Origin of the sequence: Plantactinospora sp. BB1, from assembly GCF_003030385.1 — a bacterium.
In the GTDB taxonomy this organism is placed as follows: Bacteria; Actinomycetota; Actinomycetes; order Mycobacteriales; family Micromonosporaceae; genus Plantactinospora.
Genome location: NZ_CP028159.1, coordinates 2,295,412 through 2,353,082, shown reverse-complemented (window position 1 = coordinate 2,353,082; position 57,671 = coordinate 2,295,412). Strand labels below are relative to the sequence as shown.

Sequence of the window (57,671 nt, the reverse complement as noted above, 5' to 3'; positions counted from 1 at the left end):
CGCGCCGGCGCCGTGTCGGTCACCGACCCCATCCCACCGGCCGGCACCTCGATCCATTCGAATGTTCCGGTCAACGAGTCGGCCCTGTCCGCGTCCGGAAACACCGCTGACAGGGTGGGGCTCAACGTGCCGACAGTCAGCACACCTGAAGCGGGACAGGCGACCCCGGCAACCTGCAGCCCGTTAGGCGGGCCGGGCTTGGTGTCATAATCCACGTAGAGCTTCGCGCTGTCGGGAAAAAACTTCTTCCACCGACCTTGGGTCGACTCACCCGAACCGTCGGCGTCGCGAGCGGTGAATCCGACCGTAATGTTGGATGAACCATCGCCCGCAACGGCTCGTAGTCTACTTGTCACCCCCGAGCCCGAGAAGTTCATAATCATGTCGGGCTGGATCGACTCACATCCGCCAGACTCGTTCGCGTGTCCCGATGCGGAGTCCATGAAGGCTTTCAGCGCCAGGGACCAGGACGCTTTCGGCGTGGCGTTGATCGCCGACGTCCAGTACATCGACGCCACCGAGTCGTCACACGACCAGGAGTGATCGAGTTTCATCTGCACATAGGCGGACTCGATGTGTTTGCCCCGCAAAGACACGCCGTTCGCCGTCGTCGAGAACTGAAAGAACGATCGGTAGAGCGCACCGGTCTCCGGGTTCAAACCCCACCCGGGCCGCGCCGTCGTCGGTGTTCGACGAGCCGTTGTTGGTCGCGTACGCCCACTTCGTCTTGTAGACAGACCACGCCGGATCGACATAGAGCGGGAAAACCGCATCCGGCGCGGCAAGGAACTCCGCGTCCGGACGTAGCAACAGGTCGCTACCCGAGACCTCCACCGCTACCGGTGCGACCCTGGCGGCGTCGCCAGCCGCTGCGGCTGTCGACGCCGCTCCCTCCAGCGATCCCCGTGCGCCGGCGGAACGCCCCACCGGGTTCGTTCGCGAATCCCACATTACTGGCGGCTCCGCCGAAGCGATCTCGCGTGACCCCACCACCGCCCGCAGTTGCCCGTCCGGATCGGAAAGCACCTGCGCATCACCGCTGAGCCCGAGCCGAATCTGTCGCACAGCCGGATTCGCCGCAGCCGTCGCCGACTTGACCACAAGAACATGGCTGAACCCTGTCCAGGTCGCCCGGAGCACCAGATCCACATTGGGCAGCACGTTCGGGTACGTCGCCGAGTCACCGGAGACCACAGGCGTCGGTAGTGCACCACCCGGCCACGACATCACCAGGCTCCGGCCGTCACTGACCAGCGTCAGTAGCGGACCGGGACCGCCGGCCGAGAAGGCGACGTCGGCCACTGACGCGGCCGGCCGCCACAGGCTGTCCGCGGTACGGACAAGGCGGAGATCGACGTTCGTCCACCCGCCCGCCCGGTAAGTACGCTGCGGCACGACTGCCGACTCGAACAAGAACCGCCCGTCCGGCTCCGCTACCACCTGGGCGAACTCCGTCTGCGAGCCGGCTACCACCACCGGTTCATCACAGGCCAGGGCCAGCGCGGCCGCCTGGACCTCCGAGTCAGCGATTCCCGTGCAAGCCGGAGCCGGAGCCGCCGCAGCAGTACGCCGCAGCCCGGGATCGACCAAACCGCCACCCGTCGCCACGACCGCTGCCGCCACCCACAGGGACAATCCACGGCGCATTCGCCCCCCTACGCCGCCCCGCAACGGGAAGCTGGCCGCCACCACGTCGGACGATCCTGTACCGACACGCCGAAATTTGGGCGTCCAGGCACCAAGCACCACAACCCCCCGTGATCGATCAATGACAGAGTGCAGACTCTACAGACATCGAAGATCAGCTGTAAGAGCCGTTACAACTGGTAGTCACAGAACAGAAGGAAACTCCACGTTCCGGCCCGGGCGCTGACGCTCCCGGATGCTGTCAGCCACACCTCCCCGTGCGCCGCACACCTGGATGACAGCGCTCGCGTCGGATCGCTGTGCCAGACTGGCGCCGTACCGGAGGCGAACTACCGAGTCACGACGACGGACCGGAGGTGGCCATGACCGCGGCGGTGTTCGAGCACGGCGGGCCGTGGACCGAAGCGGAATACCTCGCCCTCGGCGAGACCCGGGATCGCGTCGAACTCTTCGACGGGAGCCTCCACGTGACACCTGCCCCCACTCCTCGGCACCAGCACATCTCGCGTCGTCTCGGCAACGCTCTGGAGACAGGCGCGGAAACCGTTGGACTACACGTCCTGGAGGCCGTGAACGTGCGGCTGCAACCGGGCCGGATTCCGATCCCCGACCTGGTCGTCACCGGCGAGATCGACTTCGACGAGCTGGTCGTCGACGGTACGGCGGTCCGGCTGGTCTGCGAGATCAGCTCGCCGAGCAACGCCGCCACCGACAAGGTGCTCAAGATGCACTACTACGCCGCCGCCCGGATCCCGTGGTATCTGCTGGTCGAGCAGGAGACCGGGACGCTGCGGCTGCACCGCCTGGACGGCTCCCACTATGTGGAGCACGCGGTGGCCAAGGCCGGCGAATCCCTGCGGCTCACCGAGCCGGTGGCGGCGGAAATCCGACCGGACGACCTGCTCCCCCCGCGCTGAACCCGTCTCCTCGCATAAGGTCATCCATGATCGGGTTCGGCTCCGGCCGGATCAGGCGAACAGGCGAACCAGCGAGGAGATGCCGATGGCCGAGTTCGACGTGGCGACGGCGGCGGTACAGGCCGCCCTCGACGCCGGGGCCCGGTACGCCGACGCGCGGGTGATGCAACGCCGGTACGAGTCGATGTCCGCCCGCAACGGCGAGATCGAGTCCGTCACCCAGGACGAGAGCGCCGGGATCGGGGTACGCGCACTCGTCGGCTCGGGATGGGGCTTCTACGCCGTACCCGAGCTGGCGGAGTCGGCGGCCCGGGCGGCGGGTGAGCGGGCCGCGCGGATCGCCGCCGCGAGTGGCCGGGTCGCCGGTCCCGGCGGCGGCCTGCTGCCGGCGCCGGCCAGCACCGGGTCGTGGAGTTCGCCGTGCGCCGTCGACCCGCTCTCGGTGCCGCTCTCCGACAAGGGCGACCTGCTGGTCCGGGCCACCGGGACGTCCCGGGAACACGGCGCCGACCTGGCCGAGGGGCTCTACCAGATCTGGGACACCCGCAAGTGGTTCGTCTCCAGCGAGGGGCACCGGATCGACCAGCACATCCGGGAGTCCGGGGCGGGGATCTCGGCGACGGTGCTCGGCGACGGCGAGACGCAGCGCCGCTCCTACCCGAGCTATCGGGGCCAGTACGGCACCCAGGGCTGGGAGCTGGTCGACTCGCTCGACCTGACCGCGCACGCCGCCCGGATCGCCGAGGAGGCCCGGGAGCTGGTGACCGCACCGCTCTGCCCGGCCGGTGAGACCACCCTGATCCTCGGCAGCGAGCAGATGGCGTTGCAGATCCACGAGTCGGTCGGGCACGCCATCGAACTCGACCGGATCCTCGGCTGGGAGGCCGCCTTCGCCGGCACCTCCTGGCTGGACCTCGACCAGCTCGGGGCGCTCCGCTACGGCTCCGAGCTGATGAACGTCACCATCGACCCGACCATCCCCGGCGCGCTCGGCAGCTTCGGCTTCGACGACGAGGGAACCCCGGCGGCCAAGCGGGACGCGGTCCGGGAGGGTCGCTGGGTCGGTACGCTCGCCGGCCGGGACTCGGCGGCGGTCGCCGGCCTGGACTACGCGGGCAGCGTCCGCTCCGACGGCTGGGCCCGGCTGCCGATGGTCCGGATGACGAACGTCGGGCTGGAGCCCGGCCCGCACACCCTCGACGAGATCATCGCGGCCACCGACGACGGTGTGCTGATGGACCTGAACCGCTCCTGGTCGATCGACGACAAGCGGCTGAACTTCCAGTTCGGCTGCGAGATCGGCTGGGAGGTCAAGAACGGCCGGCGGGGCCGGATGCTGCGCAATCCGACGTACACCGGGATCGGGCCGCAGTTCTGGCGCTCGATGGACATGCTCTCCTCGGAGACCGTCGCCTGGGGCACGCCGAACTGTGGCAAGGGCCAGCCGGGGCAGATCGGCCACACCGGCCACCCGGCCGCGCCGGCCCGGTTCCGCAACGTCCGGGTCGGAGTCCGCGGGTGAGCGCGAGGAGTGAGCCGGGTCTGCGAGCCCCGCAGTCGCGAACGAGGGCCAGCACTGGTGAGTGTGAGCGGTTATGGAGGCAGCGATGACATCCCCACTCGACCTCGCCGGCCGGGTCGTCGAACTGGTCCGGCAGGTCGCCGGGCCGGGTGCCGAGGCGGAGGTCGGCACCGAGCGGGCCGAACTGGCGCTGACCCGGTTCGCGAACTCCTTCATCCACCAGAACCTGGCCGACGTCGCGACGACGGTACGGCTGCGGCTGCACCTCGACGGGCGTACCGCGACCGGATCGTCCACCGTGGTCAGCGCCGAGGGGGTGCGTGACCTGGTCGAGCGTACGGTCGCGGCGGTCCGGCACTGTCCGCCGGACCCGGGCTGGCCGGGGCTGACCCCACCGACCTCCGTGGACGACGACGGCAACTGGGACGAGGCCACCGCGGCGGCCGGGCCGGAAGAGCGGGCCGAGCGGGTACGCGAGTTCGTCGAGGCGGTCGGTGGACTGGAGGCGGCCGGCTACTGCCGTACCGGTCGGCGGGAGGGGGCGTTCGCCAACACGGCCGGGCACGCGGTGACCGGGCGGAGCACCGAGGCGGCGATGGACGGGATCGCCCGGTGCGGCGGTGCGGACGGGGTGGCCCGGCTGGGCTCGTTCCGCCTCGCCGACCTGCACGGCGGGGTGCTCGGTGCGCGGGCGTCGGTGAAGGCGCGGGCCGGGGTCGCCCCGGTCGAACTTCCGCCCGGGCGGTACGAGGTGGTGCTGGAGCCGACCGCCGTCGCCGACCTGTTGCAGAACCTCGCGACGTACGGCTTCAACGGCAAGGCGTACAACGAGCAGCGCTCGTTCGCGGTGCCGGGCGAGGAGCAGTTCGACCGCTCGGTGACGCTGCTGGACGATCCGCTGGCCGGCCCGGCACTGCCGTTCGACGCCGAGGGCACCCGCCGGACCCCGATGGCGCTGGTCGAGCACGGTGTCACCCGGACGGTCACGCACGACCGGAGGACCGCCGCCGAGGCCGGTACCGCCTCTACCGGGCACGCGGTGCCGGGCGGCGCGTCGTTCGGGGCGGTACCGCTGCACCTCGGGCTCGCGCCGGCCGCCTCGCCGAACGGGGTGACCCGGCCGGGCGAGGTCTCCGGACCGGTGGTCGACGCGGACACCGCCGCGCTGGTCGGCCAGGTACGGCGTGGGCTGCTGGTCACCGACCTCTGGTACACCCGGGTTCTCGACCCGAGGAGTCTGGTCGTCACCGGACTGACCCGCAACGGCGTGTGGCTGATCGAGGACGGTGAGGTGGCCGCCGCCGTACAGAACTTCCGGTTCACCCAGTCCTATCCGCAGGCGCTCGCCCCCGGTGCCGTACTCGGAATCGGCCGGCATCCGGCGTTGCAGTCGCAGACCTTCAGCAGCGCCTGGTGGTCGGCGCCGCCGGTCTGGCTGGCCTCGTGGAACTTCACCGGCGGCGCCTCCGGCTGACCCGTGCCCGGAGGGCGGAGACGTGCCCGTCGGCCGGCGCGGGGATGCCCGGATCGCGTCGCGGTGCTTGACTGTGTGGCGTGACGGACGACGCGACCACCCCCGCCGCCGACGACGCGGGCCCCGGCTCCCGGTACGGGCCCGGCGACCCGGACCGGACCAGGTCGGTGAGCAGTGCCGGGCGAACCGAGCGGCCGGCCGGGCCGGCGGGCGGGGCCGGCGACGTACCGCCGGGTGAGCCGGCCGGCACCGACGGGTCGGCCGGGCAGCCACGTGAGCCCGACCCGGCCGCCCGACGACGCCGCCGGCTGACCATCGCGGCGATCGCCGGTGCGGCGGTCGTGGTGTTGCTGGTCTGCGGCTGCCTCGGCGCGTTCGCGGCCGGGCTGGGCCGGTTCGCCCGGGAGTCCGACCGCGAGCGGACGGTGCAGGCCCGGGGCGAGAGCGCCTGCCGTGAGCTGGAGAAGCGGCTCAACCGGTTGATCCCGCCCGGTGCGACCGGGGGCCCGGGGGAACGGGCCGCGGCGATCCGGGACGAGAACGCCGCCGTACGGCCGTTCCTCTCCGAGATCGAGCGGCTACGCGGCTGGTGGGGCGGGCGTGACGACGACCCGGACGACGGCGAGCGGGACGGTCGCGGCGAGTCCTGGCAGCGGCTGGTCGACGCCCGGGCCAGCTACGCGGACGCGCTCGACCGGCAGGTGACCAACGGTGAGCCGGCGTTCTTCATCGCGCCGCGCGATCCGGCGGGCCGACCGGTGCTGGACCGGTTGCAGCACGGGCCCGAGGAGTGCGCCGCCGCCGCCCGCAGACTCGCCGCGCCGGACCTGTGAACCTTCGCGTTCCGCTGGCGGTACGTCGACGCCGGTGACCGGCCGCCGGGGTCGACGGCCGGTCGCACCGAGTGAAGTTCTGCACAACCGCGCCCGGATCCGGGAGCGGGACTTTCGTAATCGGCAGGAAACCCGCGAGACTCCCTTGCGCATGTGCCTGTCAACGTGCGGCGTAACGTGTGCACCGACGCGGACGCAGGTAGCGCGGCTGCGGGTTTTCCCCTGCCCCGCGCGCCCCGCCGGAACACCATCCGTGCCCGTCATAGCGACCGGGCCCCGTCAGGGAGACATAGATGACTACGAGGACGGCCCCACCTCCGGCCGGACTGCCGGGGAGCGTGCGCCAGCGCGCGGCCATCGCGGCAAAAACCCTGCGTACCGACCGCTGGTGGTTCGCTCCACTGATCACGGTGATCGGGCTCGGCGCCTGGGTCACGTACGCGACGGTGCGGGTATTCATGCACGACTTCTACTGGGTGGCGGACTACCACTACCTGACCCCGTTCTACTCGCCGTGCGTGACCGAGGCCTGCATCCCCGAGGCGGCGCACTTCGGGCGGGTGCTGCCCGGCTGGTGGATCATCCCGGACGCCGCGCTGACCCTGCCGTTCCTGCTGCTGTTCCGGCTCACCTGCTACTACTACCGCAAGGCGTACTACCGGTCGTTCTGGCTCTCGCCGCCGGCCTGCGCGGTCCCGGACGGGCACAAGACCTACACCGGTGAGACCCGCTTCCCGCTGCTCGGGCAGAACCTGCACCGCTACACCTTCTACGCCGCCGTGATCATCTCGTTGATCAACACCTGGGACGCGATCCTCGCCTTCCGCAGCCCCGAGGGCTTCGGCTTCGGCCTGGGCAACCTGATCCTGCTCGGCAACGTGGTGATGCTCTGGGCGTACACGATCTCCTGCCACTCCTGCCGGCACATCACCGGAGGTCGGTTGAAGCACTTCTCCAAGCACCCGGTGCGGTACCGCGCCTGGACGTTCGTCTCCAAGCTCAACGTCCGGCACATGCAGCTCGCCTGGATCACCCTGGGCACCCTGGCGCTGACCGACTTCTACGTCATGGCGCTCTCCGCGAACTGGTTCGACGACCTGCGGTTCATCAACTAAAGGGCCTCTGACATGACTACCCGAATCGAACGACACCACTACGACGTCGTCGTCATCGGTGCCGGTGGCGCCGGCCTCCGCGCGGCGATCGAGGCCCGGCTCGCCGGGAAGCGGACGGCGATCATCTCGAAGTCGCTGTTCGGCAAGGCCCACACGGTGATGGCCGAGGGCGGCGCCGCCGCCGCGATGGGGAACGTGAACAGCCGGGACAACTGGCAGGTGCACTTCCGGGACACCATGCGGGGCGGCAAGTTCCTGAACAACTTCCGGATGGCCGAGCTGCACGCGAAGGAGTCGCCGCAGCGGATCTGGGAGCTGGAGACGTACGGTGCGCTCTTCGACCGCACCAAGGACGGGAAGATCTCGCAGCGCAACTTCGGCGGCCACGAGTACCCCCGGCTCGCGCACGTCGGCGACCGGACCGGCCTGGAGCTGATCCGCACCCTGCAACAGAAGATCGTCTCGTTGCAGCAGGAGGACAAGAAGGCGCACGGCGACTACGACGCCCGGATCAAGGTCTTCGCCGAGACCACCATCACCGAACTGCTGCTCGACGGCGACAAGGTCGCCGGTGCGTTCGGCTACTACCGGGAGTCCGGCGAGTTCGTCCTCTTCGAGGCCCCGGCCGTGGTGCTGGCCACCGGCGGCGTCGGCCGCTCCTACAAGGTCACCTCGAACTCCTGGGAGTACACCGGGGACGGGCACGCGCTGGCGCTGCGGGCCGGCGCCACGCTGATCAACATGGAGTTCCTCCAGTTCCACCCGACCGGCATGGTCTGGCCGCCCTCGGTGAAGGGCATCCTGGTCACCGAGTCGGTCCGGGGCGACGGCGGGGTGCTGAAGAACTCCGAGGGCAAGCGGTTCATGTTCAACTACGTCCCCGACGTCTTCCGCAAGCAGTACGCGGAGACCGAGGAGGAGGCGGACCGCTGGTACACCGACCCGGACAACAACCGGCGCCCGCCGGAGCTGCTGCCCCGGGACGAGGTGGCGCGGGCGATCAACGCCGAGGTCAAGGCCGGTCGGGGTACCCCGGCCGGCGGCGTCTACCTGGACATCGCCAGCCGGCTGCCGGCCGAGGAGGTACGCCGCCGGCTGCCCTCGATGTACCACCAGTTCAAGGAGCTGGCCGACGTCGACATCACCGCCGAGCCGATGGAGGTCGGCCCGACCTGCCACTACGTGATGGGCGGCGTCGAGGTCGACCCGGACAGCGGTGCGGCGCACGGGCACGTGCAGGGGCTCTTCGCCGCCGGTGAGGTCTCCGGCGGCATGCACGGCTCCAACCGGCTGGGCGGCAACTCGCTGTCGGACCTGCTGGTCTTCGGCAAGCGGGCCGGCGAGCACGCCTCGGCGTACGCCGGGCGGCTGCCCGCCCGCCCCAGGGTGGCGGCGTCGGACGTCGAGGCCGCGGTGGACCGGGCGCTGGCCCCGCTGGAGCGCGAGGGCGGGGAGAACCCGTACACGTTGCAGCAGGACCTCCAGGCGGTGATGGGCGACCTGGTCGGCATCATCCGGCGCAAGGGTGAGCTGGAGGAGTCGCTGGTCAAGCTGGCCGACCTGCGCGACCGGGTGACCCGGGTGGCGGTGGCCGGCGGGCGACGCTACAACCCGGGCTGGCACCTGGCGCTCGACCTGCGCAACATGCTGGTCGTCTCGGAGTGCACCGCCCGGGCGGCGCTGGAGCGCGAGGAGTCCCGGGGTGGGCACACCCGGGAGGACTTCCCGACCATGGCGCCGCAGTGGCGCACGGTCAACCTGGTCTGCTCGCTCGACGGCGACAAGGTACGCCTGGAGCAGAAGCCGCTGCCGAAGATGCGGGCCGAGCTGATCCAGCTCTTCGACCGCGCCGAGCTGGCCAAGTACCTGACCGAAGACGAACTGGCGGACTTCGACGCCCTCACCGCAGAGGCGCACGCTGAGGAGGCGGCCAAGTAATGGCGACACAGAACGCGCCGGGCGGCGCCGGCAAGGCCGGTTCCACCCGCAACTTCAAGGTCTGGCGCGGCGACGAGTCGGGCGGCGAGCTGACCGACTACCAGGTGCAGGTGAACGAGGGCGAGGTGGTCCTCGACGTCATCCACCGGTTGCAGGCGACCGAGGCGCCGGACCTGGCCTGCCGGTGGAACTGCAAGGCGGGCAAGTGCGGCTCCTGCTCGATGGAGATCAACGGCATGCCCCGGCTGGGCTGCATGACCCGGATGTCGACGTTCGAGGAGAACGAGACGGTCACCATCACCCCGCTGCGGACCTTCCCGGTCATCCGGGACCTGGTAACCGACGTCTCGTACAACTACGAGAAGGCCCGGGAGACCCCGGCGTTCGCGCCCCCGGCCGACCTGGAGCCGGGTGACTACCGGATGCAGCAGGTCGACGTCGAGCGGTCGCAGGAGTTCCGGAAGTGCATCGAGTGCTTCCTGTGCCAGAACACCTGCCACGTGGTCCGGGACCACGAGGAGAACAAGGTCGCCTTCTCCGGGCCGCGCTACTTCATCCGCGCCGCCGAGCTGGACATGCACCCGCTGGACGCGAAGTCGGACCGCAAGGAGTACGCCCAGGCGTCGCAGGGGCTCGGCTACTGCAACATCACCAAGTGCTGCACCGAGGTCTGCCCCGAGCACATCAAGATCACTGACAACGCGATCATCCCAATGAAGGAACGCGTCGTCGACCGACGGTACGATCCTGTTGTGTGGCTCGGTAGCAAGATCTTCCGCCGTGGCAAGCAGGACGAGGCCGCGCAGGCCCAACCCCCGCGCGACCCGGACCAGCTCGGCACGGCGCACGCGCACGGCGGCGGGTCGCACGACCCCGACACCAGCGCGGAGCGCGGCGTGCACTGGGGCCGGCAGGTCCCGCACCCGACCGCTCCGCCGCTGGACTCCCGGGGCCGGCTGGCGATCAGCGAGTTCACCTTCGACAAGGCGGCCGCGCCCTCGCCGTTCGGCGACGACGTGACCTTCCCGCTGCCGGCCGAGGGGCTCAACTACAGCCACCCGGACCAGCCGCCGGCAAAGGACTGACCCGTTCCGGGTCGTGGGCAGGGGCCGCCACGCGGCGGTCCCGGCCCACGGCCCGGAGGTCGATCAGCCCCGGTCCGGCCTCGTCAGGGGGCGGCGGCGAGCAGCGGGCGCAGCGCCGCCACGATCGGTACGTCCGCCGGCAGCCACGGCACGCTGTCCAGCTCCTCCGGGCGCAGCCAGCGGAGTTCGGAGTGCTCCAGCGGCTGCGGCTGGTCCCCGTCGACGAGTTCGGCCAGATAGACCCGGAGCACCGAACGGCCGTGGCCCATCCGGACGTCCCGGCCGACCCGGTCACCGATCTCGACGCGTACGCCCAGCTCCTCGGCACACTCCCGGATCAGTGCGGCGACCTCGGACTCGCCCGGCTCGACCTTCCCGCCCGGAAACTCCCAGCGGCCGGCGACCTCCGGTGGGTGAGATCGCGCACAGGCCAGTACCCGGCCGGCGACCACGATGGCGGCGCCCACCACGACCTTCGGCTCCCGGCGCGCACGCCCGGAATGCCCCTCGGTATGCCCATCACGGTCGTTACCGTTCGCCCAATCGGTCCGCACGGGCGTCCAGCGTGCCAGATCAATCGGGAATTCGGGTAGCTGCGCCGGGACCACCGGTCAACAGAAGACGGAAGGGTGGACGTGGACACACCAGCCGGCCAGCGACAGACTAGGGAGCACCGACCGAGACACGGGATGGCGACGATTTGGCCACAAGCCGGCAACGACGCCTGGGAGGTTTGGCGATGCGTGCTCTGTGGGGTGGCCGGATGGACCGTGACTACCTGAGCGACGCACTCACCCTACTGGGCGGCTGGACCCGCGAGGGACAGCAGATCAAAAGGACCCTCATCCTCGACGACACCCAGCACGCGGCCCTCACCGAGCGGATAAAGATCATCGCGGACGCGTTGCATCTCCGTCCGGAGATCCGCCGGCTGGACGGACACACCCAGATCAGGATCGGCCCCCGCGACGACGGCGAGATCACCGAGGGTGAGGTCACGCTTGCCGCCCGGGTCGAGGACGTCTACCGCGCGGTGACCGCTCCGCACTGACCGGGCCCGGCCGGCGGGGCGGCGCCCGGGTGGCACGCCCCTCCTACCCTCGGATCATGGCCAACGTCAGCTATGACCGTCGGGAGCAGCTCAAGCAGATCGAGAGCGGCCTCCTCGACGGCGAACGGGTCATTGCCGTCTACGACGCCATCGGCGCGGGCACCGGGTTCATCGGGCTGACCGACCGGCGCGTGATCATCCAGGACAAGTCGTTCGTCGGCAAAAAGTTCGCGATCACCAGCATCCCGTACTCGAAGATCACCAGCGTGAGCGTGGTCAGCAACAAGTCCTGGGGCGGGTCGTTCTTCTCCACCGGCGCCATCGCGATCCACGTCGGCACCCACACCTACGAGGTGGAGTTCCGTGGCGACCAGAAGAGCCACCACGTGCACAACGTGATCCTGCACTACATCTCCTGAGCGGCGACCGCGCCGACGCCGGAGTTCAGGACTCCCGCGTCGCGTCGTACGCCTTCCGGGCCGTGAGCACGTCGTCGAGCCGGCCCTCGACCCAGCGCGCCAGCGCCGACACCTGCTCCGCGACCTCCCGGCCGGCCGGGGTCAGCGAGTAGTCCACCCGGGGCGGGATCACCGGCCGGGCCGCGCGGTGCACGAAGCCGTCCCGCTCCAGGGTCTGGAGGGTCTGGGCCAGCATCTTCTCGCTCACCCCGCCGACCTGGCGGCGCAGCTCGCTGAACCGGTAGGACCGGTGCAGCAGCGCGGCCAGCACCAGCACGCCCCAGCGGCTGGTGACATGTTCGAGCACGCCCCGGGACGGGCAGTCCACCCGGTTGACGTCGGCTCGCCTGCCGGGCGGATCGGACGGGACCGGCCCGGCGGGAATCGACTCCGCACTTACGCTCACGCCAGTACCTTACTCAGAAGTGGGTACTGTCACCAGGGCGTATACCGGCTCTAGGGTGAGCGTGGAGCTACCGACCACACCCGGCGACACCGATCGGAAGAAGCACTCGGATGAGCATCGTGATCACCGGCGCGACCGGCCAGCTCGGCCGCCTGGTCATCGCCGACCTGCTCGCGGCCGGCATACCGGCGGACGGGATCACCGCCGTCGCCCGGAGCAGGGAGCGGGCGGCGGACCTGGTGGCCCGGGGCGTCGGACTGCACATCGCCGACTACGACGAGCCGGAGACCTTCACCCGGGCGTTTCGGCCCGAGGACCGGGTGCTGCTGATCTCCGGCAGCGAGGTCGGCAGGCGCACCGCACAGCACGCTGCGGTGATCGAGGCGGCCCGGGTCACCGGCGTCGCCCAGTTGGCCTACACCGGCGTGTTCGGCGGCCCACGGGCCGACTTCCAGCTCGCCACCGAGCACCGGGAGACCGAACAGTTGATCCTCGACTCGGGTCTGCCGTACACGTTCCTGCGGAACAACTGGTATTCCGAGGTGTACGCCGTCAACGAGCTGCCGGGGATCCTGAGCCGGGGAGCCATCGTCACCAACGTCACCCCGGGCAGCCGGATCGCCACCGCCACCCGGGCGGACTACGCCGCCGCCGCAGCCGTGGTACTCCGCGAGGACGGGCACCTGGGTCGGGCGTACGAGCTGAGTGGCGACACCGCGTGGAGCTTCGAGGAGTTCGCCGAGGAGGTCTCCCGGCAGGCCGGCCGAACCGTCGTACACACCTCGCTGCCCGGGGCGGAGCGGGCGGCGCTGCTGACCAGCGCGGGCGTCCCCGGCCCGTTGGCCGAGGTACTGGTCGACGTGGACGAGGCGATCAGCCGGGGTCTGCTCGCCGGCACCCCCGGCGACCTCTCCCGGCTCACCGGCCGACCGACCACCCCGATCGCGGACACCATCGCGGCGGGCCTGGCCGGGCAACCCGGCTGAGAAGGCCGTTCCCCGCACTTATCGGCGAGTCAGCCGGCTGCGGCGTTGTGCTTCGCGACCAGGCTCGGGAGTTCGTCCAGCGAATCGATCCGGAACAGGCACTGCTCGGAGCCGGCCGGGTCGTCGAGGATGTGCCCCCACGGACCGCGCCGGATCAGACAGGTCCGCATCCCGGCCGCCCCGGCCGGGCGTGCGTCGTTGTCGGGCCGATCACCGACGTAGAGGATCGAAGACGGGTCAGCACCGCCTTCCCGGACGACCCGCTCGAAGAAGGCCGGTGACGGTTTCGCCACGCCCCAGCCGCCCGAGGTGCCGATCATGTCCACCGGGAGGTCGAGAGCGCGGAGAGCCGTCTCTGCCCAGGCCGGCTGGTTGCCGGCCAGGCCCACGAAGAGGCCCTGATCCTTCAGGGAGGTCAGGCACTGCCGCGCGTCGGGGTAGAGATCCTCTTCGCCGAACGACTCCGGCATGCCGGCCGCTGCCCGGCGCTCGATCTCGACCGCGAGGTCGAACCCGGGCCGGAAGACCCGGAACGTCTCCTGATAGTCCAGACCCCGGGCGATCACCGCACCGAAGACCGCCGAGAACGTGTGCCGTGGAACGCCCAACCAGTCCGCCCAGGTCTCGAACTCGCGGGACTCGTCGAGAATCGTTCCGCCGACATCGAAAACGATCGCGTCGATCACGTGGGTTCCTCCGTCACGGTCACGGTGCCAGTGGATCATAGACGCGATCGTCGGAACTGCTCATGATCACGACAGCCGCCGGCACTCCGAGGTTGGGCCTACACCCGACACGACTCCGTCACCGCCGGACGTCACGTCCCCGGGCCGGACGCAGCACCACCGCCACGACGTCCCCTTCGCCGATGCCTTCGGCCTTCCGGACCGCGTCCTTGAGCGGAACCAGATAACGGCCGCCCCGGGGAAAGAGAGCCGTCCTGAACTCCGTACCGCCGATGACGACGTGCACCGGAACCTGACCCCAGTAGATCAGCGATCGCGCCGCCTCCTTGAGTTCGGCGCTGTCGGCCGGGGACATGGCGACGAAGAAGTACGGCGCCGGTCCGCGCCACTCGATGACCTCGCCGTCGAACACCCATTCCACGGCGATCCATTGAACCAGCCCGCCGCATCCGGAGCGGGCGACGGTGCGTCGAATCAGACGTTGAACCTGAACTCGACCACGTCGCCGTCCTGCATGACGTAGTCCTTGCCCTCGATCCGGACCCGGCCGGCAGCCTTGGCCGCCGCCATCGAGCCGGCGGCGACCAGGTCGTCGTACGAGACGACCTCGGCCTTGATGAAGCCGCGCTGGAAGTCGGAGTGGATCACACCGGCCGCCTCCGGCGCGGTCGCCCCGATCGGGATCGTCCAGGCCCGGGCCTCCTTCGGCCCGGCGGTCAGGTACGTCTGCAAACCGAGCGTACGGAAGCCGACCCGGATGAGCTGGTCGAGACCGGGCTCGGACTGCCCGATCGACTCCAGCAACTCCCGCGCCTCGTCCGGGGGCAGGTCGGTCAGCTCCGACTCGACCTTGGCGTCCATGAAGATCGCCTCGGCCGGGGCGACCAGCAGCCGCAGCTCGTCGAGCAGGTCGGCGTTGTTCAGCTCCGCCTCGTCGACGTTGAAGACGTACAGAAAGGGTTTGGTGGTCAGCAGGTGCAGCTCGCGCAGCTCGGAGACCTCGATCCCGGCGTTGGCCGCGCCCGCGTAGAGGGTGACGCCGGTGTCGAGCAGCTCGGCCGCCTTCTTCGCGGCGGTGACGGCGGCGGCCCGGTCCTTGCGGACCTTCGCCTCCTTCTCCAGCCGGGGCAGTGCCTTCTCGATCGTCTGGAGGTCGGCCAGGATCAACTCGGTGTTGATCGTCTCGATGTCGTCGCCGGGCGAGACCTTGCCGTCGACGTGTACGACGTTCGGGTCGGAGAAGACCCGGACGACCTGGCAGATCGCGGCGGCGTCCCGGATGTTGGCCAGGAACGCGTTCCCGCGGCCCTGCCCCTTCGACGCGCCCCGGACCAGGCCGGCGATGTCGACGAAGGAGACCGGCGCGGGGATGATCTTCTGCGAGCCGTGGATCTCGGCGAGCTTGTCCAGCCGCTCGTCCGGCAGGCCGACCACCCCGACGTTCGGCTCGATGGTGGCGAACGGGTAGTTCGCCGCGAGTACGTCGTTCTTGGTCAGCGCGTTGAAGAGCGTGCTCTTGCCGACGTTGGGCAGGCCGACGATGCCGATGGTCAGTGAAGTCATGCGAACGCGACTGCCTCTCTCGTAACCTTCCGCGCGACCCGGTGCGGTCCACCGGCCCGGCCCGGGATGAAGTCTACGGACGCCGCCGGACCGGCACCGCGACGGGCGAGACCGGCGACCGCACCGCTGGCGCGGTCGGCGCGCCCGGCGTGGCGGCGTGGCCGGGCCAGTTCCGGCGGGTGACCCGGACCACCCGGGTGCCGGTACGCACGGCCAGGTCCGATTTCCGCGAGTCAGCGCGGCCGGCACGGTGCACCATCGAAGGCATGGAGCTGGACTTCGAGCGGTGCTATCGGGCGGTCGACAGCCGGGACCAGCGGTTCGACGGCTGGTTCTACACCGGCGTCACCACCACCGGCATCTACTGCCGGCCGTCCTGCCCGGCGACGACCCCGAAGCGGCACAACGTCCGGTTCTACCCGTCGGCCGCAGCCGCCCAGCGGGCCGGACTGCGCGCCTGCCGACGGTGCCGGCCGGACGCCGCCCCCGGTTCGCCGGAGTGGAACGTCCGGGCCGACGTCGTCGGCCGGGCGATGCGGCTGATCGCCGACGGCGTGGTCGACCGGGAGGGGGTGCCGGGGCTGGCGAGCCGGCTCGGCTACACCGAGCGGCACCTGAACCGGATGCTGGTCGCGGAGGTGGGCGCCGGGCCGCTCGCGCTGGCCCGGGCCCAGCGGGCGCAGACCGCCCGGATCCTGGTCGAGACGACCGACCTCGGCCTGGCCGAGATCGCCTTCGCCGCCGGTTTCGGCAGCGTACGGCAGTTCAACGACACGATCCGCGAGGTGTACGCGGTCGCGCCGTCCGCGCTGCGCGACGCCGCCCGCCGCACCGCCGGTACGGGCTCCCGCCGCGCGTCCCGGCCGCTGCGCAGCGCTGATCTGGCGGCCGCGACCGTCCGGAGCGGCCCGAACGGCAACAGCAGAACAGGCGGCCCGAACGGCAACGGCACGACGGGCGGCCCGAACGGCAACGGCGTACCGGGGACGATCACGCTGCGGCTCGCCTACCGGGCACCGCTGCACGCCGATGCGCTACTGGACTTCCTCGCCCTGCGGGCGGTGCCCGGGATCGAGGAGGTCGGCGCCGGGTCGTACCGCCGTGGCCTGCGGCTACCGAACGGACCGGCCGAGATCGCCCTGACCCCGATGCCCGGGTACGTCGCCGCCACCCTCCGGCTCACCGACGTCCGCGACCTGGCCCCGGCGGTGGCCCGCTGCCGCCGGCTCTTCGACCTGGACGCCGACCCGGAGGCGGTGGACGCCCTGCTCGGCGCCGATCCCGCGTTCGCCGAGGCGGTGGCGAAGGAGCCCGGCATCCGGGTACCCCGTGCGGTGGACGGTTTCGAGATGGCCGTCCGGGCGATCGTCGGCCAGCAGGTCTCGGTCGCCGGTGCGCGTACCGTGCTGGCCCGCCTCGCCGCCGCGACCACCGCCGGCACGCCGACCACCCCGCCCCGGGACACCCTGCCCGGCACCGACCCGGCCGGGCCGGACGTCGAGCCGGCGGGGCCGGAGGTCGACCCGGCCGGGCCGGAGGTCGAGCCGGCGGCGGGGGCGGTGGGCAGCCCGCCCGGCCCGCGCGGGAGCGGCGGGCTACGCGCGTTTCCGTCCGCCGAGGAGGTGCTGGCGCTGCCCGACTCGGCGTTCGGCATGCCGGCCGCCCGGCGGGCGACGATCCGGGCCCTGGCCGAGGCGGTCGCCGCCGGCGACCTGGACCTGGACCCCGGCGCAGACCGGGCCGAGCTGGTCGACCGGCTGACCGCGCTGCCCGGCATCGGCCCGTGGACCGCCGGCTACGTCGCGATGCGGGCGATCGGCGACCCCGACGTCTTCCTCCCCACCGACCTCGGGGTACGCCGGGGCGCCGCGGCGCTCGGCCTCCCCGACGACCCGAAGAGCCTCGACGCGTACGCCGGCCGCTGGCGGCCCTGGCGCTCGTACGCGGTGATCAGACTATGGAGAGCGGAATGAACGAGATGTACAGCAGCCGGATCGAGACGCCGGCCGGTGCCCTGACGGTGCTGGCCGACCGGGAGGGAACGGTGCACGCCGCCGGCTTCGGCACGGACTCCGGCACCCTGCTCGGGCTGGTGCACCCACGGTTGCGCCGCGATGTGCGGGAGCGGCCCGAACTCGGCCCGGTCACCTCGGCCGTACGCTCCTATCTGGACGGGGACCTGACCGCGATCGACGCGGTGCCGGTCGCGCAGCACACGGACGGCGCGTTCCTGGCCCACGCCTGGGAGACGCTGCGGCAGGTCAAGCCGGGCGAGCCGGTCACCTACACCGAGTTCGCCGAGCTTTCCGGCCGGCCCCGGGCGGTCCGGGCGGCCGCGATGGCCTGTGCCCGCAACGCCGCCGCGCTCTTCGTACCGTGTCACCGGGTGTTGCGTACCGACGGCGGGCTCGGCGGCTTCCGCTGGGGGTTGCCGGTGAAGCGCTGGCTGCTCGCGCACGAGGGGAGCCCGGTCAACGGGTGACCGTCGCGCGGCCCGGTACATCGACCGGTCCCGGTAGCGGTACCGGTACCGCCGACCGGCGCTGAGTGGTGGATCAGCGTCGATCCGGTGCCGCTGCCCCGGAGAGGCGCTGCCGAACGACACCAGGTGACAACAACACGACTCAACCGGAGGCTGGATTTACCGTTAACGTCAGGGCATGGCGCCGGATCGTGACGACGAGCCCACGGTCCGGGGCCGGCCGGGCTTCCGGCTGCCCGGCAACCCGTTGCCGCGCAACCTCTGGCGGCTGCGGCGCTACCTCCGCCCGTACCGGGGTCAACTGGTCTGGCTGCTGCTCGCGGCGTTCGCGGCGACCGGGGCGAGCATCTGCGTACCGCTGGTGGTGCAGCGGGCGGTGGACGGCCCGATCGCGCACCGCGACCCCGGCGGACTGCTCCGGCTCGGCGGGCTGGCCCTGCTGCTCGGGCTCGCCGAAGCGGCACTGATCTTCATCCGGCGGTGGGCCCACTCCTCCTCGGCGGTCGGGATGGAGGCCACCATCCGCGACGAGATCTACGCCCACCTGCAACGGCTGCACATCGGCTTCCACGACCGCTGGCAGTCCGGGCAACTACTGTCCCGGGTCACCAGTGACCTGTCGGTGATCCGGCGCTTCCTCTCCTTCGGGCTGCTCTTCCTCGTCGTGAACGTCACCACCTACGTCGCCGTGGTGACCCTGCTGATCACGCTGCACCCGGGCCTGGGGCTGCTGGTCGCGGCGGGCGCGGTACCGCTGTTCCTGGCGACCCGCCGCTTCACCCGGGCCTATCTGCTGGCGGCCCGGCGGCTCCAGGACGAGCAGGGCGACCTGGCCACCCTGATCGAGGAGTCCGCGCAGGGCATCCGCACCGTCAAGGCGTTCGGCCGGCGCCCGGAGATGACGGGGCGGTTCGCGGCCGGCAGCCGTACGCTGCACGACACCGCGACCGGCAAGGGCCGGCTGCTGGCCCGTACCTCCGCACAGTTCGACCTCATCCCCAACCTGACCCTGGCGGCGGTGCTGGTCGCCGGCGCGGTGGCCGTCGCGGACGGCTCGCTGACCATCGGCGAGCTGGTCGCCTTCGTCAGCCTGCAACTGATGCTGGTCTGGCCGATCGAGTCGCTCGCCTGGATCATCGCCAACGCCCAGGAGGCGATGACGGCGGCGGACCGGATCTACGAGGTACTCGACACGCGTCCCACGATCGTCGACCGGCCGGGCGCGGTGGCGCTGGCCGGGCCGGAGGAGGCCGGTCGGGGCGGCGCGCTCCGCTTCGACGGGGTCTGGTTCGGCTACCCGCAGGGTCCCCCGGTGCTGCGCGGCGTCGACCTGGCGGTTCAACCCGGCGAGACGCTGGCCATCGTCGGGGCCACCGGCTGCGGCAAGACCAGCCTGCTGTCGCTGGTGCCGCGCCTCTACGACGTCACCGCCGGCCAGGTCACCCTGGACGGGCGGGACATCCGGGATCTCCGGCTCGACTCGCTGCGCAGCCGGGTCGGGTTCGCGTTCGAGGAGCCGACGCTCTTCTCGATGTCCGTCCGGGAGAACCTCACCCTGGGCCGGGCCGATGCCGGCGACGACGAGGTACGCGCCGCGCTCGCCGTGGCCCAGGCCGATTTCGTGTACGACCTGCCGTGGGGTCTGGACACCCGGATCGGCGAGCAGGGGCTCTCCCTCTCCGGCGGGCAGCGGCAGCGGCTGGCCCTGGCCCGGGCGGTACTCGGCCGGCCCGGCGTACTGGTGCTCGACGATCCGCTGTCGGCGCTGGACGTACACACCGAGGCGCTGGTCGAGCGGGCGCTGGCGCAGGTGCTCCGGGACACCACCGCGCTGGTGGTGGTGCACCGGCCCTCGACCGTGGCTCTCGCCGACCGGGTGGCGCTGCTCGCCGACGGCCGGATCGCCGCCGTCGGTACCCACGCCGAACTGCTGCGCGAGGTCCCCGCCTACCGGGCGGTGCTCTCCGCCGAGACCGCCGGGGAGACCGCCGAGACCGCCGGGGAGGCCGAGGGGACCGCGGAAGCCGCCGAGGAGACCGACGACCTGGGACTGGTCCGGTCATGACGACCGCCGGTCCGGTCGACGGCGTGACCGCAGCCGGTCCGGTCGACGGCATGAGGGCGGCCGAGCCTGCCGACACCACGACGACCAGCGCCGCGGGGCTGGCCCGGTGGCGGGGGATCGCCGCCGACCCGGAGGCGGACCGTACCGCCGCCGAGACCGGCACCGCACAGGGCATCGCCAGGCTCCGCAACCGCAGCCGGGTCCTGCTCGGCTCGCTGATCCGGCCACACCGCAGGCTGATCGGCGTGGCGGTCGCCCTGCTGCTGCTCCAGAACGCGGCCGGGATGGCCGGGCCGTACCTGGTGATGCTCGGCATCGACCGCGCGATCGGACCGCTCCGGGCCGGTGATCCGGGTCCACTCGTCGCGGTGGCGACCGCGTTCGGGCTCGCCGCCGGAGCCGAGTACGCCGGCAAGCGCGGCTTCCTCACCCTCTCCACCCGGATCGGCCAGGCCATCCTGCTCGACCTGCGCCGCCGGGTGTACGACCACTTCCTGCGGCTCTCGGTCAGCTTCCACGAGCGCTACACCTCGGGCCGGCTGGTGGCCCGGCTGACCAGTGACATGGACTCGATCGCCGAACTGGTCGACGGCGGCATCGACGACCTGGTGCTCGCCGTGCTCTCCATCGTCTCGGTGGCCGGCGTCCTGCTCTGGCTCGACGCGCCACTGGCCGTGGTCACCCTGCTCGCCTTCCCGTTCCTGCTCTGGCTCTCCCGCTGGTTCGCCCGCGCCTCCGCGTCCGCCTACCGGCGTACCCGGGAGACGGTCGCGCTGGTGATCGTCCACTTCGTCGAGTCGCTCGGCGGCATCCGCGCGGTACAGGCGTTCCGCCGGGAGCCGCGCAACCAGCAGATCTTCACCGCCCTCAACGATGACCACCGGCGGGCGAACCTGCGGGCGTTTCGGCTGATCGCCACTTACTCCCCGGCGATCAAGGTGATCGGCAACGTGACCATCGCGGTGGTGCTGGCGTACGGCGGCATGCGGGTGATCGGCGGGCACGCCGAGATCGGGGTACTCGCCGCGTTCCTGCTCTACCTCCGCCGGTTCTTCGAGCCGATGCAGGAGTTGAGCCAGTTCTACAACGCTCTCCAGTCCGCGACGGCGGCGCTGGAGAAGCTGGCCGGAGTACTCGACGAGCGGCCCGGCGTACCGGAGCCGGCCGCGCCCCGCCCGCTGCCGGCCGGGCCGGTCCGGGGTGCCGTCGAACTGCGGGCGGTGAGCTTCGGCTACCGCTGCGACACCCCGGTCCTGCCGGAGCTGACCCTGTCGATCCCGGCCGGCCAGACGGTGGCGCTGGTCGGCGCGACCGGGGCGGGGAAGTCGACGGTGGCGAAGCTGGTGGCCCGGTTCTACGACCCGACCCGGGGCACCGTCACCCTGGACGGCGTCGACCTGCGCGACGTCGCCGACACCGACCTGCGCCGGGCGGTGGTGATGGTCACCCAGGAGAACCATCTCTTCGCCGGATCGGTGGCGGACAACATCCGGTTCGGCCGGCCGGGGGCGGACGACGCGGACGTGGTGGCGGCGGCGGAGGCGATCGGCGCGCACGACTTCGTCGCGGCGCTGCCCGACGGGTACGAGACCGACGTGCACCGGCGCGGCGGCCGGCTCTCGGCCGGGCAGCGGCAGCTCGTCGCGTTCGCCCGGGCGTTCCTCGCCGACCCGGCGGTACTGATCCTGGACGAGGCCACCTCGTCACTCGACATTCCGAGCGAGCGGCTGGTGCAGCGGGCCCTGCGGACCATCCTCGCCGACCGGACGGCGATCGTGATCGCCCACCGGCTGTCCACTGTGGAAATCGCGGACCGGGTGCTGGTGCTGGACGGCGGCCGGGTGGTCGAGGACGGTACCCCGGAGACGCTGATCGCCCGGGGCGGCCGGTACGCCGCCCTGCACCGGCAGTGGCAGGACTCCCTGCTGCACTGACCGACCCGCTGCCGCACTGACCGGCCCGCTGCTGCACGGATCGAGCCGCCGCACTGACCGGGCCGCTGCTGCACGGATCGGCCGGGAAGGGCTCAGCCCAGCCGGGGCAGCAGCAGCCGCGCGACGTCCAGGCCGCGGCTGGCCGGCGAGCGGTCGCCCGGTTTCCAGTCCTCGGCCGTCCAGACGTCCGACAGCACCGCCATCACGAAGCCCCAGCCGACCACCCGGTCCACCGGCATCGCCAGCAGGTCGGCGAGCTGTTCGACCCGGGCCGGCACCAGCGCGGTCAACGCCGGGTCCCGGTCGCCCGGCTCCGGGTTGTAGAGCAGCGCGCCGACCTCGAAGCCGGGGTCGCCGACCAGCCCGTGCGGGTCGATCGCGAGCCATGGTTCGCGCTCCGCGCGCAGGATGTTGTCGTGGTGCAGGTCGCCGTGCAGCACCACCCGCTCCGGCGCCGACGCGCACAGCTCGCGCATCAGGCCGCCGGCCCGGCCGACCAGGTCGGCCGGGAGCGGTCCGTCCTCCCCCCACACCGCGAGGTAGTCGTCGAAGCCGGCGATGTAGCTGGAGAGGTCCGGCAGCGGGCAGTCGGCCGGCGCCGGCACGGCGAGCCGGCGCAGCAGCTCCGCCGCCACCGTGGTCGCCTCGGCGTCCCGGCCGGGCACCAGGTCACGCAGCCGCCAGCCGGGCTCGGCCCGCTCCAGCAGCAGGGCGGCCCGGTCGAGATCGGCGCGGAGCAGGCGTACGGCGCCCCGCCCGGCGAACGCGGTCAGCGCCGCCGCCTCGGTACGCAGCGACTCCCCGCTCGGCACGCCCAGCTTCAGTACCGCCGGTCGGCCGTCGGCACAGGTCACCGCGGTGACGTAGTGGAACGACAGGTCGAACGGCTCACCGACGGTCAGTTCCCAGTCGGCGGCCACCTCGGCGAGTACCCGGGGCAGCTCGGTGAGCCAGCGGACGCCGTCCGCCCCCCACACCTGCCGTGCGTTGCGGGCCAGCGCCTCGGGAATCACGCCGTCCACCGTAGCCTGCCGATCACCGGCCGGGGGGTGTCGTACCCCGGCGCCATGGTGCGGGGGTCGACACCGATCCCCTCGAAGCGACGACCGCAGGCCGGGGTCACGTCGGGGCGGCCGCGTGCCCTCCGGCGGCCGGGCCTGCGCTGCGGAAATCCCGGTCGGCCGCCCGGTCGTCTCCCGTACCATCGGCCAATGACGGATGCGGCGCGGCACCAGCGCACCGGTGTCCCCGAACGGCCGAGCCTGGACGGGCTGGCCGAGAAGTGGGCCCGCCGGTGGCAGGAGGAGGGGACGTACGCCTTCGACCGGAGCAAGAGCCGGTCGGACGTGTACTCGATCGACACTCCCCCGCCGACCGTATCCGGCGAACTGCACATGGGGCACGTCTTCTCCTACACCCACACCGACACGGTGGCCCGGTTCCAGCGGATGCGCGGCCGGACGGTCTTCTATCCGATGGGCTGGGACGACAACGGGCTGCCCACCGAGCGTCGGGTGCAGAACGTCTACGGGGTGAGCTGCGACCCGAGCCTGCCGTACGACCCGCAGTGGCGGCCGCCGCAGCGACCGGTCGACGAGCAGGCCCGGCGGCACCCGGTCGCGATCTCCCGGCGCAACTTCGTGGAGCTGTGCGCCTCGCTGACCGCCGAGGACGAGCAGGTCTACGAGGAGCTGTGGCGACGCCTCGGGTTGTCGGTGGACTGGTCGCTGACGTACACCACGATCGGCCGTACGGCGCAGGCCACCGCGCAGCGGGCGTTCCTGCGGAACCTGGCCCGGGGTGAGGCGTACTCGGCCGAGGCGCCCGCGCTCTGGGACGTCGGCTTCGGCACGGCGGTGGCCCAGGCGGAGCTGGAGGATCGGGAGCGGCCGGGGGCGTACCACCGGATCCGGTTCGAGGTGCTCGCCTCCGGGCCGGGCAGCGCCGGTACCCCGATCGGCCCCGGCCCCGGCCGCGACGACCCGTACGTGTACGTCGAGACCACCCGCCCCGAGCTGCTGCCGGCCTGCGTGGCGCTGGTCTGCCACCCCGACGACGAGCGGTACGCGGACCTGGTCGGCGGTACCGTCCGCACCCCGCTCTTCGGCACCGAGGTGACCGTCTACGCCCACCCGCTGGCGGATCCGGCCAAGGGCAGCGGGTTGGTGATGACCTGCACCTTCGGTGACCTGGCCGACGTGACCTGGTGGCGGGAGCTGCGGCTGCCCGCCCGGGTGGTGATCGGCCGGGACGGCCGGCTGCTGCCGGAGCCACCGCCCGGGGTCGACCCGGCCCGGTACGCCGAACTCTCGGGGCTGAAGGTCAACGCGGCCCGGCGGCGGATCGTGGAGCTGTTGACCGACTCCGGTGACCTGGACGGCGAGCCGAGGCCGGTCACGCATCCGGTGAAGTTCTACGAGAAGGGCGACAGCCCGCTGGAGATCATCTCGACCCGGCAGTGGTATCTGCGCAACGGCGGTCGGGACGCCGAGTTGCGGGCCGCCCTGCTCGACCGGGGCGGCGAGCTGAACTGGGTGCCGGCACACATGCGGCACCGCTACGAGCACTGGGTGGGCGGGCTGACCGGGGACTGGCTGATCAGCCGGCAGCGCTATTTCGGGGTGCCGTTCCCGGTCTGGTACCGGCTCGACGACGCTGGCGAGCCGGATTACGCCCAGCCTCTCACGGCGGACGAGGCGACGCTGCCCGTCGACCCGACCTCCGAGGTCCCGGCCGGCTACACCGAGGCGCAGCGCGGCCAGCCGGGTGGTTTCATGGCCGACCCGGACGTGATGGACACCTGGGCCACCTCGTCGCTGACCCCGCAGATCGTCGGCGGCTGGCTCGACGACCCCGACCTCTACGCCCGGGTCTTTCCGATGGACCTGCGGCCGCAGGGGCAGGAGATCATCCGTACCTGGTTGTTCGCGACCGTGGTGCGCTCGCACCTGGAGGCCGGGGTGCTGCCCTGGCGGGACGCGGTGCTCTCCGGCTGGATCCTCGACCCGGACCGCAAGAAGATGTCCAAGTCCAAGGGGAACGTGCAGACCCCGCTGGGGCTGCTGGAGGAGCACGGCCCGGACGCCGTCCGCTACTGGGCGGCGAACGGTCGGCCCGGCACCGACCTGGCGTTCGACCCGGGACAGATCCGGATCGGCCGGCGGCTCGCCACCAAACTGCTCAACGCGTCCAAGTTCGCGCTCGGCCTCGGTGCCGGCGACGCCCTGCGGGCGTCGGCGACCGAGCCGCTGGACCGGTCGATGCTCGCCGGGCTCTCCACTGTGGTCGCCAGCGCCACCGCCGCCTTCGAAAGGTACGACCACACCGAGGCGATGCAGGTCACCGAGGCGTACTTCTGGCGGTTCTGCGACGACTACATCGAGTTGGTGAAGGAACGCGCGTACGGCGAGGGGCCGGGTGCCGATTCGGCCCGTGCGGCACTCGCCGCCGCCCTCGCCACGCTGCTGCGGCTCTTCGCCCCGTTCCTGCCGTACGTCACCGAGGAGGTCTGGTCCTGGTGGCGGTACGGCTCGGTGCACCGCTCGCCCTGGCCGACGACGTACGAGATCCAACGGGTGGCCGCCGACGGCGACCCGGCCCTGCTGGAGCTGGCCGGCGCGGCACTGACCCAGATCCGCCGGGCGAAGTCGGAGCGCAAGGTGTCGATGCGTACCGAAATCCCGCTGGCCGAGGCGCTCGGTCCGGCGGCGATGCTGGAGCAGTTGGCCAGCATCGCCGGTGACCTGAAGGCGGCGGGCCGGATCGGCAAGCTCGACTTCCTGCCCGACCGCACCCCGGAACTCGTCATCGCCTGCGCCTTCTAGCCGAGCAGTTCCCGGGTGAGCAGGCCCGTCCACCAGCCTTCGACGCGCTCTGGCGACCAGCCGCGTCCGGCGGTCAACCCGGTGTACGCGTCGATGCCGCAGATCGCCCCGTACATGTCGACGGCGGTACGCGGGTCGACGCCGTCCCGGAGGGCACCGGCGGGCCACGAGGAGAAGAGCCGTAGCAGCGCCTCCTCGCCGCGTCGGGGTCCTTCGCGGTAGGCGGCGGCCAGTTCGGGTTCGGTCCGCCCGCCCTCGCGGAGCAGCAGGATCACGTCTCCGGCCCGCTCGTACAGCCTGCGGTGGAAGGCGACCGAGACCGCGAGCTGGCCGGGCGGGTCGTCGGCGGCCGCCAGCTCCGCCACCAGCCGATCCGGGTCGGCGGCGAGGTCGGCGGCGTCCATCAGCGCGATGGCGAGCCCCTTCTTGTTGCCGTACGCCGAGTAGACCGTCGGGACCGAGACGCCGGCCTCGCGGGCCACCTCCCGTACGGTCGTCTGCCCCCACCCCTGGGCCACGAAGAGCCGGCGGGCCGCCTGGGCGATCTGCCGGCGGGTCTCGTCGGCCTGGGCGGTCCGGACCAGCGAGTCGTACCGCCGCCGTTCCGGCGCTGCCGCCATCTTGTCCTCCCTCTTGTCGCTGCCTATATTCAATATAATTCGCGTAAAGCCAATTGGAGGCAGCTCATGCGCTTCACCCGGCTGGCCGGCCTCTCCGGCATCGGCTTCGTACTGCTGCTGCTCGGCGGCAACCTGGCGCTGGTCTCGGCCGGCTTCCCGACCCCCTCCGACGCGGTGGGATTCGACGAGATAGCCAGGCTGCACGCCGGCGCGTCGGACGCACTCCGTCTCACCTCCGCCCTGCTGCCCACCGCCTGGTTGCTGGCCACCATCTTCGCCGCCGGAGTCTTCGCCGCGCTGTGGCGCCACGACCGGATCCGGGGCGACGGCTGGGCCGTGGTCGGCCTCGCCGGCATCCTCATGCAGTGCGTGGCGTTCGCCGGGGTGGGAGCGGCCCGGCTGGCCGTCGCCACCACCGCCACCCACGACCCGGGCACCGCCAGTCAGGATCTGGGCGCCGTGGCCGGGCTCTGGGGCCTGCACAACGCGCTCTTCGGCTTCAACCAGATCTTCCTGGCGACGGCGCTGCTCGGCCTCTCCGTCAGCGGCCGGCGGGCCGGCCTGGTCAGCCGCTGGCATGCCGCGGTCGGCCTGCTCGGCGCGGCGCTGCTCTTCCTCGCCGCCACCACCAGCCCGTACGGCGCCGACGGGGCCAACCCGCTCGCCCTCTTCGGCCTGGTCGGCTGGCTGCTCTGGCTGGTCTGGATCGTCGGGTACAGCGTCGTTCTGATCCGAGGGGTCGAGGAGGAGGTTCCGTCCGCCCTCACTACGCCCTGAGCACCCTCGCTGACGCGTTCGCCCGGAGGCGGCCGGCCCCCGGCCCTGGGTCACCGGTCGGCGGACCAGCCGCCCGCCACCAGCGCCGCCCGCAACTGGTCGGCCACCTCCGTCGGCCGGCTGCGGACGAGCCAGGCCGGAAAGCGCAGGATGCGGTCACCGGCGATCCAGATGTCGTTCTGCCGGCGCAGGTCCGCCGCCCAGTGCCGGGCATCCATGTGGTGCGCGCCGTCGATCTCGACATGCAGCCGCCACCGCCGCCAGTAGGCGTCCAGGTAGCGCACCCGGCCACCGGCATCCACCCGCCGTTGCTGGAGTTCCGGCAGGGGCAGCCGGAACCGCCGGCACAGTGCCACGAGGTCCAGCTCGGAGAGCGCCTGCGCGCCGCCCTCGATGTCGTCGAGGGTCCGCAGGATCAACGGTCGACGCCGCAGTTTCGGCAGCTCCGCCACCACGCCCCGGATCTCACCGGCCGTCGTACGCCGCTGCTGGCAGCCGGCCGCGAGGACGGTCCGCGCCTCGTCGTCGGAGCGGGCCCAACCCGCCGCGTCGGCCAGTGCCCGGGCCACGCTCGTACGCGTCGGCCGGCCGACCTGCAGGTGCGACTCGGGCAGGATCGTGGTGCGCCGTACCAGCACGGCCGGCATGTCCAGCGGCAACCGGCGCCGTGCGGTGGAGGCATGTCGCCCGGCCGGAACCAGCAAGTGGAGTGGCTCCTGGCGCAGTCCCCGTACGCCCGCTTCGGCAGCGGCGGTCGCACCGGCCAGCACCGCCCCCTCCCCCGCGACGAGTACGGCGACCCACAGCTGCTGGTCACGTGTGAGCCGCCCGTTGCCGGTGAGCAGTACTCCCCGGCACAGCCGGCGCCACCGGCCGGAGTCGATCAGGCCACGGACGGCGCCCCGGCCGAGCAGCCGCACCGCCTGGCTGCTTGCCAGGACTCCCGCCTGCTCGAACGCCAGCCAGTCCAGCTCGTCGGCGTTCTCCCCCGGCACCTCGGGTAGCCCCGGCAGCCCGGACCGATACGGCTGACCGCGATCGGCGGCAACTCTCGACTGCCTCCGGGCGACCGACACCGACCAAGTGTGCGCAAGCCGTCACGCACCCGCAACGACCGCCCGCGCACCTGTGGACAACCTCCTGCCACCGCCACGGGCGCGCCAAGATTCTTGGCGAATTACGGTTCGCCACGCGCCCCAATTCGCCAAGAATCTTGGACAGCCGGTCAGCGGTCGGCGGGGCGCCAGCCGGTTGGGGCGAATCGGGTGGCGTCGGTGCCCTCGCCGGAGAAGAGCAGGCCGTTGGTGCCGACCACGAGCAGGCCGTCGACGTAGACGCCCCGGCCCCGGGAACTGCCGTCGGTGGTGTAGCTCCAGCGCAGGTCGGTGGTGCCGGCCGGCAGTTCCGCGAACGCCTGCCACCAGCGCCGGCCGCCGTAGCCGGTGACCGATCCCTCGGCGGTCCACCGTCCGGTCCGCCCGACCAGGGTCACGTCGACCGGGGTCCAGGTCGCGCCGCCGTCCGCCGAGGTCTGGAAGTGCAGCAGGTCGTAGCGAGGCTCGGTGTCGTACCAGAGGTGGAAGCTGGCCACCGACGCGCGGCCGGCGGCGCGGCGCAGCGGCGCGGTGAGGGTGACGCTGCCGCCGTCGAGGTCGTCCGCGCGCCAGGCGGTGCCGCCCAGCAGCGGCCGGACCGGAGTCGCGTACGCCAGGTCGCGGGCCAGCGCCCGCCGGGCCACGTTGTTGCTGCCCCAGTTCCGGTCCGGGTGTACCCGGTTGCTGAGCAGGATCAGGAAGGTGTGCGACAGCGGGTCGACCACGATGGAGGTACCGGTGAACCCGGTGTGCCCGAACGCGACCGGCGAGGCGAGCCCGGACATGTACCAGTGCTTGTGCAGCTCGACCCCGAGCCCCCGGTCACTCTCCGGATAGCGGCTCTCCAGGCCGGCGTTGTAGTTGACCAGCATGTCCCGCACGGTCGACTCGCGCAGGATCCGGGCGCCCCGGTATTCGCCGCCGTTCAGCAGCATCTGGCAGAAGATGGCCAGGTCGGCGGCGGTGGAGAAGAGTCCGGCGTGCCCGGCCACCCCGCCGAGTGCCCAGGCGTTCTCGTCGTGCACCTCGCCCCAGACCATGCCACGGTCCGCGTACGGCTGGTATTCGGTGGCGGCGATCCGGTGCCGCAGCGCCGCTGCCGGGTTGTAGCCGGTGTCGACCATCCGCAGCGGCCCGGTCACCTCGGCGGCGACGAGCTGTTCCAGCGGGCGGCCGGTCACCCTCTCCACGAGTACGCCGAGCGCGATCAGCCCGAGGTCGGAGTAGACGTACTGGTTGCCGGGGCTGGCACCGGCGGCGAACGGGGTGGCCAGGGCTGCCGCCTCCCGGGTCTCCGGGGTCGGGTAGCTGCTCCACAGTGGCGCGAACGCGGGCAGCCCGCCGGTGTGGGTGAGCAGCATCCGTACGGTCACCGCCTCCTTGCCGCCGGCCGCGAACTCCGGCAGGTAGCGCACCACCGGCGCGTCCAGCTCGACGGTGCCGCGCTCGACCTGGCGCAGTGCCACCACTGTGGTGAAGAGCTTGGAGATCGAGGCGAGGTCGAAGATGGTGTCCTTGCGCATCGGGATCTGCTGTTCGGCCGGCAACTCGACTCCGACGCGGCCGGGGGCCGGCCCGACCGATTCGTACTTCACCGCCGTACCGACCGCCTCGTGTCGGACGATCACCCCGTCCTTGGCGGCGAGCAGTACGGCCCCGGCGTACGTCGGGAAGGTCGGGTGGTCCGGGGTCGGCGCCAGGTACGCCTCGGCGTCGGTGCGCAGCCGGTCGACGTACTCGGGAAGCAGGCCGACCTCCTGCGGCCGGCCGGGCCGCAGCGTGCGCCGCTCGAACCGGACGTCGCCGGGGCCGACGCTCGGCGGCCCGCCCTGCCATCCCCCACCCCGGCCGGCGGCCACCGCCTGACCGGCCTCCGGGCTGGCGGTCGCCGCTTGTGGCACGGCCAGGGCGGTGACCAGGAGAGCCGTGCCGACTCCGGTACCGAGGAGTCCACTGCCGATCCTCCGACGACGCATCGCCACACCTCCGTGCCGGTCGTCGACCGATCTCGTCGGCCACGACTTCCGTCAGTTACGACCCTCGTCACTTACGACTCTCGACGACCACGACTCCCGCCCGCCAGGACTCTCGTTCGCCACGACCAGGATGAAGCTTTCCTTCGACCTTGGCAATAACAGAGAAGCTTCTTGCCCGAGACGGCGGGGCGGACTAATTTATAGGGTCTGATGAATCACCTGGAGGTGCCATGCGGTCCCGGCTTCTGGCATCAAGCGTCACGGTCGCCCTGCTCCTCGCCGGCGGCGCCAGCCCGCCCGCCCAGGCCGCACCGCCCCACCTGACCGCACCGTCCAGCGGGGCGTCGTCGTCCACGGTGGACCGGTTGATCGCCCGGATGAGCCTGCCGGAGAAGGTCGGCCAGCTCTTCGCCACCTACGTCTACGGCGGCTCCGCCACCGCGCCGAGCGCGGCCGACGCCGCCGCCAACCGGCAGGCGTACGGGGTGGAGACCGGGGCCGAGGTGGTGGCGAAATACCACCTCGGCGGGGTCATCTATTTCACCTGGTCGCACAACCTCGACTCGCCCCGGCAGATCGCCACGCTCTCCAACGGGCTCCAGGCGAGCGCCGCCGCCAACGCCCCCCGGATCCCGCTGCTCATCTCCACCGACCAGGAGCACGGCATCGTGCAGCGGCTGCCGGCCCCGGCCACCCTCTTCCCCGGCAACATGGCGCTCGGCGCCGGACGCAGCCTGGTCGACGCGTTCACCGCCGCCCGGATCACCGGACGGGAGTTGCGGGCGGTCGGCGTCCAGCAGGCCTGGGCGCCGTCGGCCGACGTCAACGTCAACCCGGCCAACCCGGTGATCGGGGTACGTTCCTTCGGCTCCGACCCGCTGCTGGTGGCCGGGATGACCGCCGCCCAGGTGGTCGGCTTCCAGGCCGGCGCCGGGGTGAGCGTGGCCGCCAAGCACTTCCCCGGACACGGCGACACCCGGGACGACAGCCACACCGCGCTGCCGGTGATCCACCACACCCGGGACGAGTGGCAGCGGCTCGACGAACCGCCGTTCCGGGCCGCCATCGCGGCCGGGGTCGACACCATCATGACGGCGCACATCGTCGTACCGTCGCTGGACGACTCGGGCGACCCGGCCACGCTCTCCGCGCCGATCCTCACCGGGCTGCTCCGGGAGCGGCTCGGCTTCCGGGGCGTGGTGGTGACCGACTCGCTCGGCATGGCCGGGGTACGCCAGCAGTACGGCGACGACCGGGTCCCGGTGCTCGCCCTCAAGGCCGGCGCCGACCTGCTGCTGATGCCGCCGAACCTCGACCTGGCGGTCAACTCGGTACTCGCCGCCGTCGCCTCCGGTGAACTCACCGAGGCCCGGATCGACCAGTCGGTACGCCGGATCCTCACCCTGAAGCAGCGCCGGGGCGTACTCGACGGGGTGCCGCCGGTCGACCCGGCCGCCGCCGAGCGGGTGGTCGGGCAGCCCGCCCACCAGACCGAGCTACGGAAGATCACCGACCGTACCGTCACCGCGGTCCGCAACGACGCGAAGCTGCTGCCGCTGCCGAGGGCCGACCGGTCGGTGCTGGTCACCGGCTGGAACTCCGGCGCCTTCGACAACGTCGGCACCCTCGCCGCGGGGCTGGCCGCCCGGGGCAACCGGACCACCGCGCTGCCGACCGGGCTGCCGAACGACGCGAAGATCGCCGAGGCGGTGGCCGCCGCCCAGGCCAACGACCTGACGATCGTGCTGACCCAGAAGTCCTTCGACACCACCGTCACCGACCCGAACGCCCGGCAGCAGAAGCTGGTGCACGCGCTGGCCGCCACCGGCCGGCCGGTCGTGGTGGTCGCGGTACGGGACGCCTACGACGTCGGGCACTTCGACGACGTACCGACCCAGCTCGTCACCTTCGGCTACACGAAGGCGTCGATGGAGGCGCTGGCCCGGGTACTCGTCGGCGAGGTCGCGCCGCGCGGCAAGCTGCCGGTCAGCGTCCCGGACCCGGCCGACCCGACGGCGGTCCGCTACCCGTACGGCCACGGCCTCACCTGGCGGCTCCCCCGCTGACGGGGGCTGAGCCCCGGTAACACGACTCCCCGTTGACGGCACGCACGGGTTGACGGCACGCACGGGTTGACGGCACGCACGGGTTGACGGCACGCACGGGTTGACGGCACGCACGGCTGACCCCGGGGACGCCCCGGGGGTCAGAACGGCCAGTCGCGCAGGAAGCGCAGCCCGAGCAGGAAGGCGATCACCGCCGGTCCGACGGCCAGGGTGACGGCCTGGGCCCGGTACATGATCCGGTGCCGGAGCAGCTCCAGCCCGTTGGCCAGGATGATCACGCCGCCGACCATCATGAACGCGCCCCACCAGCCGGTCGGGCCGAAGTCCAGCGCGTCGTTGACCAGCAGCAGGAAGGTCACCCCGAGCGCGGCGGTGTTCAGCGCCAGCAGCGCCACCGTGCGGTGGAAGGCCCGGGGCAGCGGGTCGGGCGACCGCCAGTAATAGGTGCCGGCGACGGCCAGCCCCGGCAGGGTGATCATGAACGGCCAGCCGCGCCCCATCACCCCGAGCATCAGCATCGCGCCGACCGCGAAGACCAGCCCGCCGACGCAGGCCAGCAGGTAGCCGACGAACGCGCGCCCGCCGCCACGGGCCAGCAGCGGTCCGCCGGACGCCGCGACCAGGGCTCCGGGTACCAGGACGAAGCCGGCCCACCAGTGAAACCGGTCGATCGACTGTGCGGTCACTGTCACCGCCACGACCCCGAGGCCCGCCGCGGCCAGGCTGGTCACCCAGCGTCCGGCGATCACCGGCCGGCGCCTCCCTACGGTCTCCACCTCAACGCTCACAGTTGACGACTCTGCCGGCTGCCCCTGGGAAGAACCATCCGGTCAGCCCTACCATCCGCCGGACGGCTAACCCGAAGGCCGGCCGAGACGCCGGGACAATCAGAGCGTACGGCTAGAAATCTCCCCCACCGCCGAAGTCGCCGCCCCCGAAGTCACCGCCACCGAACCCGCCACCGCCGAAGTCACCGCCACCGAAGTCGCCACCGCCGTAGTCCCCGGCGGCACCGGCGTCCCCGGCGGCACCGGCGTCCCCCGCGTCGCCATAGTCCGTGCCGTCGGCGAAACCCTCCTGGTAGCCGGCGTCGTAGCCGTACCCGGGGTCGGCGAAGGCGGGCGAGAAGAGCGCGTCGGCGATAAGCATGCCGCCGAGCACCCCGGCGCCGGCCGCCAGGCCGGTCTTCCACCACGGCGTCGAATACCAGCCGGCCGGCACGGGCCGGCCCTGCATCCGTCCGCCCGGGTAGTAGTAGGGCGTCGCCGAGCCCGGATTCGGCCCGGCCCGGAACGTCTCGCCCTGCACCTGCACCTCCCTGGGCACGGTGACCGCACCGACCCCACGGGCGGCGGCCAGCGGCGGCAGTTCCGGCCCCGGGTCGATGCCGAGCGCCACCCGGGCCGCCCGGACGTACGCCAAGCCCTCCAGGGCGGTCTCCCGGGCCAGCTCGTACTGCCGGGCGCTGCGCGCCTGTTCGAGCTGGCTGCCGGCGGCGTTGTAGCGCTCCCCCGCGTCGGCCAGCGCCTGCCGGACCGCCGGCTCGTCGCCGTGCAGGTTCATCAACTGCCCGCCCAGCCGCTCGTACCAGCGACCGGCCTCGGCCCGCGCGTCGGCGAGTTCCCGGGCCTGCCGGGCCGCGCGTTCGCGACGCCACCAGAGAACCGCAGCACCGAGCAGCACCACCAGCAGGAGGAACCAGATCACCTCGCCCATCACCCCACGGTACCCACCACCACCGGCGAGTACTCGCGCCGCTGCGCCCGGCGCCTGGCATGCTCTGTGAGGTGGACCTCTCGACCGTGGCCGTGGTGATCGTCTGCCTCGTCGCGGGCGGGGTGATCGGCTGGCTCGCCGCGACCGCGCGGTCGACCGCCGAGATCGCCCGGCTGGACGCGACCCTGCGCGCCACCCGGGAGGGCGAGGGCCGGTTGGAGCAGTCGATGCGGGCGCTCTCCTACGAGGCGACCGCCCAGTCGCAGGAGGCGGTCGCCCGGGCGGTCGCGCCGCTGCACGAGACGCTGCGCCGCTACGAGCAGCGGGTCGCCGAGCTGGAGCACGACCGGGTCGACGCGTACGCCGAGCTGCGCGAACAGGTCCGCTCGATGACCGCGGTCTCCGGCGAGCTGCGTACCGAGACCAAGCAGCTCGTCGCCGCGCTGCGCGCACCGCAGGTACGCGGCCGCTGGGGCGAGCACCAGCTCCGCCGGGTGGTGGAGGCCGCCGGCATGCTGGAGCACTGCGACTTCGCCGAGCAGGTGACGGCGGCGACCGAGCACCAGACGGTCCGCCCCGACCTGGTGGTCCGGCTGCACGGCGGCCGTTCGGTGGTGGTGGACGCGAAGGCGCCGTTCGAGGCGTACCTGACCGCGATGGAGGCCCGGGACGAGCAGGGCCGGGACCGGCACCTGGACGCGCACGCCCGGCACCTGCGGGCACACGTCGACGCGCTGGCCGCCAAGTCCTACTGGGCCGCCTTCGACCAGTCCCCGGAGTTCGTGGTGCTCTTCGTGCCGGCGGACCCGTTCCTCGACGTGGCGCTGCAACGCGACCCGACGCTGCTGGAGCACGCGTTCGCCCGCAACGTGGTGCTGGCCACCCCGGCGACCCTGGTGGCGCTGCTGCGTACGGTCGCGTACTCGTGGCGGCAGGAGGCGCTGGCCCGCAACGCGGTGGCGGTGCACGCGCTGGCCCGCGAGCTGTACGGCCGGCTCGGCACCCTGGGCGAGCACGTCTCCAAGCTGGGCGGGGCGCTGGGTGGGGCGGTGACCGCGTACAACCGGGCGGTGGGTTCGCTGGAGGCCCGGGTGCTGGTCAGCGCGCGCAAGCTCGCCGAGCTGGGCGTGGCCGGCGACGAGCTGCCGGTGCCGCCGCAGGTCGAGACGGCCCCGCGCCAGCCGCAGGCGCCCGAGCTGGTCGACCCGCCGGCCGCCCGGCAACTGGAGATCCCCCGGTCGCCCCAGCTCTGATCGTCCAGATCGGAACCGGCGTTCAGCCGGTCATCGACGCTGATCCGCGCCGCCGGTCCGCCGATCGGTCCACACAGATCACGGGGTGGTCACAACGCGCAGCGCGATAGTGACAGGCATGCGTACGGCGTCCGAGGATTCCGGTCACGTGTGCCCTGCCTTCCAGGGCCTGTTCTCCCGAAGGACACGAACGTGAGTAGATCCCGCACGTGGCGTCGACGGACCTCGGCCGGGGTACTCGCCTCGGCCCTGGTCCTGAGCGGCCTGACCCTGGCCACCGGTGCCAACCCGGCGAGCGCCGATCCGACCGCCGCCCCGGAAACCCTGAAGACCGATCCCACCGACATCCTGGGTCCGCGCGACCTGGAACTGCTCGCCGAGGCGAAGTCCCGCAAGGAAGCCCGGGTGACGCTGCTGATCGCCGCCGACAAGGGACGCTCCGGCGCCGTCGTCTCGGGGCTGCGCAAGCTCGGCGGCATCATCGCCAAGCGGGCCGACGAGGTCGGTTACCTCCGCGCCAGCGTGCCGACCTCGGCCGTGCCGGCCGCCGCCGCGCTGCCCGGCGTCGCCGCAGTCGACCTGGACGAGAAGGTCGAGCTGCCGAAGCCCGAGCCGACCCCGGCCCGGGCACAGGCCCAGGCCCGGGCGAAGGCGGCGGTGAGCGGACCGGGTGCCGACACGCCGGCCAAGAACCCGTACATGCCGACCCACGAGATCGGTGCGGTGGACTTCAAGGCCGCGCATCCGAGCTGGGACGGCCGGGGCGTCACGATCGGCATCATGGACACCGGGGTCGACCTCGACCACCCGGCGTTGCAGACCACCTCGACCGGTGAGCGCAAGATCGCCGACTGGTTCACCGCCACCGACCCGATCTTCGACGGTGACGCCACCTGGCGGATCATGCGCGACGAGGTGACCGGCCCGAGCTTCAGCTACGCGGGTGCCACCTGGACCGCACCGGCCGGGACGTACCGGATCAACCGGTTCGCCGAGTCGATCACCGCGGGCAGCGCGCCGGGCGGCGACATCAACCGGGACGGCGACACCAGCGACCTGTTCGGCATCCTCTACGACCCGGCGAGCCACGACATCCGGGTCGACGCCAACGGGAACCGGAACTTCACCGACGACCCGGTGATGCGCCCGTACGCCGAGCGCTACGACGTGGGCCACTTCGGCACCGACCGGCCGGAGACCCCGGTACGCGACCAGACCCCGTTCGTGGTCGAGTTCCGCGAGGACGTGGACACCACCCCGGCCGGCCTGCCGGGCGCGTACGACTTCGTCAACATCGGCGTGGTCGAGGACCCGCACGGCTCGCACGTCGCCGGCATCACCGCCGCGAACGACATGCTCGGCAACGCCAACCTGGACGGTGGGGCGCCCGGCGCCAAGCTGGTCTCCGCCCGGGCGTGCTCCTGGGGCGGCGGCTGCACCTTCGCCGCGCTCACCGACGGCATGGTCGAGCTGGTGGTCAACCGGGACGTCGACGTGGTCAACATCTCGATCGGCGGCCTCGGCCCGATGAACGACGGCAGTGACCTGCGGGCCGAGCTGTACGACCGGATCGTCAACGAACTCGGTGTGCAGCTCGTCTTCTCGGCCGGCAACTCCGGCCCCGGCATCAACACCATCGGCGACCCCTCCACGGTGACCAACATCGTCAGCGTCGCCGCCGGGATCAGCCAGGAGACCTACCTCGCCAACTACGGCTCGGAGACCCGCACGCCGTACCAGCTGCTCTACTTCTCCTCGCGCGGTCCGCGGGAGGACGGCGGGTTCAAGCCGAACATCACCGCGCCGGGGTCGGCGATCTCCACCACCCCGCTCTGGCTGCCGGGCAACCCGGTGCCCGAGGCGGGCTACTCGCTGCCGCCGGGGTACCAGATGATCAACGGCACCTCGATGTCCGCGCCGCAGGTGACCGGCGGCCTCGCGCTGCTGCTCTCGGCCGCCAAGGCGAACCGCAAGCTGGTCACCACCGCCGCGCTGCGCCGGGCGATCTACTCGTCGGCGTCCTGGATCGACGGGGTACCGGCGCACGGCCAGGGCAACGGGCAGCTCAACGTCCCGGCCGCCTGGCAACTGCTGGCCGGTGCCGCGCTGGAGACCCGGGGCTACACGGTCGACGCCCCGGTCTGCACGCCGCTGGCCGGCATGCTGGCCACCCCGTTCCGGGGTACCGGCATCTACAACCGGTGCGCCGTGGGTGCCGGCGGGCAGAAGCCGAACGTGGCGAAGAGCTACAAGGTGAAGGTGACCCGGAACAGCGGCCCGAAGGGGACCGTCCGGCACGACCTGCGGCTGGTCGGCAACGCCGGCAACGTCTTCGGCAACCTGCCGGCACACCTCGACCTGCCGCTCGGCAAGACGGTGACGTTCAGCGTCGAGGCGAAGGCGGGCGTCGGGGTGCACAGCGCGATCGTCGAGGTCGACGACCCGGCGACCCCGGCGGTGGACTTCGAGTTCATGAACGCGGTCACCATCGCCGAGGTGCCGAAGAAGAAGAACTTCTCCTTCTCGGCCGCCGGCAACGTCGACCGCAACCTCTTCAAGACGTACTTCGTCACCGTGCCGGAGGGCGCGGGTTCGTTGCAGGTAAACCTGACCGGCATCGCCCCCGGCTCGCAGACCCGGTTCATCGCGATCAACCCGTGGGGCATCCCGGTGGACCCGACCGCCAGCACGGCCTGCTTCACCAACTTCTCCGACGCCGCCGCGTGCAAGCCGGAGGAGCGGTCGTACGACAACCCGATCCCGGGGGTGTGGGAGATCGAGGTCGAGTCGCGGCGTACGTCGCCCCTGCTCGGCAACCCGTACCAGCTCCAGGCCCGGGTGCAGGGCGTCGAGGTCACCCCGGACGTGACCGAGCTGCTCAGCGTGCCGGCCGGTGAGCCGACCCCGGTCAGCTGGGAGCTGACCAACGAGTTCGGTCCGGTCGTCGTCACCGGGTCGGGTGGGCCGCTCGGCAGCACCCGGGAGACCCGGCCGACCATCGCACACCACGAGGTGCTCAGCTACGAGGTGGCGGTACCGGCCGGGGCGAGCCGGCTCGACGTCGCGATCGGCAACACCAGCGACGCCGGTGCCGACCTCGACCTCTACGTCTACAAGGATGGCGTGCGGGTGGCGTACGACGCCGACGGTGACTCGGAGGAGTCGGTCTCGCTGGCCAACCCGGCGGCGGGGACGTACGAGATCGAGATCGAGGGGTACTCGGTGCCGGCCGGGACCACTCAGCTCGACTACCGGGACGTCTTCTTCTCCCCGGCCCTCGGCAACCTGTCGACTCCGGCGAACTACGAATCGCTGGCGTACCAGGACAGCACCACCATCACCGGTTCGGTGACCGCGCTGACGGCCCCGGCCGCCGGGCGGCAGCTCTCCGGCGAGATGCGGGTGGTCACCGTGGACGGTGCCGTGGTCGGCGACGCCCTGGTACTTGTCGACGCGGTGAACTGACCCCGACGACGATCCGCTGAACCGAAGCGGGGCCGGTCCCCACCTGAGACCGGCCCCGCTTTGGCTGTCTGTGGCGGTGTACTACCCGCTTTGGCTGTCTGTGGCGCGGTGTACTACCCGCGTCGGTCGACCTGGGCCACGAAGGCCCGCCAGGCGATGGGGCCGAAGGCGAGCGCCGGCACCTCGGTCAGCTCCCTGATTCCGCCACTGACGGCGGTCAGCTCCGGGTCGCGCTCTGCACCTGGAACGGGATCCCCTGCTGGCAGGTGGTCATCAGATCGGCGCGTACCTCGCCGACGACCGTCACCCGGGCTCCGGCGGCGATCACGTCCCGGGGCCCGCCGACCAGCAGGTAATTGTCGAGCAGCAGACAGTTCGGCTCGACACCGGCCCGGACCGTACCGCTCAGCGTGGTCGTACCGCTCGGCGCCGCCCCGCCGCGCGGCGGTCCGGTCGGAGTCCCCGGGTCAGCGCTCGGGTTGCCGGGGCTCGTCGGTCCGGGGTGCGTCGGGCCGGGGCCGGACGGATCGGGGCCGGACGGGCCGGGGGAAGCGGTCGGCTCCGGCGAGGGGGAGACGGTCACCGGGCTTCCTCCTGATCCGTTGGGCGGTGTCGAGCCGGAGTCCGCGCAGCCGGCGAGGGCCAACCCGGCGGCGAGCACGGCGCCGACCATCCAGCGCGTCGTCATGACAGATCCGACGGGTACGCCGGACCGCCCGTTCCACGCCATGCCGTACCACCCGTCCCATCCGATGCTGCCGGAGTCGTGTCGCAGCGTCACTGAGGTAACCGACCTGGACATCAGATGCGTTACCGCCTACCGATAACGCATCTGGTGTACAGGTGAGGGTGCGTGCGGCGCCGGCCGGACGGCGCTGCCGACCGCGCCACGCCGAGCGGCCGGCGCTCAGCCGGTCCGGGCGCTCGCCGCGAGTGCGCGGTCAGCCGGTCGCGGCGCTCGCCGCGAATGCGTACGCTCAGCCGTTTGCGGCGCTCGTCGCGAGTGCGTCCGGTCAGCCGGTCGTGGCGCTCGCCGCGAGTGACGGGTCCGCCTGCTGGGCCGCCGCCTTGGCCGCCGCGGCCTTCATGTCGCGCTTCAGCTCCTGCGGCAGCGAGAAGGTGAGCCGCTCGTCGGCGGTGGTCACCTCGGTCACGTCGGCGAAGCCGCGCACCGCGAGGTGGTCGAGCACCTCCATGACCAGGTCGTCGGGGACGCTCGCCCCGGAGGTCAGGCCGACCGTGTGGGCCCCGACCAGCCACTCGTCGGAGATCTCGGAGGCGTAGTCGACCAGGTAGCCGGCCCGGGCACCGGCGTCCACCGCCACCTCGACCAGCCGTACCGAGTTCGACGAGTTGCGGGACCCGACCACGATCACCACGTCACAGTCGGCGGCGATCTCCTTGACCACGTGCTGGCGGTTCTGGGTGGCGTAGCAGATGTCGTCGCTGGGCGGCGACTGGAGCAGCGGCAGCCGGCGCTTGAGCCGGGCGACGGTCTCCATCGTCTCGTCCACCGACAGGGTCGTCTGGGAGAGCCAGACCACCTTCGACGGGTCCCGTACGGTCACCTTGTCGGCGTCGTCCGGGCCGTCCACGAGCTGGATGTGCGCGGGCGCCTCGCCTGCGGTGCCGATCACCTCTTCGTGCCCCTCGTGACCGATGAGCAGAATGTCGTAATCGTCCGCCGCGAACCGCCGGGCCTCGTGGTGCACCTTCGTCACCAGCGGGCAGGTGGCGTCGATCGCCTTCAGCGAGCGCGTCCTCGCCTGCTCGTAGACCTCCGGCGCCACGCCGTGCGCGGAGAAGATCACGGTCGAGCCCTCCGGCACCTCCTCGTTTTCCTCCACGAAGATGGCGCCCTGCCGCTCCAGCGTGGAGACGACGTGCTTGTTGTGCACGATCTGCTTGCGGACGTAGATCGGCGCCCCGTAGAGCTTCAGGGCCTCCTGCACGGTCTGCACCGCACGGTCGACGCCGGCGCAGTAGCCGCGGGGCTTGGCCAACAGGACGCGCTTGCCGGTCTGGGGTGTCGCCTGAGCCTCGGTCACCCGCCCAGTCTACGTTCCGCCCGTGGTCGCGCCCGCTGGCCGCCGTGCCGGGGCACCGCCGCACCCGGGAGACCGGCCCGGCATCGGGAACCGCCCGGCACCGGAGACCGGCGCGGCACCGGGAACCGGCGCGGCACCGGGGACGGGCGGCGGCGGCCGTAGGCTGACCGGATGACCGAGGCCGGCACCCCGCGCAGTACCCCCGACGAGCCGTGGCCGGTCCGGGTGGTCAGCCAGAAGCTGAGCGCCTGGATCGGCAAGCTGGGCTGGGTCTGGGTGGACGGCCAGGTGGCGCAGCTCAGCCGCCGCCCCGGCGCGGCGACGGTCTTCCTCACCCTGCGCGACCCGTCGGCCGACCTCAGCCTCACCGTCACCACCAACCGGGACGTACTCGACGCCGGTGCGCCGGAGTTGGCCGAGGGTGCCAGGGTGCTGCTGCACGCCAAACCCGAGTTCTACGCCGCGCGCGGCACCCTGAGCCTGCGGGCCGACGAGATCCGGCAGGTCGGTCTCGGCGAGCTGCTGGCCCGGCTGGAGAAGCTGAAGAAGCTGCTCGCCGCCGAGGGGCTCTTCGACCGGTCCCGCAAGCGCCGGCCGCCCTTCCTGCCCGGCCGGATCGGCCTGATCACCGGCCGGGCCTCGGCCGCCGAACGGGACGTACTGACGAACGCCCGGCGCCGCTGGCCGGCGGTCCAGTTCCGTACGGTCAACGTGGCGGTGCAGGGCCCGACCGCCGTACCGCAGATCGTCGACGCGCTCAAGGTGCTCGACGCCGACCCGAGCATCGAGGTGATCGTGCTGGCCCGGGGCGGTGGCGGCGTCGAGGACCTGCTCCCCTTCTCCGACGAGGCGCTCTGCCGGGCGGTCTTCGGCTGCCGTACCCCGGTGGTCAGCGCGATCGGCCACGAGACGGACGCGCCGCTGGTCGACTACGTCGCCGACCTGCGCGCCTCGACGCCGACCGACGCCGCCAAGCGGATCGTGCCGGACCTCGGCGAGGAGACCCGGCTGATCCGGATGGCCCGGGACCGGCTCGACCGGGCCATGATCGGACTCGTCGACCGGGAGGCGCACCGCCTCGACGCCTGGCGCTCCCGCCCGGCACTGGCCCGCCCGGAGGTGCTGCTCGACCAGCGGGCCGCCGACGTGACGGCACTGCGGGACCGGGCCGTCCGCTGCGTCGAGCACCGGCTCGGCACCGCGACCGGGGAACTGCGGCACACCGTGGCGCGGCTGCGGGCGCTCTCCCCGGCGGCCACCCTGCACCGGGGGTACGCCATCGTGCAGCGCGCCGACGGGCACGTCGTACGCGCACCCGGCGAGGTCGCCGCCGGTGACCCACTGCGGGTACGTCTCGCCGAGGGCGAACTGGGCGCGGTCGTCGAGCCGTAGCCGTCGTACGGGTGTGTGCGCGCAGCCGCGTCCGGCGGCGGTGTGCTGAGATGGGAGCCACCATGACTGACACGGAAGAACGCGCGAGCGGGCCGGGCGACGGACTCAGTTACGAGCAGGCCCGGGCCGAGCTGGCCACGGTGGTCGAGCGGCTGGAGGCCGGCGGCACCTCGCTGGAGGAGTCGCTGGCGCTCTGGGAGCGGGGTGAGCGGCTGGCCGAGATCTGCCAGGGCTGGCTCGACGGCGCCCGGCAGCGGATCGACACCGTCCGGCAGGCCCGGGAGAGCGGCCAGGGCTGACCGCCCAGTCCGCTCAGGGCCGACCGCCGGGCGTGGATCGCACCCGGGTGCCGGGCGGAGCGGCCGCGGCCACCCCACCCGGCACCGGTACTCACTTGTTGAACAGCTCGTACGTCTCCGGCGACGCCTCTACGACCTCGGCCGCCGGCGGCGCCTTGGCCGGGCTCGCCGCGCCGTAGTCGGAGTAGCCGACCTTCAGTTCCTGCGCCTTGCCGCCGCCGACCGCCGGCAGCTGGATGGTCAGCGAGCTGAGCCGGCCCTGCGTGTCGAGCTTGGCCTCGAACGGCAGCTTGGTCGCCTCGGCGCCGAGCAGCTTGACCGCGTCCTCGTCGACCATGCCGGCGCCGGTGGCCTTGGTCAGGTCGATCGTGCCGCTGTACGCGCCCTCGGCGGTCTTCTGCACGTCGACGACGGCCTTGGTCAGCGCCTCGCTGCCGGCCGGGTCGACGTCGGTGAAGTCGAAGCCGAGCCCCCGGGCGCCGGTGATCTTGGACTGATCCAGGTGCTGGTACTTGCCGGAGTTCAGTTTCTCCAGCCCCGGTACGCCCTCGGCACCCTCGATCGTCATCTTCACCCAGCTGTCCGGCTTGATGTAGACGATCTCCATGTCCATCGAGAACTCGTCGTTGCCGGCCTTCATCGTCATCTGGGCGCTCTGGCTCGGCTGGTGCACGAAGCCCTGGCCGTCGAGATCCGCGCCCGTCATGCTGAACTTGAAGTTACCCTTGGTGATCTCCTTGGTCGACGCGAGCAGCGCCTCCTTGGCGTCCGCCGGGATCGCCGGTGCCGCTGAACCGGACGCCTCCGGCTCGGTGCCCTCGCCCCCGCAGGCGGTCAGAGCCGGCGTGAACAGGGCCACCGCCGCGAGCGTGGCGACGCCCCACCGTCGGAATGTCACTGTCGATCCTCCCCAGAGAGTGCCCGGCGGGCATCCGCCCACCCGTGACGCTTAGGCACGCAGCGTACCGGGAGGGGACGACTACCGCATGGCGGCGACGATCTGGCGCAGGTCACGCTCGGGCACCCGACCGACCACCAGCACCGTCCGGCCGGGCTCCAGCAGCACCAGGGCCGACTCGCCGGGGCGGGCCGTGTACCGCTGCCAACTGCGTCCGGCCACCTCGGCCGTGCCCTGCGGCCGACCGTCCCGGGTCAGCTCGGCCGGGATCAGCTCGTCGGCCGGCAGGCTGCTCTGCACGAACTGCACCCCACCGCCGTCCGGGCTGAGGTAGCCGAGCCGCAGGGTCGCGCCGGCGGCCTCCCGGCGGAACTGGGCGGTGACGGTACGCCAGTCGTCGGAGAGGCCGGTCGGCTCGCTGACCGGGAAGGCGTTCGCGTTCCGGGCCTCCTGGAAGACCGGGGCCGGATCGATCACCACCGGCTGCTCCGCACCGAGGACGACCCGGCCGAAGCCGATCAGGAGCGCGATCGGCACCAGCAGGACCAGCAGCGAGATGACGACGTCCCTGGTCGACCGCTGCGACCTGATCGCGGCCGGCACCACCTGCTCGTCCTCCGGCCCGGCACCCTTCGGCCCGGCGCCCGCTGGCCCGGCACCGTGCGGCCTGGCGCCCGCTGGCCGGGCGCCCTCCGGACCGGCGCCCGCTGGCCCGGCAACCTGCGGCCCGGCGTTCTCCGGCCGGGTGGCGGCGGCCGTGGCGGGTTCGGCCGGGAGCTGGTCGTCCGGGGTGCGGTCGGCAGGCTGCGTGGAGTTCACCCCACTATCTTGACAGCCTCGCCGGCAGCGCCCCGCCGGGCAGCCCCGCCGCGGTGCTCCCCCGGCCGGACCGCCCCAGCGGATCCGACGATCCGGGCCACCGGCCCCCCGACCGGCGTTAGGTTGACCAGCGTGTCAGGATTCCTGACAAGGCCGGCGGCGCGCGCCACGCTGTGCCGGGCCACCCCGCAGTGTCGCGAGGAGGAGCCGACATGACGAACACCCGTGCCCGGGTGCCACAGAACCTCGACCGCAACCTTGCCCTCGACCTCGTCCGGGTCACCGAGGCGGCGGCGATGGCCGCCGGCCGATGGGTCGGCCGGGGCGACAAGGAGGGCGGCGACGGCGCGGCCGTCGACGCCATGCGCAAGCTGATCAACTCGATCCCGATGCGTGGGGTGGTGGTGATCGGCGAGGGCGAGAAGGACAACGCCCCGATGCTCTTCAACGGTGAGCAGGTCGGCGACGGCACCGGGCCGGAGGTCGACGTGGCGGTCGACCCGATCGACGGCACCACCCTGATGAGCAAGGGCATGCCGAACGCCCTGGCCGTGCTCGCGGTGGCCGAACGCGGCGCGATGTTCGACCCGAGTGCCGTCTTCTACATGGAGAAGCTCGCGGTCGGCCCGGTCTACGCGGACGTCGTCGACATCAACGCCGGGGTGGCCGAGAACCTGCGCCGGATCGCCAAGGTCAAGGGGACCGAGGTCTCCGACGTCACGGTCTGCGTGCTCGACCGCCCCCGGCACAAGGAACTGGTGCAACAGATCCGCCGGGTCGGTGCCGGCATCCAGTTCATCTCCGACGGCGACATCGCCGGGGCCATCGCGGCCGCCCGGGGCGAGTCCGGCGTCGACGTGCTGATGGGGATCGGCGGCACCCCGGAGGGCATCACCGCCGCCTGCGCGCTGAAGTGCATGGGCGGGGCGATGCAGGCCAAGCTCTGGCCCCGCGACGACGAGGAGCGGGAGAAGGCGCTCGCCGCCGGGCACGACCTGAGCCGGGTACTGCACACCGACGACCTGGTGACCGGGGACAACGCCTTCTTCGTGGCCACCGGGATCACCTCCGGCGACCTGCTGCGCGGGGTCCGCTACCGGGCCGGTGGGGCGTACACCCAGTCGATCGTGATGCGCTCCAAGAGCGGCACGATCCGGGTGATCGACTCGTACCACCGGCTGGAGAAGCTGGCGCTCTATTCGGCGATCGACTTCGACGGCCGCCCCCTGGCCGAGCAGGAGTAGCCCCGGGCCGGATCGCCCCGGACGGGTCGGCGGATCAGCGGGAGACCGCCAGGGCGAGTCCGGCGGTCTGCCGGAGCGCGGTGTCCAGCCCGGTCGGCTCGATGCCGAACGTCGCGGTCGCCGCCGAGGAGTCCAGCACGAACAGCCGGCGGAACTGGTACGCCGTCTCCCGCAGCTCCCGCGCCGTGGGGTCGAAGAGCCCGCCGAGCCAGAGCAGCGCGGGCGGCATCGAGGCGAGTCGCGGCGCCGGGGCGCCGGCCAGCTCGGCGAGCCGGGCCGCCAGCGCCCGGATCGAGACCGGCGGCTGACCGGGTACGTGCCAGGGTCGCCCCCAGGCCCGCTCGTCGGCGGCAGCGGCGACCAGGGTACGGGCGACGTCGCCGACGTACGTCCAACTGTGCGGGGCGTCGAGGTCGGCCGGTACGCTGGCCCGCTTCCCGGCCAGTACCTTCGGCATCGCGAGCAGGGTGAAGATGGTCTGCGCGCCCGCACCGAGGTAGTCGGAGCCGCGTACCTCGGTCACCCGGACCCGCCCCGCCTCGTGCGCGGCCAGCGCGTCCTGCCACATCCGCGCCCGGACCCGGCCCTTCACGCCGTTCGGGCGCAGTGGCGCGCTCTCGGTGATCGGCCCGTCCACCGGGCCGTAGCCGTACAGGTTGCCGGTGGTCGCCAGCACCGCCCCGCTGCGTTCCGCCACGGCCAGCAGCGCGGCGGCGATCGGCGGCCAGTCGGTGGCCCAGCGGTGGTACGCCGGGTTGGCGCAGTTGTAGATCGCCGCCGCCCCCTGCGCCAGCTCGGCCAGCCGGGGGTCGGTCGCGTCGGCGGCGACCCGCTCGATGCCGGGGTGCTCCGGTCCACCGCCCCGGCGGCTGACCAGCCGGACCCGCTCGCCCCGGTCGGCGAGCAGCCGGGCCACGCCCTGGCCGACCGGGCCGGCGCCGACGATCACCTGGAGTGCCATCCACCCCACCTTTCAGATCAACTCTCTGCTTCGAGAGCAGTGCTCTCTGCTGGCTTCCACAGCCTGCCCTCCGACGGCCGCGCCGTCAAGAGCACCGCTCTCGTTTTTGTCCGGCGCTCATATTCGGCACCGGTGCGCTCGGCAGACCACCGGGGTGTGGCAGGGTGGCGGCATGTCCGCACCATCGATCCGGGCCCGGGTCCGCGCCGAGATGACCGAGGAGATCAAGGCGGTCGCCCGGCGGCACCTCGCGACCGAGGGCGGCAACCTCTCGCTCCGGGCCGTCGCCCGGGACCTCGGCATGGTCTCGTCGGCCGTCTACCGGTACTTCCCGAGCCGGGACGCGCTGCTCACCGTGCTGATCGTGGAGGCGTACCAGGCGCTCGGCGACGCGGCCGAGGCGGGTGACGCGGCGGTCGACCGGCACGACCTGCGCGGACGCTGGCTGGGGGTGAGCCACGCCGTACGGGCCTGGTCACTCGCACACCCCGCCGAGTACGCGCTGCTGTACGGCAGCCCGGTGCCCGGCTACGCCGCCCCGGCCGAGACCGTCGTCCCGGCCCAGCGGGTGGTCTACGCCCTGGTCGAGATCATGGTCGACGGGGCCGCCGCCGGCCGGCTCGCCCCACCCGACGCCACCCCGGTGCCGCCCCCGGTCCGCGCCGACCTGGCCCGGCTGCTCCAGCAACGTCCCGGGGTACTCACCGAGGAGCAGCTCGTCCGCTGCATGGCCGCCTGGAGCCAGCTCTTCGGCCTGGTCAGCTTCGAGGTGTTCGGCCGGCTCGCCCAGGGGGTGGTCGAGGACTACGCGGCGTACTTCGACCACCAGATGCGGCTGATGGCCGACCTGGCCGGCCTACCCGACGAGCCGGGCCGGCCCGACGAGCCGGGTCAGCCCGCGTCGGAGGAGTGACCGGGGAAGAGGTGCGCGGCCGGATTGATCACCACGGCGGCGTTGTTCACCGCCGTCGCCGCCTCGCCGAAGCCGGTGGCGATCAGCCGGACCTTGCCCGGATATTCGGTGATGTCACCGGCGGAGAAGACCCGGGGCAGGTTGGTGACCATGGTGCTGTCGACCAGGATGTGCCGCTTGTCGAGGTCGAGGCCCCACTCGGTCAGCGGGCCGAGGTCGGCGGTGAAGCCCAACGCGGCGACTACGGTGTCGACCGGGATCGTCTCGGTCGGGCCACCCTTGACCGCGATCTCCGCCCCGGTCACCGCGCCCTCGCCGTGCAGGGTCGTCACCTCGGCGTTGACCACGATGCGTACCGGCAGCTCGCGTACCCGGTCGACGGTGGCGGCGTGGGCCCGGAACCTCTCCCGGCGGTGCACCAGGGTGACCGACCGGGCCAGGGGTTGCAGCGCCAGCGCCCAGTCGAAGGCGGAGTCGCCGCCGCCGACGATCAGCACGTCCTGGCCGGCGAGATCGGCCAGGTGCGGCACGAAGAAGACGATGCCGCTGCCGACGAAGTTCTCGGCGGCCGGCAGCGGGCGGGGCGTGAAGCTGCCCAGCCCGGCGGTGACGATGATCGCGCCGCAGTGCAGGATGTCGCCGTTGGCGAGGCTGAGCACCGGCTTGCCGTCCAGGTACGACAGCTTCTCCGCGCGTACCCCGAGCAGGTATTCCGGGTTGAAGGACGCGGCCTGGGTGACCAGGTTGGCGACCAGGTCGCGGCCCTTGATCGACGGGAACCCGGCGACGTCGTAGATGACCTTCTCCGGGTACATCGCGGTGACCTGTCCGCCCGGCTCGGGTAGCACGTCGATGACCGCGACCGACAGCCCACGGAAGCCGGCGTAGTAGGCCGCGAAGAGGCCGGTGGGGCCGGCCCCGATTATCGCGACATCGACCTCACGCATGTGCTCACCGTCGCTCTCCGACTACGGACTGATCAGCGGCTGTGCTGATCCGACCGTAGGCGGACAACAGGCATCGAAGCAATAGCCGTCCCACCCGAGGGTGTACGCAGCGTCAGGGCAGCGTCATGGTCGACTCCGACCGGTACGGGTCGTCGTCGCGGGGCCGGCGCCGCCGGAAGACGATCGCGGCCACCAGCCCGCCGAGCAGCCCGAAGAGGTGCCCCTGCCAGGAGATCGGTTCGTCGGTGGGCAGCACCCCGAGCAGTTGCCAGCCGTAGAGCAGCCCGACCAGCAGCACCACGCCGAAGTTCCACCAGCTCCGCTCGACGATCCCCCGCATGAAGAGCAGGCCGAGGTAGCCGAAGACCACGCCGCTGGCCCCGACCACGATCGACGAGGGCGATCCGGTGATCCACACGCCGATCCCGCTGACGAACATGATCAGGAGCGTGGAGTAGAGGAACCGCCGCGCCCCGGTGGCGAGTACGAAGGTACCGAGCAGGATCAGCGGCACGCTGTTGCTGTAGAGGTGGTCGAAGCCGTGGTGCAGGAACGGCCCGAAGAAGATCCCGTCGAGCCCGGCGATGTTCCGGGGCATGATCCCGGCGGTGGTGTCGAATCCGGCGTTCAGCCAGACGTCGAGCGCCTCGATCACGAAGAGCACCGGCACCACGGCGCACATCGCGACGAAGGCCCGGCCGAGCGCCGCGTAGAACGCTTCGGTGCCGAACCGGTTCGGGTCGTTGCCGCGGGACATCGGGTCGAACGTCACCCTCAAGTTGCTATCAGCTTCCCGGGCCGACCGCCAGCGGAGCACGTCGAGGGGTCGGAAGAGCCCGTGCGAACCTCGGCGCGCTGTCGTCGGGATCTCAGGCCGCTCGGCCACCGGACGGGAAGGGCGGGGGTGCGGACCGATCGGTCCGGACCCCCGCCCTGTCGCGTCGCGCTCAGTACCAGCCGACGTCCTGGGAGTGTGCCCAGGCGTCACAGGGCGTGCCGTAGCGGCCCTTGATGTAGCCCAACCCCCACTCGATCTGGGTCGCCGGGCTGGTCTTCCAGTCGCTGCCGGCCGAGGCCATCTTGCTGCCCGGCAGCGCCTGCGGGATGCCGTACGCGCCGGACGACCTGTTCTCGGCCTTGTGGTTCCAGCCGCTCTCCTTCTTCCAGAGCTTGTCGAGACAGGGCATCTCGGCGAGCTTGAAGCCCTCTTCGAGCAGGAGAGCACAGCCGATCTTGCGGTTACCGCTGTATTCGTTGCACGAGGCGGGGATCGGCCCGGTGTAGGGCTTCGTGGCCTCCTCCGCCTCCTTCTTCTCCTGCTTCTCGCGTTCGCGCTTACGGCTCGCGGCCTGCTCCGCCTTCTTGGCCCGCTCCGCCGCCGCCTTGGCGACCTCGGCCGCCTTGCGGGCGGCCTCCGCCTCGGCGGCCCGCTGCTCGGCGGTGGCTCGGATGTGCGCCGCGTGCCGCTCGCGGAGCAGGTCCCACTCGGCCTGCTGCGCGTCGAACGCCGACTCGGCCTCGATGTTGTGTTGCTGTGCTTCCCGGTCTTCGCCGAGGTAGTAACCGCCGCCGACGCCCCCCACAAGCAGGGCGACCGCGACTCCCCGGACAGCGAACCGGCTCGACAGCCGACTCACAAAGTGGTCCTCTCGTCGGGATCAGGGTCGCGGCGCACCGGAGGCGAAAGGCCCGCTGGTCACGCCGCGAGCGCCCCGACCCGGTGGGCCGCGACCCCGACCGACCGCTGTCCGTCGGTGCCTCCGCCCCGCGAGGAGAACTGATCTCCAGCGATGCCCCCGGGACGTGGGCGCTCGAAGGACACGATTGCGCAAGGTGAGGCGGTTGGGAAATGAGAGGCGGAATTTGTGAACTGGGTCACGCCGTTTTTCGGCATAAACTAGGACAAACTCCCACGCTGCCTCGCCCGCCGATCGGTCGCCCGGCTACAACGGGATGTCCTCCAGCAGGTCGGTGACCACCTCGGCGATCGGGGACCGCTCGGACCGGTTCAGGGTGACGTGGGCGAAGATCGGATGCCCCTTCAGCGCCTCGATCACCGCCGTCACACCGTCGTGCCGACCGACCCGCAGGTTGTCCCGCTGCGCGACGTCGTGGGTGAGCACCACCCGGGAGCCCTGACCCACCCGGGACAACACGGTGAGCAGCACGCCGCGCTCCAGCGACTGCGCCTCGTCGACGATGACGAAGGCGTCGTGCAGGCTCCGCCCCCGGATGTGGGTCAGCGGCAGGACCTCCAGCATCCCCCGGGCCAGCACCTCTTCCATCACGTTCTCGTGCACCACCGCGCCGAGGGTGTCGAAGACCGCCTGGGCCCAGGGCGACATCTTCTCCGCCTCCGAGCCGGGCAGGTAGCCGAGTTCCTGGCCGCCGACGGCGTAGAGCGGGCGGAAGACGATGACCTTCTTGTGCCGGCGCCGCTCCATCACCGCCTCCAGGCCGGCGCAGAGCGCCAGCGCGGACTTGCCGGTGCCGGCCCGGCCGCCGAGCGAGACGATGCCGATCGACTCGTCCAGCAGCAGTTCGAGCGCGACCCGCTGCTCGGCCGAGCGGCCGCGCAGGCCGAACGCCTCCCGGTCACCCCGGACCAGGCGTACGGTCTTGTCCGGCAGTACCCGGCCCAGCGCCGAGCCGCGCGGCGAGTGCAGCACCAGGCCGGTGTGCGTGGGCAGCCCGGCGGCGGCGTCCACGTCCAGCGCCGCGCCCTCGTAGAGCTGGTTGACCTGCTCCTCGGCCAACTCCAGCTCGGCCATGCCGGTCCAGGTCGGATCGCTGGCCTGGCCGTGCCGGTACTCGTCGGCGGTCAGTCCCACCGACGCCGCCTTGACCCGCAGCGGCATGTCCTTGCTGACCAGCGTGACCGGTTGCCCCTCGGCGGCCAGGTTGAGCGCGACCGACAGGATCCGGGTGTCGTTGGACTCGGTACGGAACCCCGGCGGCAGTACGCCGTCGTCGGCGTGGTTCAGCTCCACCCGCAGCGTGCCGCCCGAGTCGTTCGCCGGTACCGGCTGGTCCAGCCGGCCGTGCTTCACCCGCAGCTCGTCGAGCATCCGCAGCGACTGCCGGGCGAACCAGCCCAGTTCCGGGTGGTGGCGCTTCCCCTCCAACTCCGAGATGACCACGAGTGGCACCACCACCTCGTGTTCGGCGAACCGGTGGAAGGCGCCGGGATCGGAGAGCAGTACCGAGGTGTCCAGGACGTACGCCCGGGGTCCTGGTGCGGGCTCCGCACTGGTCGCCGGTTCGGTCGTCCGGGTACGGCGTCCGCTCCTGGCCCGGGCCGGGGTCTTGGTGGCGGCCGGGTTCTGCTCGTCGGCCCGAGGGGTGGTACGGCGATTCGTCACAGGCCTGCTCCGGCGGGTGTGCACCCGTCCACCCGCGTTCCGCCTCGTCCGGTGCCCGGAGACACGGGGTCGGATGCGGGCCCCGTGGCACGTGCAGTCGCAGAGTCCGGGCCGGCCGGCTGGCTCGGGACGACCCCGTGCCATGCGTAGACGCTAACCGGGAGATGCCAGCTTGGGCTAGGGCGGGCGGCTGTGCGACATCGCACGGCACCGGGCGGCGGACCGGCCGGGATGCATGCCCCCTGCGCGCATCCCGGCCGGTGGGATCACCGTCACCGGTCTGACGTGATCCCGACGGTGCGGATCCTCACGGACCTGCGCACCGCGCTCGCGGGTGACCGCTCACCCCACCGCGCCGCCGGTCAGGCGTTCCTGACGGCGAGGGCGTCGGTGGAGTGCCGTCCGCCGTTGGTCGCGGTCCCCGCGAAAGAGGCGCCCGTATACGTCGTTCCCTGACCTACGACGGTGTGGGCGATGTGCGGTGTGGTGGGTGATGGCACCGCCAACACCGAGGCGATGGCCGCCTGCGCCTCCCTGCGTCGACGGTTCCAGGCCCCCCGGTCCCCGTCGAAATATCCCTGCCGGTAACCGAACCGGTAACCGAGCCGGTAGCTGAGCTGGCCGTGCAGCCGCCCGGCCGCGTAGCTGGCCGAGACGAGCAGGAGCAGGAGGAAGACCACGAAGAACGGACTCACCGTGTCTCCTCGCACCGCTCGCCGACGCCAGGTCGCCCGCCGACGCCGGAAGTCCGGGGCCTGAGCCGGCCGGTTCGCTGGTAACTCTCGCTCACCCGATCTCCTCGCTCCGCTCGTCGCTGTCCTTCAGTTCCACACCCGACCGGACGGTCGTCGGCCGGGTCACTTCTCCTCCGGGTCGGAGGAGGTCGGGTCGAGGGAGGTGGGATCGGTGATGAGCAGCCGGTCGAGATCCTCCGTGCTCACCTCCTCGACCAGTTCGACACTGATCCGGCAGCCGTCCAGCACGACCTCGGCGACCGAGGCGCGGCGGATCTCGCCACCGGCGTCGTACACCCGGACGCTCAGCTCGGGGCAGCCGAGGTGGGTACGCCAGGAGTTCCACTCGGCACGGTCACCGACGTTGAGCGAGAGGTAGCGGCAGCCGCGTGCCAGGTAGAGCCGCCATGGCGCACTGAGACCGGCGGCGACGCCGTCGGCGATCAGACCGAATGCCTGGGCCCGGGTTGCTAGTTCGGTCACCGGACTCCTCCAGTCACGAGGGTGTCACCCTCGCGAGCACGAAACGTCTCATGCACGAGACAAACGGTAGGGCGTATCGTACGCGTGACAGTATCAGCTTTTCGTCTGATTACCCCCACACCTACGTACACCTATTGTTGCCACGTGATACCCCTCGACACAAGCAAGAGCACCGCGCGCCGGAAAAGTGAGCCGTTGTCACGCACGCAGTACAGGCTTGCCGCGGTCCCCCCGGAGGCGGGCGGCTGGCCGTACCGTCACCGGGTGCCGGACCGCGCCCACGGACGGAAGATCGCGTTCGCTGCCTTCGTACGCAAGGCACTCGACGACGCCCGCACCACCCGCGCCTGGACCGGCACCGAGGTCTCCCGGCGCACCGGTGTGTCCCGCCAGACCATCAACCGTTGGGTACGCGGCGAGTGGGCCAGCGACCCCGAGGCCGCCCGGGTGGTCGCGTTCTGCGAGGGCCTGGGGCTGGATCCGAGTGTCGCGTTCGGAGTGCTCGGCTGGGACCGGGCCACCCCGTCCCGCCCCGCGCCGAGCGCCCCGCCGATGGACCCGGACGTCGAGGCGCTGCTGCGCCGGCTGGTCGACCCTAACGTCTCGGACGCGGAGAAGTTCCACATTCGAGAGACCATCCGCTATCTGGCGTATCGCCCGCCTCTGCCGCTGGAAGTCCGAAAAGGGCGAAAGCAAGCCGGGTAGTTACTCAGATGGCGCAACTTCGCGCATGAGTCCCAACCAATCAGCTCCAGGAATCAATCAGTCGCGCTAACGTCCCTCTTCGTACTGCTTGGGCTCGTCGTCGGCGGGGGGACGGGACAAGGCCGAATTCAGCCCTGCGGGACAGAAGGAGGGTCAGCCATGACCCTGAAGTGGATGGCTGTCGTTGTCGCGGCGGTCTCCCTGACCTTGTGCGTGACCGCGAACGTGGTGGTCGGGACGGTGCACGGCGGCGACCCGGTGCCGTTCCTCGTGAACGTGCTCGCCATCACCGCCACCGGTACCGCCATCGTGCTGGCCGTCATCGCCGATCTCCACGAGCGGCTCAACGCCCGGATCACCGCACTCACCGAGTTCCTGATCGCCCGACTGAACGAGCTCGACCGCAACACCGGGGACCACAACACCGGGTTCGTCGAGGGCTACCTGCTGAGCCGCAACCAGGACTCGGCTGTGGTGCCGATCGGGCCCCGAATGCACGGCCGCCGGGCGATGCTCGGCGGCGACGACTGAGGGTCGGCCGGGCGGCGACACGACGCCCGACCGCACCGAGGGTCGACCCCGGGCGGGAGACGCCCGAGCCGACCGCGGCGACAAGGGGAGATCGCCGCAGCACCGCCGGCAGGTTGCCGTGCCAGCCACCGGCGGATCAACACCGGTACCGTCGACGGGTTGCCACCGCGACGATCGAGGTTGCCGCCTCGACGAGTGAGACGTTTTCGCTTCGACGTCTGCGGTGGCAACCCGCCGGGGTACGCTGACGCCCGTGCGGCCGATCAACACCGGGGGCGAACCCCCGACCCCTCCTCTGACCGCCGAGCAGGCGTGGCGGGCGACCGCCGAGCGGGCCGGGCGTTGTGTCCTCTTCTTCGACTTCGACGGGACTCTCGCCCCGGTCCGGGACGATCCGACCACCGTCGAGCCGGCCCCGAAGGCGCTGGCCGCGATCACCGCGCTCACCGAGGTGGTGCAGCGGGTGGCGATCGTCTCGGCCCGGCCGGTGGAGTTCCTCCGCGAGCGGTTCGCCGGTGCTCCCGGCGTCGACCTCTACGGCCTCTACGGGCTGGAGCACCTGCACGCCTCGGGCGAGACCGTCACCGTGGAGGCGGCGCTGCCGTTCGTGCCCACCATGGCCGAACTCGCCGACCAGGCCCGGGCCGAGCTGCCCGAGGGCACGCTGGTGGAATACAAGCGGCTCTCCGTCGCCCTGCACTACCGCACCGCCCCGCACCTGGCCGAGCAGGTCGAGCGCTGGGGGCGGGACCAGGCCGACCGGCTGGGCCTGCGGGTGCAGGTCGGCCGGATGGTGCTGGAGTTGAAGCCGCCGGTCGACCGGGACAAGGGAATGGTGATCGACGAGGCGGTCCGGGACGCCGGCTGCGCCTGGTATTTCGGTGACGACGTCTCGGACATCAAGGCGTTCGCGGCGCTGCGGGCCCGCGAGGCGGCCGATCCGGACTTCTTCGGCGTCTGCGTCGCCGTGGCCAACCCGGAGACCGGCGACGAGGTCTCCACCGCCGCCGACCTGAACATCGAGTCGCCGGAGGCGCTCGGCGACTTCCTCACCGAGGCCCTGCACCGGCTCACCTGACCCGGCGCCGCGAAGCGCCACGCCGCTGGTCCGGCGCGGCCGGCTATGCGCCGTAGCGGCGTTGCCGGTTCGCGTACGAGCGCAGTGCGCGCAGGAAGTCGACGTGCCGGAAGTCCGGCCAGTTCAGCTCGCAGAAGTAGAACTCGGAGTGCGCCGACTGCCAGAGCAGGAAGCCGGAGAGCCGCTGCTCGCCACTGGTCCGGATCACCAGGTCGGGATCGGGCTGCCCCCGGGTGTAGAGGTGCTCGGCGATGTGGTCCACGTCGAGCACCTCGGCGAGTTCCTCGATGGTGCCGCCGGCCGCCGCGTGCTCGTAGAGCAGGGACCGGACCGCGTCGGCGATCTCCCGCCGGCCGCCGTAGCCGACCGCGATGTTGACCTGCGCCCCGCCGACCCGGTCCTGGGTGCGCTCCTGCGCCGACTTGAGCGTGATGGCGGTCTGCGCCGGCAGCAGGTCGAGCGCGCCGACCATCCGCAGCCGCCAGGGGTTGCCCTCCTCGGCCAGCTCGACCACCAGGTCCTCGATGATCTGCACCAGCGGGTCCAGCTCGCTGGCCGGCCGGCGCAGGTTGTCGGTGGCCAGCAGATAGAGCGTGACGTGCCCGATCCCGGCCTGGTCACACCAGCCCAGGACATCTTTGATCTTGGCTGCGCCGACCCGGTGCCCGTCGTTGGGGTCGACGTACCCCATCTCCCTGGCCCAGCGCCGGTTGCCGTCGCACATCACCCCGACATGCTTCGGCACGGGTTTACCGGCGAGCTTCGCCGTCAGACGGCGCTCATACACCGAGTAGATCAGGTCGCGCAGACTCATCCCTTGCAGCGTACCGATCAGAATCGACGACGGAAGTGCCGCCCGGCCGAACCGGCCACCGCGCCGGCGACCCTGGTCAATGTCCGGGCGTCCAGCCGGCCGTCACCCAGGCCCAGCTCCACCAGCGTCCGGAAGACCCGGGCGTCCCGCTCGGCCGCCCGGACCACCCCGTCCACCACCGGCGCCCGGCGGGCCAGCCAGGCCACCGCCGAACTGTCCCGCAGGTGAGCGCCGAGCCGCGACCGCAGCGCGGCGGCGTACCGGTCGGCGGCGGCGTGCGGTGCCGTGGCGGCGGCCGCCCCGGCCAGCGCACCGGAGAGGACCGCGTAGAAGATCCCCTCGCCGGTGAACGGGTTGACCAGCGACAGCGCGTCTCCGGCCAGCACGATCCGGCCCCGGCCCGGCGCCGGCCGGCGGGTGGAGAGCGGCAGGTGGTGCGCCCGCAGCCCGGTGACGGTCGACGGGTCGATCTCGGGCAGCAGCGCCGCCAACCGGTCCAGCAGCTCGGTCCGGCGCAGCGGACGGCCGGCCAGCACCTCGCCGTACCCGACGTTCGCCCGCCCGTCCCCGATCGGGAACGCCCAGGCGTAGCCCGGCCAGTGCGCGGCCGAGGTGACGATCCGCTGCTCGGTGGGGCCGGCGGGGTTCGGGGCGTACCCTCGGATGGCCAGCGCCAGGTGCCCGTCCGGATTCGGTCCGTGCCCCAGCGCCCGCCGGACCACCGAACCGGCGCCGTCGGCACCGACCACGGCGCGGGCGGCGATCGTACCGTCGATCACGACCAGGCCGTCGGAGCGCTCGATCCGCCGGACCGCGTGCCGGCGCAGCTCCGCGCCGGCCGCGAGCGCCGCCGCCACCAGCCGGGCGTCGAAGACCCGGCGGGGCACCGTGTACGCCGGCCGGGGCAGCCGCCGCGCCACGTTCCCGCCACCGGGCGCCACCAGCCGCAGCGCCGGCACCGGCCGGTAGCCGGACACCGGGTCGGAAACCCCCAGTTCGGCGAGTACGTCGAGCGCGTGTGCGGCGATCCCGTCCCCGCACGCCTTGTCCCGGGGAAAGTCGGCCCGGTCGAGCAGCAGTACCCGTGCTCCGGCCCGCCGGGCCGCCAACGCGGCGCTGGCCCCGGCCGGCCCGGCACCCACCACCGCCACGTCGACGGTCTCCACCGCCGGTCACCTCAGCCCGGCCGGGCGGCACCGACGGGCGAACCCGCCGGCACCCCGTCCCGGGCCGCCCGGCTCGCCCGGCGCAGCGCGTAGAGGGTCAGCCCGGCGGCCACCACCAGCGGCCCACCGTCCCGGACCAGGCCGTCGACGCCGAGCAGCAGCCAGCAGAACGCCAGGTCGACCGCGACCACCGCCACGCTGACCAGCACCAGCAGGCCGCTCGCCCAGGTCTTGCCCCGGAGCAGGAAGAAGGTGCAGAACAGCACCGCGTAGCTGACCCCGATGCCGATGCCGAACCACAGCACCAGGGTAGGCACCGCGAGC

General features: G+C 72.1%; 49 protein-coding genes and 4 pseudogenes (2 of these 53 only partly in view). 27 read left to right on the top strand and 26 right to left on the bottom strand.

Features of this window, described 5'->3' with window-relative positions:
• A pseudogene (locus C6W10_RS10175) lies at window positions 1–1,647 on the bottom strand (LamG-like jellyroll fold domain-containing protein); it reaches 2,287 nt to the left of the window's first position.
• A 362-nt stretch (window positions 1,648–2,009) separates the two neighbouring features.
• Here C6W10_RS10175 and C6W10_RS10170 point away from each other — a divergent pair.
• The 8 genes and pseudogenes from C6W10_RS10170 to C6W10_RS39670 all read left to right on the top strand — a co-directional run.
• The gene (locus C6W10_RS10170; RefSeq protein WP_107257857.1) at window positions 2,010–2,564 is read left to right on the top strand and encodes a Uma2 family endonuclease; all 555 of its coding nucleotides are present in this window, start codon (window positions 2,010–2,012) and stop codon (window positions 2,562–2,564) included.
• 85 nt (window positions 2,565–2,649) lie between these two features.
• Window positions 2,650–4,086, top strand: coding sequence for a TldD/PmbA family protein (locus tag C6W10_RS10165; protein WP_107263817.1), 1,437 nt, complete (start codon window positions 2,650–2,652; stop codon window positions 4,084–4,086).
• Between the two features lie 85 nt (window positions 4,087–4,171).
• Window positions 4,172–5,560, top strand: a complete 1,389-nt coding sequence (locus C6W10_RS10160) for a TldD/PmbA family protein (protein WP_369938176.1) — start codon at window positions 4,172–4,174, stop codon at window positions 5,558–5,560.
• 80 nt (window positions 5,561–5,640) lie between these two features.
• On the top strand, window positions 5,641–6,393 hold the full coding sequence (locus tag C6W10_RS10155) for a hypothetical protein (RefSeq protein ID WP_107257855.1): 753 nt from the start codon (window positions 5,641–5,643) through the stop codon (window positions 6,391–6,393).
• A 293-nt stretch (window positions 6,394–6,686) separates the two neighbouring features.
• Window positions 6,687–7,508: a hypothetical protein gene (locus tag C6W10_RS10150; protein ID WP_107257854.1), complete on the top strand. Its 822-nt coding sequence runs from the start codon at window positions 6,687–6,689 to the stop codon at window positions 7,506–7,508.
• A gap of 12 nt (window positions 7,509–7,520) precedes the next feature.
• Window positions 7,521–9,446: a fumarate reductase/succinate dehydrogenase flavoprotein subunit gene (locus C6W10_RS10145; protein ID WP_107257853.1), complete on the top strand. Its 1,926-nt coding sequence runs from the start codon at window positions 7,521–7,523 to the stop codon at window positions 9,444–9,446.
• Window positions 9,446–10,234: pseudogene (locus C6W10_RS10140) on the top strand (succinate dehydrogenase/fumarate reductase iron-sulfur subunit); the annotation flags it as partial. The gene C6W10_RS10145 and the pseudogene C6W10_RS10140, both read left to right, overlap by 1 nt.
• A 57-nt stretch (window positions 10,235–10,291) precedes the next feature.
• Window positions 10,292–10,531, top strand: a pseudogene (locus C6W10_RS39670) (succinate dehydrogenase/fumarate reductase iron-sulfur subunit); the annotation flags it as partial.
• Window positions 10,532–10,614: 83 nt separating this feature from the next.
• Here C6W10_RS39670 and C6W10_RS10135 read toward each other — a convergent pair.
• Window positions 10,615–11,001 carry a (deoxy)nucleoside triphosphate pyrophosphohydrolase gene (locus C6W10_RS10135; protein ID WP_234359199.1) on the bottom strand — a complete coding sequence of 129 codons (387 nt, stop codon included), beginning with the start codon at window positions 10,999–11,001 and terminating at the stop codon, window positions 10,615–10,617.
• 269 nt (window positions 11,002–11,270) lie between these two features.
• On the opposite strand from C6W10_RS10135, the gene C6W10_RS10130 reads away from it, so the two are divergent.
• Both C6W10_RS10130 and C6W10_RS10125 read left to right on the top strand, forming a co-directional pair.
• Window positions 11,271–11,582, top strand: a complete 312-nt coding sequence (locus tag C6W10_RS10130; protein WP_107257850.1) for a 4a-hydroxytetrahydrobiopterin dehydratase — start codon at window positions 11,271–11,273, stop codon at window positions 11,580–11,582.
• A gap of 56 nt (window positions 11,583–11,638) precedes the next feature.
• The gene (locus C6W10_RS10125) at window positions 11,639–12,001 is read left to right on the top strand and encodes a PH domain-containing protein (RefSeq protein WP_107257849.1); all 363 of its coding nucleotides are present in this window, start codon (window positions 11,639–11,641) and stop codon (window positions 11,999–12,001) included.
• A gap of 25 nt (window positions 12,002–12,026) precedes the next feature.
• Here C6W10_RS10125 and C6W10_RS10120 read toward each other — a convergent pair whose 3' ends face one another.
• On the bottom strand, window positions 12,027–12,368 hold the full coding sequence (locus tag C6W10_RS10120) for a helix-turn-helix domain-containing protein (RefSeq protein WP_234359704.1): 342 nt from the start codon (window positions 12,366–12,368) through the stop codon (window positions 12,027–12,029).
• A gap of 188 nt (window positions 12,369–12,556) precedes the next feature.
• Here C6W10_RS10120 and C6W10_RS10115 point away from each other — a divergent pair, with 188 nt between their 5' ends.
• The gene (locus tag C6W10_RS10115; protein ID WP_107257848.1) at window positions 12,557–13,432 is read left to right on the top strand and encodes an SDR family oxidoreductase; all 876 of its coding nucleotides are present in this window, start codon (window positions 12,557–12,559) and stop codon (window positions 13,430–13,432) included.
• A gap of 29 nt (window positions 13,433–13,461) precedes the next feature.
• Here the strand turns inward: C6W10_RS10115 and C6W10_RS10110 are convergent, their stop codons facing one another.
• From C6W10_RS10110 to ychF, 3 genes are all read right to left on the bottom strand, one after another.
• Complete coding sequence (locus tag C6W10_RS10110) at window positions 13,462–14,157, bottom strand: HAD family hydrolase (protein ID WP_369938173.1); 696 nt, start codon at window positions 14,155–14,157, stop codon at window positions 13,462–13,464.
• Between the two features lie 79 nt (window positions 14,158–14,236).
• Window positions 14,237–14,539, bottom strand: a complete 303-nt coding sequence (locus C6W10_RS10105; protein ID WP_107257847.1) for a DUF1905 domain-containing protein — start codon at window positions 14,537–14,539, stop codon at window positions 14,237–14,239.
• A gap of 53 nt (window positions 14,540–14,592) precedes the next feature.
• A complete protein-coding gene (gene ychF, locus C6W10_RS10100) occupies window positions 14,593–15,681 on the bottom strand; it encodes a redox-regulated ATPase YchF (protein ID WP_107257846.1) in 1,089 nt (362 codons plus the stop codon).
• A gap of 266 nt (window positions 15,682–15,947) precedes the next feature.
• Between ychF and C6W10_RS10095 the strand changes: the two are divergent.
• From C6W10_RS10095 to C6W10_RS10080, 4 genes and pseudogenes are all read left to right on the top strand, one after another.
• Window positions 15,948–17,094, top strand: a pseudogene (locus C6W10_RS10095) (bifunctional transcriptional activator/DNA repair enzyme AdaA); the annotation flags it as partial.
• Between the two features lie 556 nt (window positions 17,095–17,650).
• Entirely contained in the window at window positions 17,651–18,163 is a 513-nt protein-coding gene (locus C6W10_RS10090; RefSeq protein WP_107257845.1) for a methylated-DNA--[protein]-cysteine S-methyltransferase, read from the top strand.
• A gap of 178 nt (window positions 18,164–18,341) precedes the next feature.
• Window positions 18,342–20,228, top strand: coding sequence for an ABC transporter ATP-binding protein (locus C6W10_RS10085; RefSeq protein ID WP_107257844.1), 1,887 nt, complete (start codon window positions 18,342–18,344; stop codon window positions 20,226–20,228).
• A 50-nt stretch (window positions 20,229–20,278) separates the two neighbouring features.
• A complete protein-coding gene (locus C6W10_RS10080; protein WP_107263813.1) occupies window positions 20,279–22,162 on the top strand; it encodes an ABC transporter ATP-binding protein in 1,884 nt (627 codons plus the stop codon).
• A 92-nt stretch (window positions 22,163–22,254) separates the two neighbouring features.
• Here C6W10_RS10080 and C6W10_RS10075 read toward each other — a convergent pair whose 3' ends face one another.
• Entirely contained in the window at window positions 22,255–23,175 is a 921-nt protein-coding gene (locus C6W10_RS10075) for an aminoglycoside phosphotransferase family protein (protein WP_159104534.1), read from the bottom strand.
• A gap of 198 nt (window positions 23,176–23,373) precedes the next feature.
• Between C6W10_RS10075 and valS the strand changes: the two genes are divergently transcribed.
• The gene (gene valS, locus C6W10_RS10070) at window positions 23,374–25,986 is read left to right on the top strand and encodes a valine--tRNA ligase (RefSeq protein WP_107257842.1); all 2,613 of its coding nucleotides are present in this window, start codon (window positions 23,374–23,376) and stop codon (window positions 25,984–25,986) included.
• Here the strand turns inward: valS and C6W10_RS10065 are convergent.
• Window positions 25,983–26,606: a TetR/AcrR family transcriptional regulator gene (locus C6W10_RS10065; protein WP_107257841.1), complete on the bottom strand. Its 624-nt coding sequence runs from the start codon at window positions 26,604–26,606 to the stop codon at window positions 25,983–25,985. The two genes, valS and C6W10_RS10065, sit on opposite strands and share 4 nt — an antisense overlap.
• Before the next feature lie 66 nt (window positions 26,607–26,672).
• Here C6W10_RS10065 and C6W10_RS10060 point away from each other — a divergent pair, with 66 nt between their 5' ends.
• Entirely contained in the window at window positions 26,673–27,383 is a 711-nt protein-coding gene (locus tag C6W10_RS10060) for a DUF4386 family protein (RefSeq protein ID WP_107257840.1), read from the top strand.
• Window positions 27,384–27,433: 50 nt separating this feature from the next.
• Here the strand turns inward: C6W10_RS10060 and C6W10_RS10055 are convergent, their stop codons facing one another.
• Window positions 27,434–28,378: an endonuclease domain-containing protein gene (locus C6W10_RS10055; protein WP_199853905.1), complete on the bottom strand. Its 945-nt coding sequence runs from the start codon at window positions 28,376–28,378 to the stop codon at window positions 27,434–27,436.
• Between the two features lie 230 nt (window positions 28,379–28,608).
• Complete coding sequence (locus tag C6W10_RS10050; RefSeq protein WP_159104533.1) at window positions 28,609–30,453, bottom strand: serine hydrolase; 1,845 nt, start codon at window positions 30,451–30,453, stop codon at window positions 28,609–28,611.
• A gap of 230 nt (window positions 30,454–30,683) precedes the next feature.
• On the opposite strand from C6W10_RS10050, the gene C6W10_RS10045 reads away from it, so the two are divergent.
• Window positions 30,684–32,519 (top strand): glycoside hydrolase family 3 protein, encoded by a 1,836-nt coding sequence (locus tag C6W10_RS10045; protein WP_107257838.1) that lies wholly within the window; start codon window positions 30,684–30,686, stop codon window positions 32,517–32,519.
• Window positions 32,520–32,659: 140 nt separating this feature from the next.
• Here C6W10_RS10045 and C6W10_RS10040 read toward each other — a convergent pair whose 3' ends face one another.
• Both C6W10_RS10040 and C6W10_RS37925 read right to left on the bottom strand, forming a co-directional pair.
• Window positions 32,660–33,307, bottom strand: coding sequence for a hypothetical protein (locus tag C6W10_RS10040; protein ID WP_107257837.1), 648 nt, complete (start codon window positions 33,305–33,307; stop codon window positions 32,660–32,662).
• Window positions 33,308–33,419: 112 nt separating this feature from the next.
• Window positions 33,420–34,235, bottom strand: a complete 816-nt coding sequence (locus C6W10_RS37925) for a hypothetical protein (RefSeq protein WP_107257836.1) — start codon at window positions 34,233–34,235, stop codon at window positions 33,420–33,422.
• A 71-nt stretch (window positions 34,236–34,306) separates the two neighbouring features.
• Here C6W10_RS37925 and rmuC point away from each other — a divergent pair, with 71 nt between their 5' ends.
• Window positions 34,307–35,488, top strand: coding sequence for a DNA recombination protein RmuC (gene rmuC / locus C6W10_RS10030; RefSeq protein WP_369930999.1), 1,182 nt, complete (start codon window positions 34,307–34,309; stop codon window positions 35,486–35,488).
• Window positions 35,489–35,680: 192 nt separating this feature from the next.
• The gene (locus C6W10_RS10025; RefSeq protein WP_107257834.1) at window positions 35,681–38,953 is read left to right on the top strand and encodes a S8 family serine peptidase; all 3,273 of its coding nucleotides are present in this window, start codon (window positions 35,681–35,683) and stop codon (window positions 38,951–38,953) included.
• A 217-nt stretch (window positions 38,954–39,170) separates the two neighbouring features.
• On the opposite strand, the gene C6W10_RS10020 is transcribed toward C6W10_RS10025, so the two are convergent.
• Window positions 39,171–39,641: a hypothetical protein gene (locus C6W10_RS10020; protein ID WP_234361995.1), complete on the bottom strand. Its 471-nt coding sequence runs from the start codon at window positions 39,639–39,641 to the stop codon at window positions 39,171–39,173.
• 325 nt (window positions 39,642–39,966) lie between these two features.
• Entirely contained in the window at window positions 39,967–41,001 is a 1,035-nt protein-coding gene (locus C6W10_RS10015) for a 4-hydroxy-3-methylbut-2-enyl diphosphate reductase (RefSeq protein WP_107257833.1), read from the bottom strand.
• Window positions 41,002–41,172: 171 nt separating this feature from the next.
• Here C6W10_RS10015 and xseA point away from each other — a divergent pair, with 171 nt between their 5' ends.
• Both xseA and C6W10_RS10005 read left to right on the top strand, forming a co-directional pair.
• Window positions 41,173–42,393 carry an exodeoxyribonuclease VII large subunit gene (xseA, locus tag C6W10_RS10010; protein WP_107257832.1) on the top strand — a complete coding sequence of 407 codons (1,221 nt, stop codon included), beginning with the start codon at window positions 41,173–41,175 and terminating at the stop codon, window positions 42,391–42,393.
• Window positions 42,394–42,455: 62 nt separating this feature from the next.
• Window positions 42,456–42,692, top strand: a complete 237-nt coding sequence (locus tag C6W10_RS10005) for an exodeoxyribonuclease VII small subunit (protein WP_107257831.1) — start codon at window positions 42,456–42,458, stop codon at window positions 42,690–42,692.
• Between the two features lie 91 nt (window positions 42,693–42,783).
• On the opposite strand, the gene C6W10_RS10000 is transcribed toward C6W10_RS10005, so the two are convergent.
• Complete coding sequence (locus C6W10_RS10000; protein ID WP_107257830.1) at window positions 42,784–43,590, bottom strand: hypothetical protein; 807 nt, start codon at window positions 43,588–43,590, stop codon at window positions 42,784–42,786.
• A gap of 81 nt (window positions 43,591–43,671) precedes the next feature.
• Window positions 43,672–44,409, bottom strand: coding sequence for a DUF4245 domain-containing protein (locus C6W10_RS09995; RefSeq protein WP_107257829.1), 738 nt, complete (start codon window positions 44,407–44,409; stop codon window positions 43,672–43,674).
• A 212-nt stretch (window positions 44,410–44,621) separates the two neighbouring features.
• On the opposite strand from C6W10_RS09995, the gene glpX reads away from it, so the two are divergent.
• The gene (glpX, locus tag C6W10_RS09990; protein WP_107257828.1) at window positions 44,622–45,653 is read left to right on the top strand and encodes a class II fructose-bisphosphatase; all 1,032 of its coding nucleotides are present in this window, start codon (window positions 44,622–44,624) and stop codon (window positions 45,651–45,653) included.
• Between the two features lie 34 nt (window positions 45,654–45,687).
• Here the strand turns inward: glpX and C6W10_RS09985 are convergent, their stop codons facing one another.
• Complete coding sequence (locus C6W10_RS09985; RefSeq protein WP_107257827.1) at window positions 45,688–46,614, bottom strand: NAD-dependent epimerase/dehydratase family protein; 927 nt, start codon at window positions 46,612–46,614, stop codon at window positions 45,688–45,690.
• A 172-nt stretch (window positions 46,615–46,786) separates the two neighbouring features.
• Here C6W10_RS09985 and C6W10_RS09980 point away from each other — a divergent pair, with 172 nt between their 5' ends.
• On the top strand, window positions 46,787–47,527 hold the full coding sequence (locus C6W10_RS09980; protein WP_107263810.1) for a TetR/AcrR family transcriptional regulator: 741 nt from the start codon (window positions 46,787–46,789) through the stop codon (window positions 47,525–47,527).
• On the opposite strand, the gene C6W10_RS09975 is transcribed toward C6W10_RS09980, so the two are convergent.
• The 6 genes from C6W10_RS09975 to C6W10_RS09950 form a co-directional block, all read right to left on the bottom strand.
• Window positions 47,506–48,474, bottom strand: a complete 969-nt coding sequence (locus C6W10_RS09975) for an NAD(P)/FAD-dependent oxidoreductase (RefSeq protein ID WP_107257826.1) — start codon at window positions 48,472–48,474, stop codon at window positions 47,506–47,508. The genes C6W10_RS09980 and C6W10_RS09975 overlap by 22 nt on opposite strands.
• Before the next feature lie 112 nt (window positions 48,475–48,586).
• Window positions 48,587–49,231, bottom strand: coding sequence for a rhomboid family intramembrane serine protease (locus tag C6W10_RS09970; RefSeq protein ID WP_107263809.1), 645 nt, complete (start codon window positions 49,229–49,231; stop codon window positions 48,587–48,589).
• Window positions 49,232–49,421: 190 nt separating this feature from the next.
• Complete coding sequence (locus C6W10_RS09965; protein ID WP_107257825.1) at window positions 49,422–50,111, bottom strand: lytic transglycosylase domain-containing protein; 690 nt, start codon at window positions 50,109–50,111, stop codon at window positions 49,422–49,424.
• A gap of 306 nt (window positions 50,112–50,417) precedes the next feature.
• Entirely contained in the window at window positions 50,418–51,836 is a 1,419-nt protein-coding gene (locus C6W10_RS09960) for a PhoH family protein (RefSeq protein ID WP_107257824.1), read from the bottom strand.
• A 362-nt stretch (window positions 51,837–52,198) separates the two neighbouring features.
• Window positions 52,199–52,531, bottom strand: a complete 333-nt coding sequence (locus tag C6W10_RS09955) for a hypothetical protein (protein WP_107257823.1) — start codon at window positions 52,529–52,531, stop codon at window positions 52,199–52,201.
• Between the two features lie 162 nt (window positions 52,532–52,693).
• Window positions 52,694–53,053 carry a hypothetical protein gene (locus tag C6W10_RS09950; RefSeq protein WP_107257822.1) on the bottom strand — a complete coding sequence of 120 codons (360 nt, stop codon included), beginning with the start codon at window positions 53,051–53,053 and terminating at the stop codon, window positions 52,694–52,696.
• 264 nt (window positions 53,054–53,317) lie between these two features.
• Here C6W10_RS09950 and C6W10_RS09945 point away from each other — a divergent pair, with 264 nt between their 5' ends.
• From C6W10_RS09945 to otsB, 3 genes are all read left to right on the top strand, one after another.
• Complete coding sequence (locus C6W10_RS09945; protein WP_107257821.1) at window positions 53,318–53,758, top strand: helix-turn-helix transcriptional regulator; 441 nt, start codon at window positions 53,318–53,320, stop codon at window positions 53,756–53,758.
• Window positions 53,759–53,917: 159 nt separating this feature from the next.
• The gene (locus C6W10_RS09940; RefSeq protein WP_107257820.1) at window positions 53,918–54,289 is read left to right on the top strand and encodes a hypothetical protein; all 372 of its coding nucleotides are present in this window, start codon (window positions 53,918–53,920) and stop codon (window positions 54,287–54,289) included.
• 253 nt (window positions 54,290–54,542) lie between these two features.
• Window positions 54,543–55,367: a trehalose-phosphatase gene (gene otsB, locus C6W10_RS09935; protein ID WP_107257819.1), complete on the top strand. Its 825-nt coding sequence runs from the start codon at window positions 54,543–54,545 to the stop codon at window positions 55,365–55,367.
• 43 nt (window positions 55,368–55,410) lie between these two features.
• Here otsB and C6W10_RS09930 read toward each other — a convergent pair whose 3' ends face one another.
• The 3 genes in view from C6W10_RS09930 to C6W10_RS09920 are tightly spaced (at most 17 nt apart) and all read right to left on the bottom strand, a layout consistent with a single transcriptional unit that may run on beyond the window.
• Entirely contained in the window at window positions 55,411–56,181 is a 771-nt protein-coding gene (locus tag C6W10_RS09930) for an isoprenyl transferase (RefSeq protein WP_107257818.1), read from the bottom strand.
• 17 nt (window positions 56,182–56,198) lie between these two features.
• Window positions 56,199–57,347: a geranylgeranyl reductase family protein gene (locus tag C6W10_RS09925; protein ID WP_107257817.1), complete on the bottom strand. Its 1,149-nt coding sequence runs from the start codon at window positions 57,345–57,347 to the stop codon at window positions 56,199–56,201.
• A gap of 11 nt (window positions 57,348–57,358) precedes the next feature.
• Window positions 57,359–57,671, bottom strand: the 3' portion of a protein-coding gene (locus tag C6W10_RS09920; protein WP_107263808.1) for a hypothetical protein. It continues 578 nt past the right edge of the window; the window shows 313 of its 891 coding nt (coding positions 579–891); the start codon falls outside the window, past its right edge; its stop codon occupies window positions 57,359–57,361.

Bases quoted from the DNA above. Each gene is read 5' to 3' on its own strand.
- C6W10_RS10170 (WP_107257857.1), top strand. From the start codon at position 2,010: ATGACCGCGGCGGTGTTCGAGCACGGCGGGCCGTGGACCGAAGCGGAA.
- C6W10_RS10165 (WP_107263817.1), top strand. From the start codon at position 2,650: ATGGCCGAGTTCGACGTGGCGACGGCGGCGGTACAGGCCGCCCTCGAC.
- C6W10_RS10160 (WP_369938176.1), top strand. From the start codon at position 4,172: ATGACATCCCCACTCGACCTCGCCGGCCGGGTCGTCGAACTGGTCCGG.
- C6W10_RS10150 (WP_107257854.1), top strand. From the start codon at position 6,687: ATGACTACGAGGACGGCCCCACCTCCGGCCGGACTGCCGGGGAGCGTG.
- C6W10_RS10145 (WP_107257853.1), top strand. From the start codon at position 7,521: ATGACTACCCGAATCGAACGACACCACTACGACGTCGTCGTCATCGGT.
- C6W10_RS10130 (WP_107257850.1), top strand. From the start codon at position 11,271: ATGCGTGCTCTGTGGGGTGGCCGGATGGACCGTGACTACCTGAGCGAC.
- C6W10_RS10125 (WP_107257849.1), top strand. From the start codon at position 11,639: ATGGCCAACGTCAGCTATGACCGTCGGGAGCAGCTCAAGCAGATCGAG.
- C6W10_RS10115 (WP_107257848.1), top strand. From the start codon at position 12,557: ATGAGCATCGTGATCACCGGCGCGACCGGCCAGCTCGGCCGCCTGGTC.
- C6W10_RS10110 (WP_369938173.1), bottom strand. From the start codon at position 14,157: ATGATCCACTGGCACCGTGACCGTGACGGAGGAACCCACGTGATCGAC.
- ychF (WP_107257846.1), bottom strand. From the start codon at position 15,681: ATGACTTCACTGACCATCGGCATCGTCGGCCTGCCCAACGTCGGCAAG.
- C6W10_RS10090 (WP_107257845.1), top strand. From the start codon at position 17,651: ATGAACGAGATGTACAGCAGCCGGATCGAGACGCCGGCCGGTGCCCTG.
- C6W10_RS10085 (WP_107257844.1), top strand. From the start codon at position 18,342: ATGGCGCCGGATCGTGACGACGAGCCCACGGTCCGGGGCCGGCCGGGC.
- C6W10_RS10080 (WP_107263813.1), top strand. From the start codon at position 20,279: ATGAGGGCGGCCGAGCCTGCCGACACCACGACGACCAGCGCCGCGGGG.
- valS (WP_107257842.1), top strand. From the start codon at position 23,374: ATGACGGATGCGGCGCGGCACCAGCGCACCGGTGTCCCCGAACGGCCG.
- C6W10_RS10065 (WP_107257841.1), bottom strand. From the start codon at position 26,606: ATGGCGGCAGCGCCGGAACGGCGGCGGTACGACTCGCTGGTCCGGACC.
- C6W10_RS10060 (WP_107257840.1), top strand. From the start codon at position 26,673: ATGCGCTTCACCCGGCTGGCCGGCCTCTCCGGCATCGGCTTCGTACTG.
- C6W10_RS10050 (WP_159104533.1), bottom strand. From the start codon at position 30,453: ATGCGTCGTCGGAGGATCGGCAGTGGACTCCTCGGTACCGGAGTCGGC.
- C6W10_RS10045 (WP_107257838.1), top strand. From the start codon at position 30,684: ATGCGGTCCCGGCTTCTGGCATCAAGCGTCACGGTCGCCCTGCTCCTC.
- C6W10_RS37925 (WP_107257836.1), bottom strand. From the start codon at position 34,235: ATGGGCGAGGTGATCTGGTTCCTCCTGCTGGTGGTGCTGCTCGGTGCT.
- C6W10_RS10020 (WP_234361995.1), bottom strand. From the start codon at position 39,641: ATGACGACGCGCTGGATGGTCGGCGCCGTGCTCGCCGCCGGGTTGGCC.
- xseA (WP_107257832.1), top strand. From the start codon at position 41,173: ATGACCGAGGCCGGCACCCCGCGCAGTACCCCCGACGAGCCGTGGCCG.
- C6W10_RS10005 (WP_107257831.1), top strand. From the start codon at position 42,456: ATGACTGACACGGAAGAACGCGCGAGCGGGCCGGGCGACGGACTCAGT.
- glpX (WP_107257828.1), top strand. From the start codon at position 44,622: ATGACGAACACCCGTGCCCGGGTGCCACAGAACCTCGACCGCAACCTT.
- C6W10_RS09985 (WP_107257827.1), bottom strand. From the start codon at position 46,614: ATGGCACTCCAGGTGATCGTCGGCGCCGGCCCGGTCGGCCAGGGCGTG.
- C6W10_RS09980 (WP_107263810.1), top strand. From the start codon at position 46,787: ATGTCCGCACCATCGATCCGGGCCCGGGTCCGCGCCGAGATGACCGAG.
- C6W10_RS09975 (WP_107257826.1), bottom strand. From the start codon at position 48,474: ATGCGTGAGGTCGATGTCGCGATAATCGGGGCCGGCCCCACCGGCCTC.
- C6W10_RS09970 (WP_107263809.1), bottom strand. From the start codon at position 49,231: ATGTCCCGCGGCAACGACCCGAACCGGTTCGGCACCGAAGCGTTCTAC.
- C6W10_RS09940 (WP_107257820.1), top strand. From the start codon at position 53,918: ATGACCCTGAAGTGGATGGCTGTCGTTGTCGCGGCGGTCTCCCTGACC.
- C6W10_RS09930 (WP_107257818.1), bottom strand. From the start codon at position 56,181: ATGAGTCTGCGCGACCTGATCTACTCGGTGTATGAGCGCCGTCTGACG.